The sequence below is a fragment of the Rhodopirellula islandica genome (genome assembly GCF_001027925.1).
In the GTDB taxonomy this organism is placed as follows: domain Bacteria; phylum Planctomycetota; class Planctomycetia; order Pirellulales; family Pirellulaceae; genus Rhodopirellula; species Rhodopirellula islandica.
On record NZ_LECT01000054.1, the window covers coordinates 115,344 to 173,014 of the forward strand.

At 58.1% G+C, this 57,671-nt stretch carries 43 protein-coding genes and 1 tRNA gene; 23 read left to right on the plus strand and 21 right to left on the minus strand.

Going from position 1 to position 57,671, the window contains the following annotated elements; all coding sequences use genetic code 11:
- Positions 1–346 precede the first annotated feature (346 nt).
- From RISK_RS26415 to RISK_RS26425, 3 genes are read right to left on the minus strand one after another with little or no spacing between them, the layout of a single operon-like run.
- Positions 347–1,417 (minus strand): hypothetical protein, encoded by a 1,071-nt coding sequence (locus tag RISK_RS26415; protein ID WP_047817324.1) that lies wholly within the window; start codon positions 1,415–1,417, stop codon positions 347–349.
- Positions 1,414–3,516 (minus strand): hypothetical protein, encoded by a 2,103-nt coding sequence (locus RISK_RS26420; RefSeq protein WP_047817325.1) that lies wholly within the window; start codon positions 3,514–3,516, stop codon positions 1,414–1,416. The genes RISK_RS26415 and RISK_RS26420 overlap by 4 nt, the downstream gene beginning before the upstream one ends.
- On the minus strand, positions 3,513–5,012 hold the full coding sequence (locus RISK_RS26425; protein WP_047817326.1) for a MotA/TolQ/ExbB proton channel family protein: 1,500 nt from the start codon (positions 5,010–5,012) through the stop codon (positions 3,513–3,515). Before RISK_RS26425 ends, RISK_RS26420 begins: the two co-directional genes overlap by 4 nt.
- 355 nt (positions 5,013–5,367) lie before the next feature.
- Between RISK_RS26425 and RISK_RS26430 the strand changes: the two genes are divergently transcribed.
- The 5 genes from RISK_RS26430 (at position 5,368) to RISK_RS26450 (ending at position 8,719) form a co-directional block, all read left to right on the plus strand.
- Entirely contained in the window at positions 5,368–5,799 is a 432-nt protein-coding gene (locus RISK_RS26430; protein ID WP_150122714.1) for a hypothetical protein, read from the plus strand.
- 132 nt (positions 5,800–5,931) lie between these two features.
- Positions 5,932–7,569 carry a helix-turn-helix domain-containing protein gene (locus tag RISK_RS26435; protein ID WP_047817328.1) on the plus strand — a complete coding sequence of 546 codons (1,638 nt, stop codon included), beginning with the start codon at positions 5,932–5,934 and terminating at the stop codon, positions 7,567–7,569.
- A 192-nt stretch (positions 7,570–7,761) separates the two neighbouring features.
- A complete protein-coding gene (locus tag RISK_RS26440) occupies positions 7,762–8,091 on the plus strand; it encodes a hypothetical protein (protein WP_047817329.1) in 330 nt (109 codons plus the stop codon).
- 40 nt (positions 8,092–8,131) lie between these two features.
- A complete protein-coding gene (locus RISK_RS26445; protein ID WP_047817330.1) occupies positions 8,132–8,608 on the plus strand; it encodes a hypothetical protein in 477 nt (158 codons plus the stop codon).
- A gap of 29 nt (positions 8,609–8,637) precedes the next feature.
- Positions 8,638–8,719, plus strand: a tRNA-Ser gene (locus RISK_RS26450).
- A gap of 124 nt (positions 8,720–8,843) precedes the next feature.
- On the opposite strand, the gene RISK_RS26455 is transcribed toward RISK_RS26450, so the two are convergent.
- Positions 8,844–11,054: a glycoside hydrolase family 32 protein gene (locus RISK_RS26455; protein WP_047817445.1), complete on the minus strand. Its 2,211-nt coding sequence runs from the start codon at positions 11,052–11,054 to the stop codon at positions 8,844–8,846.
- Positions 11,055–11,475: 421 nt separating this feature from the next.
- Between RISK_RS26455 and RISK_RS26460 the strand changes: the two genes are divergently transcribed.
- Positions 11,476–12,870: a BBP7 family outer membrane beta-barrel protein gene (locus tag RISK_RS26460; protein ID WP_236696738.1), complete on the plus strand. Its 1,395-nt coding sequence runs from the start codon at positions 11,476–11,478 to the stop codon at positions 12,868–12,870.
- Between the two features lie 128 nt (positions 12,871–12,998).
- Here RISK_RS26460 and RISK_RS26465 read toward each other — a convergent pair whose 3' ends face one another.
- Positions 12,999–18,998 (minus strand): cadherin domain-containing protein, encoded by a 6,000-nt coding sequence (locus RISK_RS26465; RefSeq protein WP_047817331.1) that lies wholly within the window; start codon positions 18,996–18,998, stop codon positions 12,999–13,001.
- Between the two features lie 451 nt (positions 18,999–19,449).
- Between RISK_RS26465 and RISK_RS26470 the strand changes: the two genes are divergently transcribed.
- Together RISK_RS26470 and RISK_RS26475 are read left to right on the plus strand one after the other, a co-directional pair.
- A complete protein-coding gene (locus tag RISK_RS26470) occupies positions 19,450–20,637 on the plus strand; it encodes a cohesin domain-containing protein (RefSeq protein WP_047817447.1) in 1,188 nt (395 codons plus the stop codon).
- 430 nt (positions 20,638–21,067) lie between these two features.
- Positions 21,068–21,703 (plus strand): cohesin domain-containing protein, encoded by a 636-nt coding sequence (locus RISK_RS26475; RefSeq protein ID WP_047817332.1) that lies wholly within the window; start codon positions 21,068–21,070, stop codon positions 21,701–21,703.
- Positions 21,704–22,139: 436 nt separating this feature from the next.
- Here RISK_RS26475 and RISK_RS26480 read toward each other — a convergent pair whose 3' ends face one another.
- The 5 genes from RISK_RS26480 to RISK_RS26500 form a co-directional block, all read right to left on the minus strand.
- A complete protein-coding gene (locus RISK_RS26480) occupies positions 22,140–23,702 on the minus strand; it encodes a DUF1501 domain-containing protein (protein ID WP_047817333.1) in 1,563 nt (520 codons plus the stop codon).
- 239 nt (positions 23,703–23,941) lie between these two features.
- Positions 23,942–26,413 (minus strand): PSD1 and planctomycete cytochrome C domain-containing protein, encoded by a 2,472-nt coding sequence (locus tag RISK_RS26485; protein WP_047817334.1) that lies wholly within the window; start codon positions 26,411–26,413, stop codon positions 23,942–23,944.
- A gap of 58 nt (positions 26,414–26,471) precedes the next feature.
- Positions 26,472–26,903: an EF-hand domain-containing protein gene (locus tag RISK_RS26490; RefSeq protein ID WP_047817335.1), complete on the minus strand. Its 432-nt coding sequence runs from the start codon at positions 26,901–26,903 to the stop codon at positions 26,472–26,474.
- On the minus strand, positions 26,900–28,420 hold the full coding sequence (locus RISK_RS26495; protein ID WP_047817336.1) for a FecR domain-containing protein: 1,521 nt from the start codon (positions 28,418–28,420) through the stop codon (positions 26,900–26,902). Before RISK_RS26495 ends, RISK_RS26490 begins: the two co-directional genes overlap by 4 nt.
- On the minus strand, positions 28,417–28,935 hold the full coding sequence (locus tag RISK_RS26500; protein ID WP_047817337.1) for a sigma-70 family RNA polymerase sigma factor: 519 nt from the start codon (positions 28,933–28,935) through the stop codon (positions 28,417–28,419). The genes RISK_RS26495 and RISK_RS26500 overlap by 4 nt, the downstream gene beginning before the upstream one ends.
- A 220-nt stretch (positions 28,936–29,155) precedes the next feature.
- Here RISK_RS26500 and RISK_RS26505 point away from each other — a divergent pair, with 220 nt between their 5' ends.
- The 4 genes from RISK_RS26505 (at position 29,156) to RISK_RS30440 (ending at position 32,676) form a co-directional block, all read left to right on the plus strand.
- Complete coding sequence (locus tag RISK_RS26505) at positions 29,156–30,499, plus strand: polysaccharide pyruvyl transferase family protein (protein WP_047817338.1); 1,344 nt, start codon at positions 29,156–29,158, stop codon at positions 30,497–30,499.
- A gap of 1,246 nt (positions 30,500–31,745) precedes the next feature.
- On the plus strand, positions 31,746–32,111 hold the full coding sequence (locus RISK_RS26515; protein ID WP_047817340.1) for a hypothetical protein: 366 nt from the start codon (positions 31,746–31,748) through the stop codon (positions 32,109–32,111).
- A gap of 167 nt (positions 32,112–32,278) precedes the next feature.
- Positions 32,279–32,494: a type II toxin-antitoxin system HicB family antitoxin gene (locus RISK_RS26520; protein ID WP_047817341.1), complete on the plus strand. Its 216-nt coding sequence runs from the start codon at positions 32,279–32,281 to the stop codon at positions 32,492–32,494.
- Positions 32,491–32,676, plus strand: a complete 186-nt coding sequence (locus RISK_RS30440; protein WP_053061317.1) for a type II toxin-antitoxin system HicA family toxin — start codon at positions 32,491–32,493, stop codon at positions 32,674–32,676. Before RISK_RS26520 ends, RISK_RS30440 begins: the two co-directional genes overlap by 4 nt.
- 143 nt (positions 32,677–32,819) lie before the next feature.
- Here RISK_RS30440 and RISK_RS26525 read toward each other — a convergent pair whose 3' ends face one another.
- Both RISK_RS26525 and RISK_RS26530 read right to left on the minus strand, forming a co-directional pair.
- The gene (locus tag RISK_RS26525) at positions 32,820–33,104 is read right to left on the minus strand and encodes a type II toxin-antitoxin system RelE/ParE family toxin (RefSeq protein ID WP_047817342.1); all 285 of its coding nucleotides are present in this window, start codon (positions 33,102–33,104) and stop codon (positions 32,820–32,822) included.
- On the minus strand, positions 33,105–33,347 hold the full coding sequence (locus RISK_RS26530; protein ID WP_047817343.1) for a ribbon-helix-helix domain-containing protein: 243 nt from the start codon (positions 33,345–33,347) through the stop codon (positions 33,105–33,107).
- Positions 33,348–33,636: 289 nt separating this feature from the next.
- Between RISK_RS26530 and RISK_RS33725 the strand changes: the two genes are divergently transcribed.
- From RISK_RS33725 to RISK_RS30465, 4 genes are all read left to right on the plus strand, one after another.
- On the plus strand, positions 33,637–33,954 hold the full coding sequence (locus tag RISK_RS33725) for a DUF2947 family protein (RefSeq protein ID WP_083435188.1): 318 nt from the start codon (positions 33,637–33,639) through the stop codon (positions 33,952–33,954).
- Positions 33,955–34,002: 48 nt separating this feature from the next.
- The gene (locus RISK_RS32750) at positions 34,003–34,392 is read left to right on the plus strand and encodes a hypothetical protein (protein WP_047817345.1); all 390 of its coding nucleotides are present in this window, start codon (positions 34,003–34,005) and stop codon (positions 34,390–34,392) included.
- A 185-nt stretch (positions 34,393–34,577) separates the two neighbouring features.
- Positions 34,578–34,862 carry an addiction module protein gene (locus tag RISK_RS33730; RefSeq protein ID WP_083435190.1) on the plus strand — a complete coding sequence of 95 codons (285 nt, stop codon included), beginning with the start codon at positions 34,578–34,580 and terminating at the stop codon, positions 34,860–34,862.
- Positions 34,777–35,139: a type II toxin-antitoxin system RelE/ParE family toxin gene (locus RISK_RS30465; protein ID WP_236696741.1), complete on the plus strand. Its 363-nt coding sequence runs from the start codon at positions 34,777–34,779 to the stop codon at positions 35,137–35,139. Before RISK_RS33730 ends, RISK_RS30465 begins: the two co-directional genes overlap by 86 nt.
- Before the next feature lie 384 nt (positions 35,140–35,523).
- Here RISK_RS30465 and RISK_RS26550 read toward each other — a convergent pair whose 3' ends face one another.
- From RISK_RS26550 to RISK_RS26565, 4 genes are all read right to left on the minus strand, one after another.
- On the minus strand, positions 35,524–36,966 hold the full coding sequence (locus tag RISK_RS26550) for a BNR-4 repeat-containing protein (protein ID WP_047817347.1): 1,443 nt from the start codon (positions 36,964–36,966) through the stop codon (positions 35,524–35,526).
- A 41-nt stretch (positions 36,967–37,007) separates the two neighbouring features.
- On the minus strand, positions 37,008–38,765 hold the full coding sequence (locus RISK_RS26555; RefSeq protein WP_047817448.1) for an FAD-dependent oxidoreductase: 1,758 nt from the start codon (positions 38,763–38,765) through the stop codon (positions 37,008–37,010).
- A 240-nt stretch (positions 38,766–39,005) separates the two neighbouring features.
- Positions 39,006–40,688, minus strand: a complete 1,683-nt coding sequence (locus tag RISK_RS26560; protein ID WP_047817348.1) for an L-lactate permease — start codon at positions 40,686–40,688, stop codon at positions 39,006–39,008.
- Between the two features lie 406 nt (positions 40,689–41,094).
- Positions 41,095–42,423, minus strand: a complete 1,329-nt coding sequence (locus RISK_RS26565) for an APC family permease (protein ID WP_047817349.1) — start codon at positions 42,421–42,423, stop codon at positions 41,095–41,097.
- A gap of 1,561 nt (positions 42,424–43,984) precedes the next feature.
- On the opposite strand from RISK_RS26565, the gene RISK_RS26570 reads away from it, so the two are divergent.
- The 3 genes from RISK_RS26570 to RISK_RS26580 are packed head-to-tail and all read left to right on the plus strand — an operon-like array spanning position 43,985 to position 47,987.
- Complete coding sequence (locus tag RISK_RS26570) at positions 43,985–44,311, plus strand: DUF6793 family protein (RefSeq protein WP_047817350.1); 327 nt, start codon at positions 43,985–43,987, stop codon at positions 44,309–44,311.
- A 50-nt stretch (positions 44,312–44,361) separates the two neighbouring features.
- On the plus strand, positions 44,362–47,064 hold the full coding sequence (locus RISK_RS26575) for a hypothetical protein (RefSeq protein WP_047817351.1): 2,703 nt from the start codon (positions 44,362–44,364) through the stop codon (positions 47,062–47,064).
- Positions 47,061–47,987: an ABC transporter ATP-binding protein gene (locus tag RISK_RS26580; protein WP_047817352.1), complete on the plus strand. Its 927-nt coding sequence runs from the start codon at positions 47,061–47,063 to the stop codon at positions 47,985–47,987. Before RISK_RS26575 ends, RISK_RS26580 begins: the two co-directional genes overlap by 4 nt.
- 46 nt (positions 47,988–48,033) lie before the next feature.
- Here the strand turns inward: RISK_RS26580 and RISK_RS26585 are convergent, their stop codons facing one another.
- From RISK_RS26585 to RISK_RS32385, 4 genes are all read right to left on the minus strand, one after another.
- A complete protein-coding gene (locus tag RISK_RS26585) occupies positions 48,034–48,363 on the minus strand; it encodes a co-chaperone GroES (RefSeq protein WP_047817353.1) in 330 nt (109 codons plus the stop codon).
- A 119-nt stretch (positions 48,364–48,482) separates the two neighbouring features.
- Positions 48,483–49,490, minus strand: a complete 1,008-nt coding sequence (locus RISK_RS26590; RefSeq protein ID WP_047817449.1) for a PIN/TRAM domain-containing protein — start codon at positions 49,488–49,490, stop codon at positions 48,483–48,485.
- 260 nt (positions 49,491–49,750) lie between these two features.
- On the minus strand, positions 49,751–50,893 hold the full coding sequence (dgt, locus tag RISK_RS26595; RefSeq protein WP_047817450.1) for a dGTP triphosphohydrolase: 1,143 nt from the start codon (positions 50,891–50,893) through the stop codon (positions 49,751–49,753).
- Between the two features lie 32 nt (positions 50,894–50,925).
- Positions 50,926–51,087 (minus strand): hypothetical protein, encoded by a 162-nt coding sequence (locus RISK_RS32385; protein WP_160311512.1) that lies wholly within the window; start codon positions 51,085–51,087, stop codon positions 50,926–50,928.
- Between the two features lie 442 nt (positions 51,088–51,529).
- On the opposite strand from RISK_RS32385, the gene RISK_RS26605 reads away from it, so the two are divergent.
- From RISK_RS26605 to RISK_RS26620, 4 genes are read left to right on the plus strand one after another with little or no spacing between them, the layout of a single operon-like run.
- Positions 51,530–52,360 carry a glycosyltransferase gene (locus tag RISK_RS26605; protein ID WP_236696743.1) on the plus strand — a complete coding sequence of 277 codons (831 nt, stop codon included), beginning with the start codon at positions 51,530–51,532 and terminating at the stop codon, positions 52,358–52,360.
- A gap of 3 nt (positions 52,361–52,363) precedes the next feature.
- Positions 52,364–53,782, plus strand: a complete 1,419-nt coding sequence (locus RISK_RS26610; protein ID WP_047817356.1) for an NAD(P)/FAD-dependent oxidoreductase — start codon at positions 52,364–52,366, stop codon at positions 53,780–53,782.
- Between the two features lie 27 nt (positions 53,783–53,809).
- The gene (locus RISK_RS26615; RefSeq protein WP_047817357.1) at positions 53,810–54,424 is read left to right on the plus strand and encodes a molybdenum cofactor guanylyltransferase; all 615 of its coding nucleotides are present in this window, start codon (positions 53,810–53,812) and stop codon (positions 54,422–54,424) included.
- Between the two features lie 10 nt (positions 54,425–54,434).
- The gene (locus tag RISK_RS26620; RefSeq protein WP_047817358.1) at positions 54,435–55,730 is read left to right on the plus strand and encodes a molybdopterin molybdotransferase MoeA; all 1,296 of its coding nucleotides are present in this window, start codon (positions 54,435–54,437) and stop codon (positions 55,728–55,730) included.
- Between the two features lie 214 nt (positions 55,731–55,944).
- Here the strand turns inward: RISK_RS26620 and RISK_RS26625 are convergent, their stop codons facing one another.
- Positions 55,945–57,468: an ammonium transporter gene (locus RISK_RS26625; protein ID WP_047817359.1), complete on the minus strand. Its 1,524-nt coding sequence runs from the start codon at positions 57,466–57,468 to the stop codon at positions 55,945–55,947.
- Positions 57,469–57,671: the final 203 nt, after the last annotated feature.

Sequence of the window (57,671 nt, forward strand, 5' to 3'; positions counted from 1 at the left end):
GGCCGTTGGCCATTCGAGGAAAAATCGCAACTTCAAAAAGCGTGAGCGAGGGACGCCCCCAACTCCCACGACGGCCCCATCCGGGGCGAAACCCAGACGCTAGCCACCATTTGTTTTTCGAACGTCCTCAGCGGGAGGGGGCGGAAAGCGAGCGTTGAGCGAGATTTCCGGGGGAGGGCAGTGCGCGCCGCTTCCCATACCCGGCCCTCACCCTCACGTACGCCTGAACGGCGTCGCTCGACCACTCCCCCAACTTCGTTTCGGGAGAGGTGCGCCATGTGGAAATCCGCCGAAGCGCGGTCTCAGAAAACGGCGCGACTTCTCACAACGCAGTGGGGAGTCCACCTCATTGAGCTTGCGAGCGAGAACCAGTGGGACCGCCCGTGATCGCTCGGTCAGACGGCAAAGGCCGCGCCGCGGTTGCGAAGCCGCGTCGGTACAAGTGTTCTTTCAACGTTCGAAACGCGGCGAAACTCTCGGGGTAAACCCAGACCGTGATGGTCGTTTTGGATGGGTCTCGCCCTGCCAGTTCGACGTCGAGCAATCGGCTGGATGTGAGGACTTGATCAATCGGCTGCCCGTGTGGTTCTTCGAGTGGTTCGATGACCATGCCTGCCAGTTGAACCCGGGTGCCCATCGAAGTCTTGCCACCCTGGGTGACTCGCCCGGAGGATTTGTCCATCGCGTAGTGCGCGACGTACCCGCGAATGGGGCCGACGGCGGACGAGGAACGTCCGTCTCGTGAACCACGGATGACACGGCCAAAGTCTTCTTTGATGGCTTTGAGCAGCGGTTCGATCGGAACGACAGAGACTCGGTCGTTCTTCAGTCGCAAATGGATCTCATCGCCGAAGACGGTTTTGGCCATGGGGGTCGGGAGGTGTTCCACCGCGACCACGGGCGACTCTTGGTTTTCGAGCCGTTCCTTGGTGCCGGCCAATGCCGCCAGGCTGGAGCTGACCTCTCGCATTTCGCGACCGAGTTTGGCTGCCTTGACCTTGGTTTGGTCAAGTTGCTTTTGCTTTTCAGCCCAGGCTTCTTCGGCCAAGGTCAACAGGTCCAGCAGGGCACCACGTTCACGTTTGGTTTGTTCCAATTCCGCGTCATAGCGCTTGACCATGTTCTCCAGACGCATGGATTCGCGTTGTGCCGACGCGGCTCGCATGGCCACTTGCGCCAGTTGTGAAAGCTGCGCATCGCTTGCCAGCTTGGGTTGCGGCGGAAGCGGTTCCTCGGGCGAAACCAGCTCACCAGGTTTTTGAGCGATTTCGTCGGGCGACGTCAACGCACGGGTGATCCGTTGTGTCTGGGTTCCCAGCACCACCACCAGGATGATCAGAATCCCAACGAGGTTGGCAACAATGTCCAAGAAGGCATCGTGACCGAGTTCCAATGTCGTGCGTCTGCGTCGACTCATCGAACCCTCCGCGTGATTTCAACGCCGCTGTCGTGCATCAACGTTTGCAATTCATGGAAACGTTGATCGGCATGGGGCGCAACCAAGACATCCAGTCGAGGTTGCCAACGGCCTCCGGGGAGCGTGGCTCCCCAACCGTCCACTCGGTCGCGGACGGCGGTCGCTAACTTCAGCGTCGCGTTGTAGACCGAATCATTTTCGAATGGGAACGTGGCGACAACCGTGTTGTTTTGAACGAGTTCGTATCGATCGTGGTAGCAGACCATCGCGATTGGACGGACGACTTGAGTTCCATTGATCCCAGCCATCGAACGCGGCAGTGCCCAGTCTTTGCCTTCACGGCGAACCGTGTTGGATGCCTGCTGCTGGGACTGCATGTTGACACTCGGCGGTGCTTGATTCGACGAATCGGGAGCTTGGTTCGAGGATGGGGGCGAAGCCGACGACTGCGAAACGGACGCAGAGGCGGATTGACCACCGCTTGCTTGTTGCATCCCCGCAATTTGTTCGCCGTTGACGGGCGAGCTGGAACCACGGAAATCAGGATCGCTTTCGTCCGCATTGGACTCGCCATCCGAGCCATCGGCGGATGGATCGCTCATGGAGCCTGCCGCGCCGGACGGAGGGAGGCTGGAATTGCCTGGGGCATCGTCCAGCAGTGGATTGTCCTTTTGAGCCAAGTAGTCATTCAGGGCATCGGACCGGGAATTGACGGCACCGAAGCTGGATTGGCTGGATCCAGGAATCGGCTCTGCCAAACCGCCCGCGGGCAACGGAGGCCCCGCATCACGAGGTGCCAAGAATCCATTCGCTCTGGCTTGCCGGTCAAGGGATCGCGCCGACAAGGTGGGCAGCGGTTTGCGAGTCTGTTGCTTCGACGTGCCACTTGGATCGCCGAGTTGTGAGGTGGCTCCAGCGGCCTGCCCACTGAACGTGTTGTCCGTGACGTTGCCGCGGAAGGGAGCGGAACCGGTGCTTGGTTTGGCACTGTAAGTGTCTGCGTTTGCAAATTCCCCACCGGACGATGGTTGCGAAGCACCGCCAAGCATCGAGCCGCCACTCAAACTGCCGCGGCCGGTTCCGTTGCCACCGTCACCGCGTCCACTGCCGGAACCGCCGATGTATTGATGGAGGTTGCGATTGGCGGCTTCATGGACAGCCAGTTCAATCTTGGGCTTCAAGACACGGTCCGCTTTGGGGAACGCCAAATCAACCTCGGCGGGTACCAATTCGTAACCGTATTGGTCATCCCAGTCCTTCATCGCGGCTCGGGCGGCAACGAACGTTTCAATCCCATCCGGGCGAACGATCAACAAAGGGTAGGGCGGAACGGAATCACCATAGTTTTGCATCGCGTGCTGACGCACCACTCGAAGCGCGGCATCCAACGGATTGCTACGCGGTGATCCCGATTGAACTCCCGCCAACAATTGCGTGTAGGTGATCCGTGTGTCCTCGGGCCAAATCGTGATCCCGTGTTCGTCGCATTCGGCGTAGACGGGGCGTCGAGCAGTGCCATTGGGACCGCGGTGAGGCACAATGACAACGCGCGGTTTGTCGCCGGATTTGACTTGTTCCAGTTCTTCGATTTCGCGACGCAACGCTTCCATCTCTTCACGCATCATCACGATGGCTTGCTCGTCGACTTCGATTGCCTCGTCGGGAGTGACGGCGGCCTCGACTTCCTGGCTGAGTTGTTTCAAACGTTCACGCAGTTTTTGCGTTGCCGTTTGAATCTGCGTCAACTCATCGCGACGTCGTTCCACGTTGCCCGTTTGCTTTTCACGGTGAGCGACCAATTGGTCGACGCGAAATTGTTCTTCTTCAAGCAGTTGGTCGGCGGAAGCCGCTGTCATGGCCGGTCGAGCGTCTGCGTCTGTCTGCGAGTCCGCACCGCTCCCGTTCGACGAATCTTCATCGACTGGTTCATCGAGCGCCGGTGCGACCGATCCCGCCTGCTGAGCAACTTGTGGGACCGAGGTGTCCTGAGCTTTTTCGGCCACCAGGGCCAACAACAGGATCAAGGTACCCAGCGTGCAGACCAGCACCGCAAGGAACGGGAACAACGAGGGAGACAGCGAGGCGCGTCGCCGACTCATGCCGCACGCCTGTTGTTGGTGGAATCGTCACGGCCGCTAGGAACCTTCGCGGCGGGCAAACGTTGTGACAACGAATCAACGGCGCGAGCCAAGGTTCGCATCGCGTCCCCCATCACCGGATCCAATTCCACGACGGGTGCGTCGAGGTTGGTTTGCAGGCTTTGTTGGGCGGCCAACGCAGTCATCGCTTCGGTGTGGGTCATCAATGTGCGTCGATGCGTTTGGACTTCCACCGCGGTGGTATGCATCGCGTCGTTCCAGGCCTTGGTTTGATCCTGCAACGTCTGGCTGACGCCGTTTCCGATCGTGTCCAAGCGGGAGACGGTGGCTTCGATTCGATCCGCGTGGCTGGTCAGTGCGGGTTGCAGGGAGGCCTGCATCAATTTGCGGAATTGCTCGGAGCCTTCGTTGTGCTGCGTTCGCCAGGAGGCTTGGGCCTCTTCGATTGTCTCTCGCCACAGTTTGGCTTGCGTTGCCAGCGACTCCTGCACGGCGACGCGAATGCCGTCGCACAACTGGGTGACCAAGGCGGTTTGGCTGTCGCCCGCATCGTCACTGGGCAATGCTTCCGAAACCAAGTCACGAACGCGTTGGTCGACGTCCGCCAGCAAGGTTTGTTGGGAGCGTTCGACGGGGAACTGCAAGAAGATTGCCAGCACCGACAACACCAGACCCAAGGCGGTGGTATCGAAGGCAACATACAGTCCGCTTTTCAATCGATCCACGGCGGCGGTGCCGTCGGTGAAGTCCAAACCGCCGAGGGTTTGGGTGATCCCGATGACCGTCCCCAAAAATCCCAGCATCGGAATGGCCCAGACGATGATCCGGATCAGGCCGTAGGAATCGTGAGCGGCATCCGCGTCGCGTTCGGACAGCTCTCGCAAATCTTGCGGCAGATCGCCGGTCCCGCTGCGATGGGATTGGCGTCCCAGCACTTCGTTGAGACGGCGAACCAGCAGCGAGTTTCGTGTTGCAGACGGAAGCGAACGCAACGATTTGCGCCAGACACGAGCGATCGCCCCAGCGTCATTTTCTTGCAACCATCGTTGTGCGGGGGAGGTCGACGCGGCACTCGTCGAGTGTGCCAGCAGGTCTTCATCACGCAACAATTCCAATTGGTGCCGATCCCGAGCGATCTGCACGGCGCGAACCGCGAGAATCGCGACGGCGACGCAGAACAGGATTGCCGCAGCGACCGCCACGGGGTGTCCGAGGAAGTAGCGATTCAGCGGCGCCCAATTGGCACCGAACACGACGCCGTAGAACGCCGCGGAAAGGGCCAAGCCCAATCCAATCGGACCGACGGCGGTGACGACTTTGGAAAACATCGAAGGCGAATCGACCAGGTTCACTGACTCCGTCGTCGAAGACGTCGCAGCAGTGTTTTTGCCGGCAGCCTGCCCGACGCCCTGCAATTCCGTCGGAGGCTCCACCGGTTCTCCCCAGTGATCCGCGGGAGAAAGCGTGTCGTGGACGTTGAAATCGTGAGGCTTCATCGGACTCCTTCCGGACGGAACGGCGATTCATGGCGCGGAACGGCACAGCCGATCGCACACACCACGTCGCTAGGATCGACCGTTACAACCGGCGAACTCCATCGAATCCGCATTTTTTAACATTCGGTTTTCGCGACGGTGCGATCCGGGCAGAACTGCTGGTGGTGAATCGCCTGATGTTGAATCGCAGAGAGTAGGCATTGGGACGCTCTGCCAGGAAGATCGATCCGCTATGCAACCGAGCGATCTGGACCGGAACCGAGTCGCTGTTCTAGAGTGGGTAACGAGCTGTGTGGACTCCCCCCCAATGCTTGGGAAATCCTTCCCTCAACGGTCCTTTTCTGGAGAAGTCGCTGTGCGTACGAACCTGGTTGCCTCGATGATTTGCGTTGGACTCGGCGTGTTGATCGGGCTGGGCTTGGCCTCGGACTCCGCTGACGACGCGTTCGCGCAAGAATCTCCCGTCATTCGCCAACCCGAGGCTCTGCTGGACGGGGCTCGCCCGTTGGAGGGGAATCCCACACTCATTCAGGCTCGCCCGGGACGCGACGTGGGGGCTTCAGGCGAAATAATCGGATTTTCCCATGTGGATGAATCGGGAACGCAGGTAATTAGTTTGGTAAACACAGGAAAACTGTGGATGGCGGTGTATCATGTGGGTCCCGATGGCGAGATCCGACTGGTGAGCAGCCGCGCTATCGATGCCGATTTTTCATTGGAACTCAACGCCACGGCACCCCTGCCGGACGACATTCGTCGCATGCAAGGGAACGCGAAACCACGTTGAGGCGGCAATTCTGCATCTGAACGGCCTGTTTCTGTTGGCGATTCGCCGCGACGGCCATTAAGATGGGGATGGCAGGGAAGCTACATCAAAACGACTACTTTCGACGCCCCCTATCCTCATCTCAGCGTTGCCATGGCCTCTTATTTGTCTCTCGAAGACGCCGCCAAACAACTCGGAATTCCCGCCGACAAACTGATTGATCTTCGCAGCCAAGGTCAGGTCCGGGGCTTTCGCGATGGTTCCAGCTGGAAGTTCCCCGAGGCAGAGATCGAGCGTCTGAAGGACGAACTACCCAATATGTCCGGACTGGGATCCGGGATCTTGGCGGTTGACGGTGGCGGATCCAAGATTGGATCTGTGATCGGTGGCGACAACTCGGCCAGCGACGACAGTGGGTTGGATCTGGACATCGATTCCCTTGCGGGCGGCAGCGACGTCAACCTGATCGCCGGTGATTCGGGTGACGGCAGCGACGTGACCATCGTGCCTGGTGGAAAAGCTGATAGCGACGCGCCATTGAAGATCGATCTGGATGATCTGAATCTTTCCGGTTCGGCCCTGTCGCACGACAGTGGGGAAATCGACTTGGAATCCGCAACCCCCGGGCCTCAAGCTGACAGTGATAGCGACGAGTTCAACCTTGGGAGTTCTTTGGAACTGAACAGCGATTCGGATGACCTGTCGTTGGAACCTGTCAAAGGAACCACCCCCGGTGCCCCAGCCAAAAGTCAGTCCGATTTGTCGGGGATCGGCGGAGAAGACAGCGACGGGGAACTGGACCTCGGTGACATCGGCTCGGATGAACAGGCCAGCAGCCTTGAATTGATGGGCGATCTCGATTTGGACAGCAGCCCGTCTGCCATCGAATCAAAAAGCCACGCCGGCAGTGACGTCTTGAGTGAATTGGATTTGTTGGCCGGCGATGCTGGCGGAAGCGGTTTGCTATCGGGCAGCGGCGATTTGCTGGGCAGCTCGCTGATGTCGGTGGAATCAGGCGGTTCGTCCGGCGTCGATGACGCGTTGGCTGATGACGACGATCTGATCATCGCGGATGACGACGACGACTTGGTGGTCAGCGGTGCAGGCAGCGACATTTCCATCGCCGGCGACAGTGGCATCAACTTGATGAGCCCTTCCGACAGTGGTTTGTCACTGGAAAGTGAGCCCTTGGATCTGGCTGGCAGCAGCATTTCCGCGTTGGATTTGGGTGCCGAGCTGAATGAAGGCTCCGGAACAGGCAGCGGTCGCAGTGGAAGTGGCTTGGTTCCCGCCAGCGAAATGGGATCGGGGATCGATTTCAAAGGCGACGACGAATTCCAATTGTCGGCCTCGGGCATGCAGCTCGATGGCAACGAGGAGAGTGCTTCGCAAGTGATCGAAGTGGTCGACTCTGGAGCGGTCGACATTGAAGAAGTGGATTTCGACGCTGCCGATCAGGTCGACGCTTTCGGCGATGCTGGCGACAGCGGTTTCGCAATGGACGATGACGTCGCGGAAGTCGACGCGTTGGGCGACCCGATGGACGCCGACGACGGCTTGATTGACGAAAACGCAACCGTCGCAGCAGCGGGTGCAGGCATGCGGGGCGGATACGAAGTCCCGTTCACCTTGCTTCAAACCGTTGGACTGCTGCTGATCCTCAGCGTGATGAGCTTGGGCGGCATGTTGATGACCGACTTGGTTCGCAACATGTGGAGCTACGCGGAGCCCTCGGCTCCTGTCAGCGCACTGACCGACATGCTGATCAGCGTGGCCGGTTGGGGGCAGTGATCCCGACCTTTCGTTGCGGTTGAGCCAGCAGAGCATTGGACACGGCTGGACATTCGAATCTCGCGTTGGCAGCCGACTGGCAGCCGGGGAGATGTCCTGCAACGAGTTTGGCTTGACCTGAGGACGGATTGTGGGGTAATCAACACATTGTGAACTTCCCTCCTTGTGTTCCCTACCCAGGATTCCCACCCCATGTTTCGTCTGGTTTTGTTGTCATTGATGGTCGCTGGTTTTTCGCTGGCCACTCCGTCCGCCGCAGAAGTTTCGGCTGCCGAAACCGTGAACTATCGCTGCAAAGAATGGAAAGCCAAGCACATTCACGATAAAAAAGCGGCTGACACGATCGAAAAGACTCTGAAGACCCTGAAATGCGAGACTCAGCGTCACGCTCACAACGGTCACGACGATCTGAAGTACCGCTGCGTCGAATGGAAGACGTTGCAACTGAAAACGCACGAAGAAGCCCACAAGTGGGAAAGCTGGTTGAAGGAATACGGCTTCGAGACTCAGCACAAACACTGAGTGACGTCTCCGCACCCTCTCGCTTGAAAGACTGGCTTTGATGGCTCACCGATCTCTATTGCTACCGCTGATGTCGCTGCCGATCTATTCGGGGTTGGCGATCCGCGCCGTCCAAGCAACGGGGCAGGTTGCCTCGCAGTGGATCGAATCAGCGGGGGACGTGGTTGAGAATCTGCGTGAGTCCAAGGAATCGGGCGATTCGTTTGCGGACATTTTTGCCGCCACCGCAAGTGAAGGCGGTTCGGCTGCGAACGAATCCGAGGGTGGTCTGCAGGCAATCCGTGAAACTCTGGGGAAATTCCTGCGAGACATGGGATTGGCACCCGGATCCGAAGTGAATCTGCAGTTGTCCGGCGATGAGATTCGAGTGGCCTCGGACCACCCCCGAGCCGCTGAGATCGAGGATCGCCTCTCACGAGAGAGCACTTTGATGGCGAAGATCCGGCAACAACTGCCGGGACAGCAACAATTTGAGTTCAACGTCGAAGTCCCGTCTCACGATGACTTGACGGGATGACGGCTTTTGTCAGAATGACGTTCAAGCCCGGAGGATAAGCGAATGGCTAGCAGGCTGATTCGAAATCAGTTGTCCAGCAATGGATTGCGGGTTCGAGTCCCGTGTCCTCCGCTGCTATGAAAGACCTCGCAAAGCGTTTTGTTTTGCGAGGTCTTTTTTTTGGGGTCCCAACGCGAACGCGGGTTGGTTTGAACGTCGCTGACGGTGATTGTTGCGGGCGGGTGCTCGATCGCGATCAACGGGAACCGTCGGCGTCGCTCCAGATGGATCGCAATTCATGGGCGTCCAACTTGAGAAGCTTGGCCGTTCCGCCGCGTGCCGTGACCGTGATGGAGGTGGACGGTTGTCTCGCAGGTCCCGGCCCGCTGATGAAGACGCGGCCCTCGTTGCCGATGATTTCGGTCAGTGATCGATCGGCGAGGACTCGCACACTGATCTTGCCATCGACCGGATTCAGCGGCGTTTCGTTGAGATTTTGTGTCTTCGCGTCGTACCGGATGGTTCGGCCGGCAACGGTCAGTTCCAACGAGGAGGCGGTTCCGATCTCAATCGTGCATTGAACGTCGAGCAGATCGGACCCGACGGGAAGCGAGATCGCTTCGTCGGCGGTCAAGTCTTGCGGCGGAAGCTGATGGCGATTGGACCTCAACGCTTCGATTTCATCGATTGGTTGAGCAAACATGCGAACTCCGTCCTCGGTGGTTCGCAGCGACAGTTCGTGAGGGAAGCTGAAGTGTTGGTTGTACGGCCCCGGCGCGTTGATTCGCAGCCAGCCCATTTGAATCCTTCGGCCATCGGGCGTGTTGTCGAAGGTTTGGGAGGCGTAGTAGTTGCCCCAGTGGACTTGGTGTTTGCCCACGTGTTCCGGCGTGAAGGTTTTGCCATCAAATGAGCCGATGGCGTACTTGGCATCGGCCGCGAACACGACCCAGCGAGAATTGGCTTGGTCGCTATCAATGGGCAATTCGAACAACTCGGTGCATTCAAAGTAGCCGGGGAGATGGCTTTGCAGCGTCCAATCCTTGAGGTTGATGGACGTGTAGAAAGCGGCGTTTTGTCCGTGTTCAGGATGTTCGTCGTAAACGACCATCACCCAGTGACCGCCAAGCTCTTTCGCCGCTTCATTCAGCGGGGTGTCGGCGTCATCGTAGGTGTACCAGATGACTTTGGGATCGCGGCCTTGGTGCTTGACGATCGGGTTGCCTTCGTACCACTGGAACGTCTTGCCGCCGTCGTTGCTGTACGTCACCGCTTCGCCGGAACCGGTGTCCGTGAGAAACGCCACCAGTGTGTTTTCGCCCCACCCACTGGTGTTGTGTTTGTCCACCGTGGCTCCGCCTGAAAAACAATTGCCGGTGGCCATAGTTTTGGGAAACAGCTTGTTGGGTTGTTGTTCCCAGTGCAGCAGGTCTTGGCTGGTTGCGTGTCCCCAGGTCATGTTGCCCCAGGGCAAGGAAACCGGGTTGTGTTGGAAAAAGAAGTGCCACGTTCCGTCGTGATAGACCATGCCGTTGGGGTCATTGATCCAGCCTACTTTTTGGGTGAAGTGAAACTGCGGTCGATGCGGTTCTCGGTAAAACTCACCTTCGCCGGGAACGCTGTTCGACTGTCGAACCGCGGCGAAACCTTCGTCGGTCACCTTGGTCGCAACAACCCGAGCGTTCTGGCCTTGGTAGGCGTCGATTGTGAAGTACGCGTGCCAGTCGGTTGTTTCCGCGGACGTGGCGATCGTCAAATCGTATCGACGGACTTCCTTGTCATCTGCGAAGAGCTGGATTTGCCCCTTGCCACGTCCCGCGTTTTCGATGGGGATGACCAGGTAAGTGTCCGTGACGACGAACGCTTTCTCGCGACGATCCCATTCGGGCAGGTTGGGTTTGGTATCCGTTTGAACGAGGTGGTCGACGTTGATGTGTCCCCACCCGGCGGTCGCTTGATCAACGATCTGGAGCTGGACGGTCTGGCCAGCAAGCTCGCTGAGATTCCAAAACGCGGGTGCGAGAGCTTCGCTGCCACCGGATTGGGTGTTTTCACCGGTGATCGTCTGAACGACTTGTCCGTCGACCAGGAGGTTCATGCAAGTCTTGTTGGCGTGCCCACCGCCTCCGATCAGAAACGTGAGGTAATCGCGTTCCACTGCGAACGGTGGCGACGTCAGAGTTCCGGTTGCCCGGTCGCCTCCTCGGAACGAGTTCACCAATCCGGAGCCTTCGTACCCGCTCACTTGCATTTGCCCCGGCAAGGTTCCCCTGGCGGGGCCCGTTCCGAATGCATCGCCTTGGGTGATCCAGTCGCCGTAGGAGTCGCCTTCGAAATCAGCGATGACGAGATCGGCCTCGGGCGTGTCTTGGGATTGCACCAATTCAGTGGCGTGCAAGGCAAAGGAAACAACGAGCAACGCGATCAGCTGTTTTCGGAGATGCAGCGAGTTGGGTAGCGAGATCATGGAGCACGTGCTGGCGGGGAGGAGAGACCAGGGGACCGATTCGCGAAACCGAATTTCGATTTCGGTCCGAGACACTCTGTGGCAGGAGGGACGCCGCGATTGTATTCGAAAGGCGACAAGGGGGTGTCCACGCATGACCTTGGGAGGCGGCTGACCTTCCTGCCCGGGAAACTCAAAGTGAGAGCCGGTTGATCGGATTCCGGTCGGAATTTCACCAGACTCTCTTGTTGGCGAGGCTCGCTGGTGTGTAGTACAGCATGGTTGCAGTGTTGACGTGGCACGAGGTGCGCACGCACGGTCTCTCTGAACATCCGAGGGACCAAGCGTTGAGGCGGATCAGGCCGCCACGACTCACCGCTGTTTTGAATCAGAATCTCTGAACTTGAACGACGACGGGTCTCCCCCGGTGTCCCATTCATTCATGAATATTGTCCGACTCCTACCGTGGTTCGCGATTCTGGGGTGCATGCTGGCACCGCAGAACGTCTCGGCTCAAAGTCCAAACGGGGCGTCGAGTCGGGCCAAAGCGGCGAAGCCAACTGAAAAGATGACTTGGTATCCCCAGTCGATCAACGGCAAGAGCACTGAGGCTGCACCCGCCGATTCCCTCAACGGGAGTGTTCCGACCGACTCCGTGGTGGAAGGCGTTTCGTTTGATTCACCCCAGTACTTCGATTCACCCGAGTACGAGGTTTACGAGGAACCCTTTCACGGCATCCGTTCGTGTGACGGATGTGGTGATTGCGATCAATGCATCTCTCGTCGATCGGCACGTCGATTTTGGGTCCGTGCGGAATACTTGCTGTGGTCGCTCGATGGAATGGACTTGCCACCTTTGGTGACAACCAGTCCGGCTGGCACCGACCCAGAGGACACCGGCGTGCTGGGGCAATCCGGAACAACGACGTTGTTTGGAAACAGCAACGTGCTGGATTCGATGCGGTCCGGTTTGCGTGTGACGCTGGGATGGAGCGACGACCATTGTGGCAACGGATTTGAACTCAGCGGCCTGGGAATCTTCCAAGACGACGAGACCTATCAAAGCAATCGAGGCTTGTTGGCTCGTCCTGTGTTTGACACCGAAGCGGGAGCCGAGTCATCGATGTTGATCGCTCACCCCGATTTTCTGACAGGGTCTGTCAACGTCCAAGCGGAAAGCGAGTTGGCGTCGTTTGAGTTCAACCGCCGCCAAGTGTTGTCTTCCATGCGAGGCCAACGAGTGGATTTCCTGGTGGGATATCGATACGGCAACCTGAACGAAATGCTGCGGGTCGATCAATCCTCGGTGTACACAGCAGCCCAAGGCCCAATCATCTCAGGCACAACCGTGGACCTGTTTGATCAGTTCGAAGCGGACAACCAATTCCATGGGGCTCAAATTGGCCTGCAGTTTCAGCGCTGCGTCGGTGCGACGACCTGGGACGCTCACGCCAAGATCGCGTTTGGAGTCAATCGAGGCGAAACAACCATCGCCGGACAAACAACCAACACCGTTCCGGCCGGAGGGTCAGCAACTTTCGCGGGCGGTTTGCTGGCCCAGTCGACCAACATCGGGAGCTATGACGATTCGTCGTTCATGGCGCTCCCCGAAATCGGATTGAACTTGACGACTCAAGTTCATCGCGACATGAAATTGACGATCGGATACAGTCTGATGGTTTGGTCCGATGCCGTTCGAGTGGACGACGCGATCGATCGCAACGTCTCGCAGTTCCCACCGGAAGCACCGACGGGAAGCAATCAACCGGCGTACGAACTGACGACGAGCAGCTTCATTGCTCACGGATTGAACATCGGGGCTGCGTTCCAGTTCTGATGCGACGTTCGCATGCACGCGAAAGCACTGGGGCGAGCGGAATGATGCTCTCGCAGTCCCGTTTCAATTCATCATCCGACCACCCACGTTGGGCCGAAGTCAAACGTGGGTGGGGCGGACGACAACGATCACACAGTGGTCTCAATGGTGATCGTGAGCACTTCTTCCACGGCCGCTCCGTACCGGTCAGTTGACAAGACACGTATGCTGTAGCTGGATTGAGTCGATTCGTCGGCCTCGAAGTTGGTTTGCAAAACGCCGTCGACGATGGTGAACGAAGCGTTGTCGCTGCCACCGGTTCCGGCGACCAATTCGAACGTGTGGTCGTCGAAGTCGTTGGCGTCGATGGCAGACAAGTTTCCGACCGTCGTGCCGCTCAATGCACCGTCCGCGACGGTGCTGTTGTCCAGCAGGATGCCAGTCGGTGCAACGTTGTCTTCGGTGACAATCAAATCCGCCGTGTCCTCGAAGGTGAGCCCATCGGAGTCGGTCACGCGAACGCGAATCGAGTAGAGGGCTTGGATGGCATCATCGGTTGCTTCAGCGGTTCGCAAGGCCCCGTCGATCAATGTGAATTTATCGTTGTCGAGGTCACCATCACCATCTGCGAATTCAAACGTGAAGGTGTCGCCGGCGTCTTGGTCGATCGCTCCCAGTTCACCGATCAGAAACCCGCTGGCTTGACCACTGGCAACGGCAGGGAACGCCAAAGCCAATCCAGTGGGGGCTTCGTTGATATCAGTGACCCCGATCAGGAAGGATTGGCTGACCGTCGCTCCGACTGCATCGGTGCTTTGAATGCGAACGGAGTACGTCGATTGAGTTTCAAAGTCAAAGGTCGCGGCGGTCACCAGGTTGTCTCCGTCGATCGCAAACAAGGTGTTGTCAGTGTCACCCACACCACCGACCAAAGAATACGTGAACGTGTCGGAAACATCGGTGTCGGTGGTGCTGAGACCACCCACGACCGTGCCGATGGCTGCGTTTTCCGCGACCGCGGTGTCGTCAAGCGAAATGGCGGTGGGGGCTGCGTTGGTGTCCGTCACGGTGATTGTGAACGTTTGCTCCACGAAAGAACCGCCTGCATCGGTGCTTCGCACTCGAATCGAGTAGGACGGTTGAGTTTCCATGTCGAGCGTCGTTGCGGTCACCAGATTTTCACCATCCACTGTGAACGATGCGTTGTCGGTGTCTCCATCACCAGCGACCAAGGTGTAGGTGAAGGTGTCCGATGCATCGACGTCAGCGGTCCCAAATGTTCCAACCGTGGTGCCCGAGGCTGATTCTTCTGTGATAACGCTACTGCTGATCGAAACCGCGGTGGGATCCTCGTTCACATTGGTGATCGTGATGGTCAGAGCTTGCTCAAAAGTGGCTCCGCCAGAATCGGTTGTTTGAATTCGAACCGAGTAGGACGATTGAGTTTCGAAGTCCAACGTGGTCGCCGTCACCAAATTGCTGCCGTCGATGGTGAAGGCCGCGTTGTCGGTGTCACCATCGCCGCTGACGAGAGCGTATGTGAACGTGTCACCGGCATCCGCATCGGTGGTGCTGAGTTCACCGACCGTGGATCCGGATGCGGTGTCTTCTGCGATGCTGCTGTTGTCAATCGCGATCGCGGTGGGAGTCGCGTTCACACTGGCGTCGGTGATCGTGATCGTCAGAGCTTGCTCAAAGGTCGCTCCGGCCGAATCGGTTGTTTGAATCCGAACCGAATAAGACGCTTGGGTATCGAAGTCAAACGTGGTCGCCGTCACCAAGTTGCTGCCGTCGATGGTGAAGGCAGCGTTGTCGGTGTCGCCATCGCCGCTGACGAGAGCGTATGTGAACGTGTCACCGGCATCCGCGTCGGTGGTGCTGAGTTCACCGACCGTGGATCCGGAAGCGGTGTCTTCTGCGATGCTGCTGTTGTCAATCGCGATCGCGGTGGGAGTCGCGTTCACACTGGTGTCGGTGATCGTGATCGTCAGAGCTTGTGTGATGGTCGCGCCGTTCGAATCCGTGGATTTGACTCGGACCGAATAGGACGACTGGGTGTCGAAGTCGAAGGTGGTCGCCGTCACCAGATTGCTGCCATCGATGACGAAGGAAGCGTTGTCGGTGTCGCCATCGCCACTGACGAGTTCGTAGGTGAAGGTGTCGCCAGTATCCGCGTCGGTGGTGCTGAGTTCACCGACGGTTGTTCCCGATGCGACGTCTTCAGCGATCGTCGAGTTGTCCAGTGCCAGTGATGTGGGGGCGTCGTTGGAGTCCGTCACTGACAGGGTCAGGGTTTGCTCCAACGTGGCGCCACCGGAGTCAGTGGTTTGCACCCGTATTGAGTAGGAGGACTGTGTTTCGAAGTCAAAGGAGGTTGCCGTGACGAGGTTGCTACCATCGATGGTGAAAGCGGCGTTGTCGGAGTCGCCATCGCCGCTGACCAAGGCATAAGTGAATGTGTCCGAAGCGTTCGCGTCGGTGGTGCTGAGCGTTCCGACGGTGGTTCCGACGGTGGCGTGCTCCTCGATGTCCGTGTTGTCGATCGAAATCGCGGTCGGCGCGACGTTGGCTTCGCTTTCGGTGATGGTGATCGTCAAGACTTGTTCAAACGTGGCTCCCGCAGAATCCTCGGTTTGAACTCGAATCGAATAAGACGACTGGGTGTCGAAGTCGAACGTGGTGGCCGTCACCAAGTTTCCACCGTCGATCGTGAAGGCGGCGTTGTCAGTGTCCCCATCGCCACTGGCCAAGGTGTAGGTGAAGGTGTCCGACGCATCGGCGTCGGTCGTGCTGAAGGCACCCACGGTGGTTCCGGAGGCGGCGTCTTCCGAAACGCTGCTGTTGTCCAACGCAATTGCGGTGGGGACTTCATTGGTGTCGGTCACCGTGAGCGTGAGGACTTGCTCGAAAGTCGCGCCAGCGGAGTCCGTTGACTGAACTCGAATCGAGTAGGACGACTGTGTTTCAAAATCGAACGTGGTTGCCGTCACCAGATTGCCACCACTGATCGTGAAGGCGGCGTTGTCAGTGTCACCATCTCCCGCAACCAAGGCGTACGTGAAAGTGTCCGACGCATCGTCGTCTGTTGTGGTGAAGGCACCGACGGTTGTTCCCGATGCGGTGTCTTCGGCGATCGTGGCGTTGTCAATCGCGATCGCAGTTGGCGCGTCGTTCACGTCCGTGGCAGTGATCGTGAAGGTTTCCACGGTCGACAAACCAAACGGGTCCGTGCTTTGGATTCGAACCGAGTAAGACGATTGCGTTTCAAAGTCCAGCGATGCTGCGGTCACCAAATCGTTGCCGTCAATCGCGAAGGAGGCGTTGTCGGTGTCACCCGTGCCGCTCACCAACGTGTAGATGAACGAATCCATCGCGTTGGCATCGGTCGTGCTGAGAGTGCCAACGGTGGTGCCGACATCGGCGTTTTCTTCCACGTCGTTGTTGTCAATCGCGATCGCGGTGGGGGCCACGTTCGTGGACGTGATCGTGATCGTGAAGGTCTCTTCGGTGGAAAGACCGTCCGCATCTTGAGCCTGCACTCGGACCGAGTAGGAAGACTGCGATGACTGGTCGGCGGCAAACGCGGTGATCAGTTCTCCATTGGAGATCGTGAAGGAGGCGTTGTCGGTGTCGCCGGTTCCGGAAACCAATGTGTAGGTGATCGTGTCGCCGACATCGGGGTCGTCGGTACCCAGGGTTCCGACCGTCGTGCCACTTGGCTCGCCGGTGGCAACATGCGTGCCGGACAAGGAGATCGTGGTCGGTGCTTCGTTGACGCTGGAGACCGTGATTGTGAAGGTTTCTTCGATGAATTCGCCGGTTGAGTCGGTGCTGCGAACTCGGATCGTCAACGTGCCTTGTGTTTCGGCGTCGAGCGATCCAGCGGCTTGCAATTCGTCGCCCGAAATCGCGAACAACGCGTTGTTGTCGTCACCTTCTCCGGTCACAAAGGTGTAAGTGAATGTGTCGCCAGATGTCGGGTCGGTGGAACTGAATGTGCCAACGGTGTCTCCTGCCGATCCATTTTCAGCGACGGTGGAATCACTGAGTGTGATCGCGGTCGGTCCTTCGTTGCTTTGAACGATCGTGAAGACTTGCTCAAACGTTTCGCCGCCTGAATCCGACGTCTGAATCCGAATGCTGTAGCTGCTTTGCGTGTCAAAGTCGATCGTCGTCGCGGTTCGCAGTTCATTGCCGACGATGGTGAACGAAGCGTTGTCGGTGTCCCCCGTGCCGGAAACCAACGAATACGTGAACGTGTCGGAGGCATCCACGTCGGTGGTGGTGAAGGAGCCAACCACGGTCCCGGAAACCGAATCATCGGCAATCGAATCGTCGCTCAAAGCGATCGCGGTGGGCGCCTCGTTGATGTCATCGACATTGATCGTGAAGGTTTGATCGAATGACAACCCGCCTTGGTCGGTCGTGCGAACGACGACGGAATAACTGCTCTTGGTTTCGAAATCGAACGTTTCGGTGGCGACCAACGAATTGCCGGAGATGGCGAACGTCGTGTCGGTGGTGCTGCCATCGATGGAAACGATGCTGTAGGTGAACGTGTCACCGGTGTTGCTGTCAGTGGTCGACAAATCGCCCACCGCCGTGCTGATTGCTTCGTTTTCAGCGATCGATGAGTCGCTCAGCGAGATTGCCGTGGGAGCGACATTTTGATCGGTGACGGAGAGCGTGAAGACACGCTCCAGTGTGCGTCCGGTCGAGTCGGTGGTTTGAACACGAATGGTGTAGGTGTCTTGAACGGATGCGTCGAACACTTCCGCGGTCACCAAGGTGTTGCCTGAGATGGTGAACGAACCGTTGTCGGTGCTGCCGGTTCCAGAAACCAAGGCATAGGTGTGCGTGTCACCGGAGTCCGGGTCCATCGTGGAGAATGTTCCCACGGAAGTCCCGACTGCCACATTTTCTGCGACGGTGGTGGTGGAGAGGCTGATGCTTGTCGGCGCTTGGGCATCCGGCAGGTCAGGAATGTTTGGCGTCGACAAACCAACGACCCGTCTCAGCAGGTCGCTGGCGTCCAAGGGGCTCAATCCGTCTTGTCCGGTCACATCACCGAGCAAATCAGGGTCGATTGCTGCGAAGGGAACAAAGGCCTCGCCCGATCCGGTTGCATCTGTGATGACGAAGCCGGTGTCCAGGTCAACTCCAACTCGAGCAACCAAACGCGCGTCTTCTGCGTCGTAGCGGCGGTTTGCATTGACGTCGCCAGGAAACGCCACGACTTGAATGGCGTCGTCCGCGGTGGCGGTCATGCCCCCGGCATTCACTTCCAAGGAACTGATCGTCAGTGTTCCCGTCGAGCCATACGGTGCGTCCTCAGGAATGGTGGCGATGAGATCGATGATGTCCGCTTGGCCGGCATCCATTGCCTCCAGGCTGAAGAAGGTGATCGTGGCGACACCGGGGGTGTCCAGGTTCGCTTCGACTTGGCTTCCGGTCGGGGCGTCTTCGCCCAGTTGGACACCGGAGATGTCCAGCATGGCCGGGTCGTACTGAATTGTCAGCGTCACCGAGGTCACGCCATCGGCGTTGCTGAGTTGAATGGGCAATCCGGCGGGCAACTCGGTTCCGCTGCCGCCGACCGGCAACTGAACCGTTTGGCTGGGGCCGCGAACGATGTCAGGCAAACCAACGACCAACGAGGCGGGGCTGGCAACCGTGAACGTGGTGACGTAGTTGCCACCCGCCGTTCCGTCGCCATCGCCATCCAGAAGTTCTCCGTCGGCGAGGTCCGTGAATCCGTCACTGGCACTTCGAAGGGTCGCCGTGTAAGTGTCCGCTGCGAGCGGTCCATCGGTGGCAATGAATGTAACGGTTGTGCCGTTTACAACGAGTGAACCACGCACTTCGCCGGTGGTGGCACCCTGCAATGTCACGTCGGCCGCACCGGCGTCGCCTGCTTCGGTGTCGTAAAGGCTGAGTTGCGGGATGCTGACTTCTTCACTCAGTTCGGCGGTGAAGCCCGATGGAGTGGGAGCAAAGGAAGCAATCGTGGCAGCCAGCACCCGACGTGACTCCAGCGATTCCACCTTCAATCGTCGATCACTGGATCCGAGATATCGGTTCTTGTGACGGGAATGGCGGGATTGATTCGAAGTCAGACGAGCGAGAAGACGCTGGACAACTGGTTTCATCGATGGAGGACCTTGTTCGACGGAAGTCGATAGAAAAGCAATTCTGCCGTCCCTGCTGAGGTGTGGATTGTCACGCGGTCCCTGGCGACAAACGTAGTGCTCAATTCGAGCCCACTGAGAGTTTAAGACGTCATTCGATGATTTTCGTCACTGGGCTTTTGAAATTTTCTAAGAAATTTTTTGTGAGTTCGTGCGTCAGAGGTATCGTTGAGTGTGACATTTGCACCCCTGTCCTGACGGATCAATCCGGTTATTCCGGTTTTGAGGAATTGGTGTTGGAAACCGTCAGGTGAAGACGAACAACGTTGCAAGTGCGGTGCAAAGACCAGTGTGAGACACGCTGATTGATTGATGTCGATGCGAATTGCCCGACAAGCTGGTGGTGAGAACAAGCGTCGTTCCACCTTTGATCGTGGCTGTGAACAATCCAGAAAGACTCCGGCAAACTCTGATGAAACCTTTTCGATCCCGTCGCCTTTCCATTCAATCGCTCGAAGGGCGTCGGTTGCTAGCGGCTGTCAACGTCCCCGACGACCTCACCTCTGCACCCGATGCAATCGTGTCCGTTCCTGTGAACATTGACTCGGCAACCGGAGTGCGTGCGGCGGAGATCCGTCTGAGCTACGACACGTCGGTGTTGGACCTCGATGCCGATGACATCGACTTCGGCAGTGTTTGGGGGACCGGGAACGACACCCAAGTCACAGCGAATGTGGACGATGCGGCAGGAACAGTGGTCATCTTTGTTTCAGCCTCCAGTGAACTGACTGACGTCTCCGGCAGTCTGGTGGAACTTCCATTTTCAGTGGCCAGCGATGCGGTGCTGGATAGCACCACCGTGCTCGACCTGACACTTGTCACGTTGAACGAAGGGCAAATCTCAGTCGATCCCGCCCCCGTGTCCGGTTCTGATTCGACCGATGGTTTGATCACGATCACCGCGGCTGCGACGGGCGATGACTCGATCTCTGGATTTGTATACGCGGACGCCAACAATGACAACGCTGTTGGAACTGGCGAAGCCATTCCGGGCGTCACGATCACGCTGACAAACACTTCCACGGGGGCGGAATTGCAGACAACCACTGATTCCGACGGCAGTTACGAATTCACGGATTTGGCACCCGGTGAATATGAAATTGTTCAGTCCCAACCGGTCGCTTACCTGGACAGTGGTGTCAATGAGCTGACCGTCACGCTGGTCGAGGGCACGACGCTCGACGATCAGAACTTCCGCGAACTGGGTTTGCTTCCTCAGTACATCTTCAATCGTCTGCACACTTCCTCGGTGTTGCCTGTCGGTTCCGACACCTGGAAGGACGCGATCACTGACATCAATGCGTTTGCGGAATCAACCGCCAGTGCCAGTTCAGCAAGCTCCGTTGCAGCCGGTTCCAGTGTGGTGGCGGCATCCACTTCGTCCTCCAGCGGCACCGAGTCCACGACCCCCGCGACATCGGATTCAACCGCCAGCGGCGAACCCTTGGTCGATGAAGCATCCACCTCGCCGATTGCTTCCACCGCGTCAAGCGTCGCGGCCGCACAGACGGCGGCGATGGGATCCCCCGTTGGGTCCAGCGACGACGACTCAGATGAAACCGCTGCGGTGGACGAAGTCTTTGCAAGCAATCTGTTTTGAGCAAATGTTTTCGACGGCGTGGAACTGACGCAATGTACTCATTCGTGCCTTTCGGACGCGTATTGAAATTGCGTTTCTGCAGTGGGTTTCGTTGGCCAACGGCGACCATCAACCCACACGTTTTAGATTGAATATGGCCGTTGGCCAGCAAGCAAAGTAGACGCAACTTCACAAATCTCGGCTTGGTGCTGCCCAGCCAAGTATCCTCCTGGGTCGGTGTGAACCCCGTCAATGAAACTCGAATCTGCGCCGGCTGATTCTTGCAGAGTGAGGCTAGGTGACGTTGACACAAATGTTCAGCCTGGATTACTTCTTCGATTGAAGTCCCGGCGTTGGACGGAAAGCACCGCTTTTCAAAACAACGAACTGGGCGTTCATTGCACTCGCGATGAACAGAAGATTCCATTCGGAAACATACATGGGAGCCAGGATGGCCAAAACATGTCGCGTGTTGACGACCGAACGCTTGGAAGGTCGACACTTGATGGCAAGTGTTTCATTGGACGCCTTGGGGCCCGCTCCAGAGCAAGAGTCAGTCGCCTCAATCCGAGTCGAAGACGCTCCCGCTCTCAGGGCAGCTGAGATTCGATTCGAGTTCAATCCCAAACTCGTGCAGATCGAAAAGGAAGACATACGACCGGGAGCAATCTGGGACAACAAAGCAGCCCTCATCGCCAATGTCGATCAAGAAAATGGGATTGTGGTCGCTTATGTGTTTTCGACCCAACCGGTGCTCGGTCGCGACGGCAACCTCCTCGAAATTGAACTCGATCAATCGCGAAACGCGGCCTGTCTGACACCGCCGAAACTGGATCTCCAGCAAGTGCGGTTGAATGAGGGCACGATTGAGTTGGAATCGGAACCTGTGGTGGGACCCGATCCAACGGACCGTGCTGTCATGCAATCTGCTCGCTCAACGGACATGTTTGCACCGCCAGAGAACAAACCCTTCATCGGGCCGGTGTTGCCGGATCACTTGAAACCAAGTCACGTCGACGCCGTGATCCATGACATCTTCCGTGCACCCGTTCATGGACGAATGTTGGGTTTCCAACGGCTTGGATGAGCAACCTGCTCATCGCTTGGCAATCAGCCGATGGACGCTAGCCCGGACTGCTGAAAATTTGGTGTCGTGAAGCCTCTTCGTTAGCGCAAGTCTTCATCTCGGCAGGGATGTCAGATGGTAGCCGGGGGTTGCTGCGTAGCAGCGCACCCCCGGAAAACGAGCCCCAAAAAAGCACTCTCCATCCCGCGGTGGCCAATGGCCACCGCGGGATGGAGAGTGGCGAGGCGGGAGTTGCATGTCCGTCGGTGGCGCGATCGCTTACCGACGGCTACCATCTGACATCCCTCCCGGGATGAAGAAAGGCAGAAGCCGGATGGGAAATTGCATCCGTTATCAGAACGCCAATAGCAAACATTTCGCAGCCCAACGCTAGCCAACATTTGCCGGAGATGAACCGGGCGCGATCACGTTCCGGCTGACAAAATCGACAGGCCGTTCAGCCAACGATGTCGCGGATCACACTTCCATAAACATCGGTCAATCGGAAGTCACGTCCGGCATAGCGGTACGTCAGCTGTTCATGATCCAACCCCAACAGGTGGAGGATCGTGGCGTGCCAATCGTGGATGTGAGACTTGCCTTCGACCGCTTCATACCCATGTTCGTCGGTGGCGCCGTAACTGAAGCCGCCGCGAACTCCGCCGCCCGCCATCCAGGTGGTGTAGCCCTTGTTGTTGTGGTCGCGGCCATCCCCGTTTTGGGCGTGCGGCGTGCGACCGAATTCACCGGCCCAAATCACCAGCGTTTCGTCGAGCAAGCCACGTTGCTTGAGGTCTTGCAGCAAGCCCGCGATGGGTTGATCGATCTGCGAACAGTGATCGTCCAGTTCGTCACGTAGGTTTCGGTGGTGATCCCAACCTGGGCTCACGCATTCGATGAAGCGGACGCCGCGTTCCGCCAAACGTCTCGCCATCAAACACTGGCGACCAAAGTCGTCGGTCCCCGAACCGTTGATGCCGTACAGTTCCAGCGTGTCCTGCGATTCATCGGACAAGTCGACGGCCTCGGGCATTTCCGATTGCATGCGATAAGCCAACTCAAACGACTCGATCATGCCTTCGACTTGCGGTTGATGACCGTCGCGATCGAGTTTGTTCTGATTCAGGTTTTGGATCAAATCCAACTGAATGCGTTGCAATTCCGGATCCAGCATGCGGTTTGTCAAGTTGGGGATCGCACTGTCATCGCGTTGTGTGAATTGATCGCGAAGGGGGCGGCCGAAGGGACGTTGTTGCATCGGCGCTTCCGGGCCGCCGGACATGCCCATCCGTGACTCCGCGTAGCGCCGGCGGAGGTCGCCGCCCATGCCGGATTGCAGCCCGCGTCGGGATCGCCCGGGTTGATTCGACGTGTTTGATCGCATCATGTTCTGAGCGAACCCGCCGCGGCTTCGTCCACCCGCTTTCATCTTGGTGCCTTGATAGATCGCCGGCAGGAACGAGCTGGCGTAATTGCCACTGTCACCAGGCGAGGGATTCAAAACGATGAACCCAGGCAAGTTCTCGTTTTCGGTTCCCAGTCCATACAGCGTCCAAGCACCCATCGATGGTCGCGGGAACTGAAAGTTACCCGTGTGAGTCTGCGTGGTGGCTTGCGGGTGGTTGGGTTGGTCGCAATGCATGCCTCTCAGCAAACACAGTTCATCGGCTTGCTTGGAAAGTTCCGGGAACAGATCCGAGATCCACAACCCGCTTTCGCCCCGCTGGCGGAATTCCCAAGGCGATCCCAACAGCCGTCCGGTCCCGCCATACTTGCCGACCTTGCCGGAGTCTCGCGTGAGTTGTGGTTTGTGATCGAACGTGTCGACATGTGAGGGTGCACCACGCATGGACAAAAAGATCACCCGTTTCGCTTTCGGTTCAAAGTGAGGTTCTTTCACTTCCAACGGGCTGCTCGCTCTCGCTTGCTCGGTTGCCAACGCTGCGAACGCCAGGTAGCCGAATCCACTGCTGACGGCTTGGAGTGCGCCGCGACGCGACAGGGTGGTTGAATCGGACATGACGGAACCTGATGAGAGAGCGAAGTGGAGTGATCGAGTCTTCTTAGCGGAGCGGCGCGAGCCGCCCGGTGTGTCACCGGAGGGCTCGCGCCCTTCCGCTATCTTTTGAAATCGCGAAGTTGTTTCGGAATGGTTCCTTAGCGGAGCGGCGCAAGCCGCCCGGTGCATCAATTCGATGTGGCATAGGCTTCCAGCCTGTGAACGAGTACCCACAGGCTGGAAGCCTATGCCACAAGGTTTCAGTTCAGACATCGGAATTCGGCCGAGGCGATCAACGCTTGGCAGAATGCTGTCATCGCGAGTTGCTGCGTTTGCACAAAACGATTCGACTTGCTGCGAGCCGGTCCCATGAACTCTTGAAAGAAGTTCACGCAACTTCGAATTTCTGAGTCGGTGGCAGGCCGTCCGTACGTCGCCAAAAACGCTGCCGAGACACTGTCACGAACGTTCTTGTGTTCTTTCAAAAGGCGTCGGCCGAGTCCTTCCGCGTTTTGCAAAACGAATTCATCGTTCATCAAGTACAACGCTTGAGTGGGAACATTCGACACGTCGCGTTTCGCGTTGCTAAGACTCGGATCGGCGAAGTCAAACAATGCGAGTGAACGCGGCACGGCGTCACGAACGATGGGCAAGTACACCGACCGGCGATCGTTCAGGCCGTCCAAGAGCGACGCGTCAAGAGTTCGCCCAATTCGGTTGTTGCCATAGCGAGCGATCGGCGATCCAACCGGACGTTCCAGGTTCAACCCGCCGCCGATGGCGAGGACCGCGTCCCGCATGGACTCCGCATCCAACTGACGCGGACTGGCACGCCAAAGCAATCGGTTGTCTGGATCGACCTCGTAGTTGGTCTCGTTCATTCGTGAACTCATCTGATAGGTTCGCGATAGAACGAGGGTGCGGATCATGGACTTCACGGACCAGTCCCTGGCAAACTCGATGGCCAAGTGATCGAGCAACTCGGGATGGGAAGGGGCTTGCCCGGTCATTCCCCAGTTGTTGGGTGTTGAGACGAGACCTTCGCCGAACAGGTGCAACCAGATGCGATTGACCATCACACGTGCGGTCAACGGATTCTCGGTCGACGTCATCCACTGAACCAATTCGATTCGCCCACTGGAATCGGCCGGGATCGAGAAGTCTGCACTGTGCGGTAGGACTTGGACAAACCCGCGTGGCACACGTTGCGCCGGGGTTTCTACCTCGCCACGAACCAGGACGGCGGCGTCTTGGCATGAATCGGATTCTTGCACTCCCATCGCCAACGTTCGCGGCGTTCCGTCATCATCAATCTCTGACAAAACTCCCTGGATCAACGCGACTTGAGCCCGCAGCCGAATCACGGTTTGCTGCTGCGATGGATTTTCCCGATCGCGAACCGCTTCGGCCATTTGGGAACGAAGGTCCCGCATCCGTTCGTTCAGATCTTCGATCTCGTCGGTTGAATACACTCGGCCGGCAGCCACGTCATCCGCGATCGGCAGTTGCAACAGATCTGATGCGTTGCGGTTCGTGATCCCCTCGGCCGTTCCATAGTACGTGTCGGTGCTCTGGAAAATCCCCGCCATCGCGTAATAGTCCGTCGTTGGGATCGGATCCAATTTGTGATCGTGACAACGGGCGCAGGCGACCGTCAAACCCAAGAAGGCTTTGGTGACGGTGTCAATTTGCTCGTCAACGATGTCGGCTTGGACTTGCCGTGGATTGCGTTCAACGAGGTTCTTCGTTCCGATCGCCAAGAAACCGGTCGCGATCAAGTTGCGTTGCCACTGTTCATCTGTTTTGACGGGCAACAAATCACCGGCGACCTGTTCCGCGATGAAGCGATCGTAGGGAGTGTCTGCGTTGAAAGAATCGATCACATAATCGCGATAGCGCCACGCATGAGGATACGTGTTGTTGGTGCTGTTGCCACACGATTCCGCGTAGCGAGCGACGTCCATCCAGTGACGACCCCAGCGTTCGCCAAACCGGGGGCTGTCGAGCAGTTCGTCGACTTTGGATTCGATTGCCGCGTCGCGATCCCTGGCTGTTGCACGGAGGAAGGATTGGACTTCGTCGGGAGTGGGGGGCAACCCGGTCAAGTCAAACGAGAGGCGACGCAACAGGGTTGCCGCGTCGGCATCGAGCGCCGGTTGCAAACCCTTGCCTTCTAATTTTGCCAGCACATGCACGTCCACGTCCGACTTGGGCCATTGGGTGTGCTGAACCTCGGGCAATTCTTGCTCACGAGGCTTTTGAAATGCCCAGTGTTCCCGTCCGGATTCCAAGTCAACCTTGCTTTCCACCGTGATCGATTCGCGAACGCGAGGGTCGCGCAGACCCATTTCGATCCAACGTTTGAAATCCGCCAGCACATCGTCGGGCAACCGTCCTCGTGGTGGCATCTCCCAACCGTTGTACGTGACCGCGTCCCAAAAGGGGCTGTCTTCCGGGTGCCCAGGAACGACCGAAGGACCCGACTCACCGCCGAGCATCAACCCGTCACGGGTGTCCAGTCTCAGTCCACCTCGTGTCTTGCCGGACTCGGCCGAGTGACACTCGTAACATTCGCGGACCAGCACCGGGCGAATTCGGTTCTCAAAGAACTCAAGTTGTTCCGGAGAGATTCCCGCAGTCTCTTGACCCTGCGACTCAAACGTGCTCAGCACGCTCAGCGAAGTGACCAACAGAGGAATGACGAATGGTTTCATAGCGACACGTGCAAGCATGGTGGCAAGTGGAGAAAAGGAAGGGATCCGTCCACGCGGAGCAAACGGTCGTGGCGAATCATTCACCGGGACGTTTGGGCTGAACCCCCTTGTCCTGATTTCGCATCGCTCGCTGGCCGTCGGCACCCGGTCGCATGCGTTCACGCCCTTCGCCTTGGCGGCCACGCATGCCTTGCGTTCGACCCTCGCGAAAAGCCGTCAGAGCTGCCGCGAGTTCTTTTTCATTGAGTGCGCCGTCACCATCCTTGTCGTGGTCCTTGATCAGCTTCGCTGCGATCTTGGTCGGATTCAATTGCAACCCTGCCCCCGCGCGACGCCGGGCTTGTGGGTCACGCTCGCCATCTTTGTCCAAACGATTTGGCTTTTGAGCGAACGCGACCGACGAAATCAGCGGCAACGCCGTGCTGCCGGCGAGCAGTTTCAACAAGAAACGACGTCGCTGGGGATGTTCTTCTGCCGATTGAACCAAGCTTTCGGTTTCGGTCTTCATGGTTGACTCCTCGATGAGAACTGAGGCAAGGATTTTGACGACGAAGGTCGTCGTGAAAAACGCGAGTGGATGGACGCGTCGACAATCACACGGACGTGATCGCCTCGTCGACCAAATGACATCAAACTGAGATCGATTGTTTGGCGGTCTTCACTGAGCGTGATGACATCGCCGATGCGTGACGCATCCAGTTCCAGGCCTCGTCCGAACGGCAGGCTGGCTGCACTCCGCAGTGAGAATCGGCCATCCGTTGCGAACAGCGTTTTGTCTTCAACAATCACACCGAGAATCGGCTGTTGAAACGTGATGCTGCCTTCGACCAATTCCAAGTCGCGAATCGTGGGACGCTGGCGATTGTTCTCGGTGTCGATCGGAATCTTCGGATTGAACATCAATAAAAACGAGCGAACGCGGTGACCCGTTGAAACCTCTGCGGGCAACAATAACGCCGCTTTTGTGTACCGTCCGGGGACCGTGAGATCGACGGAGCATGGTGACTGCAGTCGAGTCGCATAGCCCTCGGGCAACACAAAGATCCGACGGTCGCTTTGGATCCGGTTGACCAATCGGGGCCAAGGAGGAGCAAAACGGAAGGCACCGGTTGACTTGACGATTCCCGACCCAAACGGCCACAACTTTTCAAAACGCCCGGTGTCGAACGCGATGTCGCTCATGCTGCCATCCGAAGACAATTCGACGCTCTGCCCCTCGGTCAGCAAACGCTTGTGATGATCCTTGTCCGTGACCACCTCGACTTCGCCGTCAAAGACGGAGACCTTTGACAGTCCATCGCGTTCCAGTTCAATCCCAAACGCGGTTCCCAAGTCGATGACCTGTGCCGAGGGTGTGTCGACTCGAAAACCTTCTGCGCCCGGCGGCACGGTGGCGGACAGAAGGCCGTAGGCCAACTTGGTCCGATCCATCGATTGCAGTTCGTAGGATGCCGGGCCCTCCAGCGTGACTTCGACGCCGCTGTCGAATTGAACTTGAACGATGCCGGATCGCAGACGAATGGTTCGAGCGTTCAACCGGTCGCCGGATTGGGACGCGTGATCGCTTTCCCAGGTGGCATCGATGGACTGAACCAGAGTCGCGAACGTTGTGTCGATTTCGTTGTCGGGGGATGCCGGCGAAGAGGGATTCTGTGCGACGGACGGGGTGGTTGGTCGGCCAGACTTCGAAGGATCGACCTTGGTCCGAATCACCAATCCAGTGACCAGCAACACGGTCGCCGCGATGGCGGCAACGCCCCACGTGAGTCGCTGACTTCGTCGATGTGTGGCGAGAGCGACTGGTCTGGACGTGGGCTCCGCGGGATTGGATTCATCAGGTCCCGATTGGGTGAACTGTTGCCAGCTCAATTCGGCCGTCATTCGCTCGTCAAAGTGAACCGCGTCAGCGAACTGCTTGGCGTGATCCGGATTCGCATTGATCCAGCTTTCCAGTTCAGACAGTTGATCCGGCGTCAGAGTTTCATCCAGGTAGCCGTCGATCAAGGTTGGGTGGCGGTTGTTCATCCGTTCGCTCCTTCGGAGACGAACTTGTCTTCGATGCATTCACGCAGTTGCTCTCGAATCCGCTGCAAGGCTTTGGAGACCGAGTTCGCTGTCATGCCGATTTGTTCGCTGATCGCAATCGGTTTGAGTCCTTTTTGATATCGCAATTCGCAGATCTTTCGAGCACGGCCAGGCAGTTGATCGAGGCATGTGGGCAGGTGATCGAGTTCTTCGGGGGGAGAGGACTGCTCAAACGTGGACTGCAAATTCGCGATCGTTTCCTCGCTGAAGACCAGGCGGTCCCGTCGTCGGCGGCGCAGGTACAAACTGATTTGGTTGCGAGCGACGCCGATCGCCCAGCCCTGAAACGCTTGCGAGGAATCGTAGGATTCAAATGAGTTCAAAACCGCGAGTGCTGTCTCTTGCAGCACGTCTTCACGGTCACGCCGATCTCGAACCACCGACGCAACGAAAGCAGCCACCACCGGCTGAGCCGAGGTCCACAATCGGGTCGCATGGCGTGTTGAATCGTCCACTCAAAACTCCTGGAATTGGTTTGGCATCAGTTCCTTATCCGCTCGAATCCAATCATGACATGAAAGCGATCGGATTTATTGAATTTTGTCATTCTCTGCTCCGCCATGTCCCCCAGCATTCTTGGCGGCTGAAGTAGGATGGAACCCTCATTCCCACCTCAAAGACTGGCGTGAACAAACGTTTGCTTGCCTGTCCCCGCCTCATTTATCGCACGTTTGCATGACTCATTTAAAATTTGGAAAACGATCTTCCGCCCTCGATCGACGAGCTTTCCTGAGCGGCACTGCCAAGCTAGGGATGGCCGCGGGAACACTGGGATTGAACAGTTCGCTGTTGCCATCGTTGGCCTCCGCCGACGATGGCAAGCCGCCGAAACGAGTCTTGCTGCGATCCTCCTGGCAAACCGTCAACATCGGCGACATCGCTCACACGCCAGGCGTGCTGAGCATCCTTCGCGAGCACCTGCCCGACGTGGAGGTCACGCTTTGGCCGTCCAATGTTGACAACGGCGTGGAGGAATTGCTGCGAAAGGAATTTCCCAAACTGAAGATTGCCAAGCCGCGATCCGAAGCATTGAAGCAAGCCTTCCGCGAATGCGATTTCCTACTGCACGGATCAGGAGCATCCATCGTCGCCGAACGTGACTTGATCCGATGGCGAGAGGAAACGGGAAAGCCGTACGGCATCTACGGGATCACTTTCCCAATGAAGAAATCCTCCGCGACCAGGGCTCGCAACGAGGACGCGATGGCTCGTTCGGTCGAAGTATTGAGTCATGCCCGGTTTGTGTTCTTCCGCGATAGCAAATCGCTCGCTCTCGCGAAGAGTCTCGGTGCCTCGTCGCCGGTGATGGAATTCGGTCCCGACGGAGCCTTCGCCTGCGACTTGCGAGATGAGCCTGCCGCCGATCGTTTTTTGGAAGAGAACCAGTTGAAACCGCAGGGATTTCTATGCTGCATCCCGCGACTGCGCTACACGCCGTACTGGACGATCAAATCCCACGTCAAATTTGATCCCGTCAAGCACGCTCGCAACGAAGCGATGAAGGAGCACGACCATGCGGAGCTTCGCGAAGCGATCGTGCAAGTCGTTCGCGAAACCGATCGCAAGGTCTTGGTGTGCCCGGAAGACCGAACGCAGATGGCGGTGGGCAAGGAGATGCTGATCGATCGATTGCCACAGGACGTGCTGTCGCGAGTCGTTTGGCGTCCGAACTATTGGCTGACGGGGGAAGCGGTCAGCGTTTACATGAAGAGCGCCGGGTTGTTCGGCAATGAAATGCATTCGCCGATCATGTGCATCGGTCACGGCATCCCCGCGATCGTTTGTCGGTTCGAGGAACAAACCAGCAAAGGCTATATGTGGGAGGACATTGGTTTGGGAGACTGGTTGTTCGATCTGGATTCGGAAACGGATCGCAACCGCATCGTGCCGGCGGTTTTGCAGCTGGCAAATGACTTGGACGCGGCCAAAGCCAAGGCGGAGGAGGCACGCCGATTCGTCGAAAACCGCCAACGAGAAACGATGGCGGTACTGCAACAGGAACTCGCCAGCATCTCCTGACCCCGGAGCTTGAAAGCGGAGGCACATCTGAGGGGATGAGCATGGATGGCTCCGGAGGAGTCTGCGTTGATAGCTCGGGGCGGGATCGCGAGACCGGCTGTCTTCATCCCGGTAGGGATGTCAGACGGTAGCCGGTGGTCGCTGCAACGCAGCGCACCACCGGAAAACGAACGTACCCCCAAATACTCCGCCTCCCGCCGTGGCCATCGGCCACGGCGGGAGGCGGAACGGGAAGGTGGGATTGACATGTCCGTCGGTGGCGCGATCGCTTGCCGACGGCTACCGTCTTGAATCCCTGCCGGGATGAAAACTCGCGCAACCACAATGCTTCACAACACAGAGCATTTCGCAGTCCAGCGTTGGCCTAGGTTGAGCGCAGGAACCGTGGCCAACGCCAAGCGACTCACATACCCGATGACACCTGCGTACCTGTCTACGCCGTCAACACCATCAAAAACGATCGCTCCGCTTGGGGCCGCTTCCTTCGCTGGTACCGAGGCACGGGTGAAAAACACCGTCTTTTGCACCCGTGCCTCGGAAGCAGCGAACGCAACCCCGCGTCACGCCATCCACGCCCAGTCGCGCAAGTGCTGCAGACCGAGCCCTATTCAGCTAAAGTCAACACCCGTTCTCCCCCATTTCCAAGCATAGACGACACCCTGTCGTCCAGAACCCCGTTAGCCGCCGCTAGTGTTCCCTGACTTCAAACCATATCACGACTTGCTCCCAGACGGTTGGTTTACCACGCCGGATGATCGCGCTTCGTTGCTCGCATCCGAGCTTCAGCGAGAATTACCGCCCGGACACCTGCTCAACAACGTCCCGGTCACCGTGGTTGCGCATCGCGACGCCACTGACGACATCCTCTGCTGGCATCACGATTCTCCGGAACGTTTCACCGTCATACATCTATCATGGCGTGGTCGCGAAGAGGTCAACGCTGAACATCCAGCGGTTGAATCTGATGGCACGTTTGACGACTTTCTTGCCTATGAGCGTCGCCATTCTGCTTGACCGCGGCGGCTAACATGGTTTTTACGCAAGGCCACGGCTTCGTCGTTGGAGCATCATTTGGTTTGCCACGTGCAATCGCTCCGTTGTCGCGTTTTGGTTTGCTACGCCGTGGACACCGCCTCTTTGGTAACGTGGCTTCTTTTTGGTAGACTGATTTGTGTTGCGACGCTTTTTGACTTCGGAGAGAAGCGGTGTCGTAAAAACTTTCCGTTGGCCGACCCAGAGATCACTAATGTCCGTGACAATCTCGATTGCGCCGACCAGCGAGGACACGTGGATCATCCGCAATGCCGTGTACCGATGGCTGGTCGCGCGTGTCGCCGACTTGCATGCTGACCAACCGGACGTCGTCGAGCAACTGACGATCAGCGGCTACTGCGGCGGAATCTCACTCGACCGCCATCTGCAGGAATCACCTGAGCTCGCCCGTCGCATCGCCGATGCGCTTCGTGCAACTATCGACCACATTCGCACACATGCTGGTCCGCTAACCGATGATTCCGATGCACCGTGGCCTGAGCTGCAACCGCAGGTTTGCACCGCTCTCGATGACTTGCAGTTGCTGCTTGACCGTTTTGCGGTGGTGGCTGATCCGTAGCGCAGGGTCGGCCAACAGGGATTATACGCAATGGCCTTTGGAACACCTTCCTTGGTTGGGCACGCGGGCTGGCATTGGTACAATCTCCCGTAGTTCAGATGTCGCTTCGTTCGTTTAGGCGGTGTCGTGAATAACTTCCTTTGTGCGGACTCCTCCAAGGAATACCGATGCTTACCCCCAATTATAACGCTGTAATCCGCCAAGACGGCGAATGGTGGATCGGGTGGATCGAGGAGGTGCCCGGCGTCAATTCGCAGGGTGCGACCCGTGACGAACTGATCGACAACCTGCGCGAGGCCCTTTCAGAGGCCATCGAAATGAACCGCGAGGATGCCCGTAAGGCTGCTGGCGCAGCATACGAAGAGGTGGCAATTCAACCGTGAAACGCCGTGACCTCATTCGACATTTGAACGACAGCGGCTGCGTTTTAGTGCGTGAGGGCGGCAACCATTCTTGGTGGTGCAATCCCGCTACTGGTGCACGGTCAGCGGTGCCGCGTCATCGCGAGGTTTCTGATCACTTGGCACGTAAAATCTGCCGTGATCTTGGGATCCCAGAACCGTAGGCCGCACAACAGGGGTTTTACGCTAGGACTGCGGCACACCTTCGTTGGTAGGCAACGCGCGTTGGCAATGGTGCACCTTCTGATGATTCAAACTCCAACGCTTCGCTTAGGGTGGTGTCGCAAAAGACTTTCGTTGGGCGACCCTAGAGCGATCTGATGTCACGATCACCGGGAATGACCCGCGCGACTTCGATTCCGTCCTGAATTAATCGGTAAAAGATGACATAACGCCCAACAACGCTACTGCGAATGTCGGCACCGTACTCGTTCCGCAATTCACCGAAATCTGGAACCGTCGAAATGAGCCTGCACTTCTCTTCGATCTTCTCGATCCAATTCGCTGCCGCGCTCGGCTTGTCCCTCGCGATGAAATCAAAGATATCGGACAAGTCCTGTTTCGTTGTCGGCGAAATGAATAGCTTTGCCATCTAGCTGGCGTCTTCAACTGCCGCTTTGGCGCGTGCTCGCAGTTCTGAAAACACTTCGTCGCCGTCAATTCCCAGTCCCGCATCGAGTTCGTTGATGCCCTTCTGGATATCGGCTCGCAATCGTTGTCGGCTCATCAATAGCCGAACCCCTTCGGTGATCGCCTCGCTTGTCGACTCAAATTCGCCGGACGTGACGAGACCCTCAACAAACTGCATCGCATCGTCTGGTAGTTGTATATTCATTCCAGTGTTCCTTTTTCACGACCGGTTCGCCCAGCAGGGGGTTGCCGCAAGGGCCTTTGGCACGCCCTCGATTGTAGGCGACTTGGGCTGGCATTGGTAGAAACGCCCCAGGTGCCACGTTTTTCGCTTCGTTCAGCGCGGTGTCGTAAAAGACTTCCGTTGTCGGTCATTGGCTGATCCAATGCTCATGCAAATCACGCTCGGACAATTTGTTCATCTCGACCATAGCGGGATCGGCGTTGTTGTTGCACTGCTGTCAGTCGGCGATGTGCGATAGCAAGACTTCACCGTGATTCCCGGCTGCTTCCACAACGATCCACCGATCGCTGATGCAGACCAGCGCGCAATCAACGTCCTTGACGAATCTGACGCATCGACTCGCTGGAAACACCTCGTCAGCGCGAGCAATCGCCACTTCAAGCTCCTCGATCAAACCGAATGGCCCGCCCAGCTCGTGCGAGACGCATCCTTCTTCTTCACTTGGATGAATCACTGGAACAACGCCGCCGCCGATGCTTTCTGCGATGCTCTCAGAACGCTAAATATTAGCCCCACCGAAACGGTCACGATATTTTGGATGCGCGAACATGCGGTCGAATCCAGTTAAGACGCGTTTACACGCAACTGGATCAATTTCCTCCTCAGCAGGCAGGGGATGTCGATTGATGAAGGGCAGCATTTGGTTGTGGACGAGGCAACGAGTCCCTTTGCCGACCGCTTCGCTGTCGACGACAAAGCGGCCCTTCCAGACTTCGCCTGGAATCGAATCAAAGAACGATTCGGATCGCAGTTTGTGTTTCAACTTGCCGCGAAACAACCGCTTCAGAATCTGCTCAGGCACGAACACACTGGCCCGACTGCTTTGCCGAACGCCGTTGGCCCGTGCCCAGCGTGCGGCGGTGACATCATGAAATTCGACGCGATGGCTTCCGTCAAAGGTCAAGTTCCACAATGGATCAGCCTCTGCAAAAACTGCACTGCCAATTTCTCGAAACCGTCTTGGGAACTGGAATCTGGCGACAGTTTCTGCACCATCTTCATCTAGCAACCGTGGCCACTAACAGGGTTTTTGCGCAGAGCCGCGGCTTCGTCGTTGGAGCGTTGTTTGGTTTGCCGCGTCGTTCGCTTCGTTGACGCATTTTGGTTGGCAACGACGCGGACACCGCCTCTTTGGCGACGTGGCAATCCTTTGGTAAACTGTTTGGAGTTGCGACGCTTGTTGGCTTCTGAGTGAAGCGGTGTCGTGAAGAACTTCCGTTAGGCGACCTAGCCAAGTCTGAATATCAAGACATTCTTGCAAACGCTACGCAACTGCCGATCGACGACCGTCTTCGACTGATCGACGACTTGGCCTCGTCGGTTCCCGACGACCATCCACCACGTCTTTCACCTGAGTGGCTTGCTGAGATCGACCGCCGCAGCAATGAGATTGACACTGGAACTGTCGAAACTGAAAGCTGGTCAACGATTCGCGCCCGGTTGTTTGAACAAAACGCTGTCCGCGATGCAGGTTGATTTTCACCCTGATGCGACAATTGAACTTTCCGATTCCGCCGAATGGTACGCCGAACGAAGTTCGAGAGCTGCTCGCAACTTTTTGGTGGCAGTTGATGTAGCGGTTGCGCCAATCATGGACGATCCCAAACGGTTCCTCAGCATTGACGATCGGCACCAATCCTGTAGTGTCATCAAGTTTCCGTTTCAAATAGTTTTTCGCGTTAACGATGATCGTATCGTTGTCATTGCAGTTGCCCATGCAAAACGCCGTCCTGGATATTGTTGCGGCCGGTAGCGTTAGGGTCGCCTAACTATTCGGGATTTAGGGTCAGCGAGTTACGAGCCTGGATCTAAATGCTCATTCAAGGCGAGCCGCTTTGCGGTGAGGGCGAGCCGGCGACCGTTCCCTGGTGGTTTTGTCCGTTGGTGCCTGCTCTGACGGAGGGCTCTATCCGCGTTCCGGTTCGGGGCGATGCTTTGGGCGGCCGCTTTCGATCAGTGGCACGGTGTTTCGAGTTGGGCCGGGTCGATGAATGGTGTTTGCGTTAGTCGCTTCGCGATCACCTTCGCTCTTTGGCATCCGTAACGACTTCCACGGTGGCGAGAGCTCTGTCGATCTTTTCTTGATGCTGCGACAGCGTGATATTGGATTGTTGCAGCTGGGGTGTTTCCCGTGACGTTACTTCAGCTCAACACGTGTTGGTCGAGCTGTCTCGGACGTCATGATCCGTGGGAGTTGGAACACGTCGCCCGCTGCGTTGGAAAAGTACAGGTGGGAGTGCGACGGTTTTCGTCCGTGTCCATCCGCCCAGATGGCAAAGAAGTCCGGGTGCGCGTTGAGGGCTCGGCGAACGTAGGTGTGGTTCATCTCGCTGCCTTGGGTCATTTGCCGCCTCTTGGTCCAGGTCGCGCCTTGGTCGACGCTCTTCCACATCGCGACTTCGCCGCCCGGGTTGTAGGGCTGCGGTCCGGGTTCGGTTGGGCCGACGACTCGCCAGTCGTCTTTGGCCAGCAACCAGAGTTCGCCGGCGTCGTAGTTGTTGTCCGATGTGGTGATGGGCGAGCGTTTCCATTCGCTACCTGTCCAGCGTGCCAGCATCCAGGTGCGAGGATCGTTCTTGGGGCCGGATTCGTATCCCTTGCTGGTGATGTACAGCAGCACGGGATGGTCGTTGGTGTCATAGCGAAGGTCTTTCAGGTACACGTTCAGACCTTCCGCTTCGTAATCGTGGATCAGTGCTTGGTTGTGGACTTCCTTGAGCGGCAGCGTCAGTTCGTCGCCGCCGGCCGTTCGCCAGGTGTCTCCGTTGTCAGCTGTTTCGAGGTAGTACAGATTGGTGCGCCAGTTCAGTCCTTTGCCTTGCGGGTGATAGTTGAACGTCGACCCTGCTTTGGCCGCGCCGACGCCACTGACTTGGTAATGGCCTTGCCCGATCGCGGCCAGGCGTTGCCACGAACTCCACTGGCGACCGTCAGGACTGCTCATGAAACAAATGGTTCGGGCAGCGGGGTAGTTGTAGCGGGTGAAAAAACCTTGGAAGCCGTTGTCCGAGTGCCACATCTGCATGTAGGAAAAGTTGTTGATCGGCGTGCGACCGTCTTCCTCGGCGCGAGTTGCCTCCACCAGTTCAAACTCGGCGATGTCGTAGGGACGTTTGCTGCGGTGAATGTAGGACGGGCGTGACTGACCGTGGGAGGTCGAGAAGATCCAAATGTGTCCTTTGTCGTCGACGGAAATCACGGGGTTGTCATGCGCGTCGTCGGTCTGCTTGTCCAGCAGGATCGTGGGGCGGGGAACGGTGTTGGTTTCGTGATCGTAGTAAGAAACCATGTGCAGCAACTTGCGGCTGTCGTCTGCCGTCGCGCCTCCGAAGCAGAAGAACGTTTTGTTGACTTGTTCGCAGTGGATCGCAAACGGTTTGTGCTTGGCACAGTAAGTTCCCAGGCCACCGCTGTACTTGTAGACGTATTCATCGCCCGAGGGCTGGTTCATGTACCAAATGCCTCGGTAGCCATCGGCCTTTTGGTTCAGCGTCACCGGATCATCGGCACGGGCATCGTCAGCGAAAAAGAGCGAAGCCATTGCGATCAGCAAGGTGGGCAATCCGAGTTGTGTCTTCATGGTGCTTTCTTAGGTGGGGATGTTGGTGGGGAGGCGGCTGGCTATTCACGTGCTGCCGTTGCCGCGGCGCGGATGAAATCGCCTCGGGTGGTGGTGCCGTTGGCCTTCGGAAGACCAGCGAGCGGCACACTCATCGACTCGGCCAACGCTCGCCAGCGTTGTTCCAGTTTGGCGTCGAGCGGTTGGTCAAGTTCGACAGCGTGCCCTGGTGCGGCCTCGGTGTATTGCCCGTGCAGTTTCTTGCCGCGTGGTTTGCGTGGTGTTCCCTCGGGATACAGTTTCAACAGTCCTCCAGCGGCGCCCCACCACTGCACGCCGGCAAAGTCGGGTGAATCAGGCAGCACGTCGCTGACGTAGATCGTGGCAGAACCATTGGCGTGCAGTTGACTTTGAAGGCTCGCGACGTCGACTTGCTGTACCGGTTGATCTAGCTGCACGGCCAGAGCTGCAGCGTGCCCGGCGGCTTGTCCCAACGACATCCAGACCGGTTCCAGCCGCAACGCACAGAATCCGACGTGGGAGGATGAAACGGCCCCCGGTACCAACAAGTTGTCGATCTCTTTGGGGAGCAAGACTCCGTAGGGGATCTGATACGGCGGCACGGGATTGTAGAACTCGCCGCTATGTTTGCCGCCGAAACGGGGCCCTTCGTGGTGGGTGCCGTGGCAGTTGTTCCCGTAGTCCGCCATGGCGATCGAGTCGCGGTGGAATTTCGCACGCGTGCCTTCCTCTGCGTACTCGCTGTCCGTCTGCGTGTAGATGGAAACTCCTTGCATGCGGCGAGCTTCTCGCACATACAGTTGCGGTGGCAGATGATTGGTGTCCAGAAATTCGTCGCGGCACCATCCCCACTGCTTGGCTTCTTGGCGAAACGCTTCGGGAACCTCCGGGTCGTTTTGCAGGAAATACAGCAGCCCGACTTGATCTCGGAGGTGCTCGTCATAAATCGCTTGGCGTTCTTCTGCGGTGCCGTCTGGCCAACCGAGGTTTTTGCCTGGCAATGAAAGCCGCACCAAGCCTCGCGAGACATCGTTGATGTCGTATTTGCCACCGGGCAACACGGGCAGGTGGGCTTTGAAAATGCATTTGCTCGGGTAGTCGAAAACACGTTCAATCTTCTTTGATGCGATCGCATCCAGCACGCCCACAAAGTCTTCACGCTGGTAGCCAGGCGGAGCGACAGGGGTCACGCGGTTGGATTCCTCTTGGGTCATGATGAAGCGAAAGTTGTAGGCTTGCAGTTGATCGTCTGCGGCTTCTGGTGCCAGCGATTCGCCGTGTTCATCGCGTCCTTCACGACCAGCCCGCCACTCGACTCCTGCCATCGCCATCAGGTCGCCCTCGTAACTGCCGTCGACAAAGACGCTGCCGCGAATCGTCCGCGTGTTGCCTTGTGGGTCAACCAAGGTGGCCGATTCGATGCGTTTCTGCGATTGAGATTCAGAGAGCTTCAACGCCGAGAGAGCGTGTTGATGGATCCGTTCCACGCGGGGGTGTTCGTCCAGCAAGGCGTGGAACACAGCGAGGTTGACTTTGGGTTCGCCGAATGTGCCGTGGTAGGAAGCCTCCACCTGCGGCGAGTCCGGGCCATCGGTTTCGATGTAGTGAGCTTCAACACGATTCGCAAAATCCAGGAACGCCCCGCTGAGGCTTTCGAGCGAATGGAAATCGGTGTGCGACAGACCACTGGTGACCAATCCACCGATTCGGTTGGTCGGTTCGATCAACAGAACCGACTGCCCGGATTTACCAGCAGCCACCGCCGCGGCAATGCCCGCTGGTGTGGCTCCGTACACCACCACGTCAACGTTGGGATCGGCAGCCACCGCTGGGGGTGCTTTGAAACCGCAGAATAAAATCACGGCCCCGGCCAGCCACGCAAATCGACTCATGTTGAAACTCCACAGATAGAAACGCTCCGAAGCACAGCATCATAGCCTCTCCAGCGGGCTGGTTTTCGGCAGGCGAATGGGTTTGATCGACCAGAGATGGAATGCTCGCGCGCCGCGATCCTTCATCGAGTCAGCGCAGACACACGATCAAGAGATGATCCAACCGATGATCCCTGCGAACAGCGTGTAATACAGGAACGCGGGAAGGGTGCGGCGCAGCACCAGGCCTTCTTGTCCGAGCAAGCCGACCACGGCGCAGGCGGCGACCACATTGTGAACGCAGATCATGTTGCCTGCAGCACCTCCAACCGCTTGCAACGCCACACCCCAAGTCGGATCCGTGCCGATGTGTTGAGCGACCGAAAATTGAAACTCGGAAAACATCATGTTGCTGAACGTGTTGGATCCGGCGATGAAGGCTCCCAGGCCACCCACGAGCGGCGCGACCAGCGGCCATCCGTCGCCCATCCACTGACCTGCTTGCGTTGCGAGCACGATCGGCATTTTATCCAGTGTTCCATCGCGACCGCCGTCGGAATGGATGAAGACTTGAACCATCGGCACTGAAAACAGCAACGGGATCGAAGCCCGAGCGATCATGCGAAAGCTGCGACGCCACGCCAATCGAGTGGCTGCGGTTGGTGTCCGGTGCAACGCGACCGTCAGCAGCGAAACCACCACGAAAATCGTTCCTGGCAAATACAGCGGTTCGATCCGAACGCTGACGGACGAACAGCCAAGAATGGAATCGAAATTCCAGGCGACCGAACGGATCGCTTCCGTCACGGGGGCGACCAAGCGGGTGAGCAACAGCAGCACCGCAACCAACAAGTACGGCGTCCAAGCCAACCAGGGTGGCAGGACCCGCATCGCGTTGGGAGACGCAAGCGTGTCCCGCTCTGTCTTTGCGTCCGGCGCTCGCCCGGTCCATTCCGGAGGCCACGTGGACGATTCCGCGAACGTCCACACCTTGCCGTCCCGTGGCATCATCCAACCACGACGGGCCGCCGTCGTCACCAGCGTCAAACCGACCAAGGCACCGATCAGCGAGGGGAATTCCGGGCCCAGGAAGATCGCCGTCAACACGTACGGGACCGTCATTGAAAGCGAGGCGAACAAAGCGAACCGCCAGACAGCCAGTCCCTCGGAAAACTGACGGTTGGCACCGAAGGTTCTGGTCAGCACACAAACCATGATCAGCGGGATGAACAACCCGACGGTCGCGTGCAGCACCGCGACTTTGATTGCGATGAGTTGCAGGAATTCGGACCAGGGGACGAGTCCCTGCTCAACCGCCAGCGTTTGAGCGGCGGCGGATCCGGACAGACCTTTGTCGACGCCGACCAAGATCGGCGTCCCGACCGCGCCAAACGAGACCGGCGTGCTTTGGATGATCATGCCGCAAAAGACCGCGGCCAAGGCTGGGAATCCCAGCCCGACCAACAGCGGAACGCAGACGGCCGCCGGGGTGCCGAAACCGGCGGCTCCTTCGATGAACGATCCGAACAGCCACGCGATGATGATGGCTTGAACCCGAGCGTCGGGCGACAGGTTGCTGAACGAAGAGCGGATCGTGCTGATCGCGCCGCTGACCGTCAAGGATTCCAGCAGCAGAATCGCGCCGAAAACGATGAATAGCAAACTGACTGCAATGATCACGCCTTTGATCGATGCGGCCGCGACCTGCAGAGCGGGGACTTGCCAAACCAAAGCCGACAACGCGGCGGTCAAGACAAACGCGACCGGCATCGCGCGTGCAGCCGGCCAACGCAGCCCGACCAACAACACGCCAACGGTCAGGATCGGCAGCAAGGCGACCAGAGCGAGCATCAAGGTTGCCCCCAAGGGCGCAAAGATCGTTCAGGACTCTTGGTTTTCATTCTGCTTGTCTTGGGTGGGCAATGAAGCATGCTCTTTGCGTTCTTGAGTTTGGCTTCGAAATCATTGGGAAGGAACTTTTGAGACGAGAGTAGGAGGAAGGACGCGAACCCTCCGGTAACACACCAGTCGGATCATTGACTGTTGATGCACTGGGACGCGTTGCAAGTTTTGAAGTTGCGTCTTGTCGATTGGTTTGATTGGCCATCTTCCATGAACATCATAGACAACGGCATCGCCCATGGATGGAGGGTACGTTACGAATGGGGTTGCCAAAGGCGTTTGGCCATCAACGAAATGAACACAGCTTCAAAAGCGTAGGCAAGAGATTTCGATGATCCGCTTGATTGACCAGCGATCAGTCTGCCAATTCACTCCGTTGCTGCATCCATCGTTGGAACACCAAGCCGATCGCGACCAAAGCGAGTCCGATGATCCAGATTTTGGGTTGCACCCAGAACGCCAAACCCAGGCAAGAGGCCAAGCCCAGCCAGGGGACAATCGGAGGGAACAGGCGTTCGTTCACGGTCAGACGCGTTGCTGCGAGGTTGGTCAGCGCGTAGTAGACCAGCACGGTGAAGGCACTGAACGACCAAGTCGTTTTGACATCACCGATCAGCGCGAGTGATCCCACGCCCATTCCCACCGCGATGACAGCGACGTATGGCGTGGAACTCTGGTTCGAGACCGTCGCCAAACCACCAGGCAAGTCACCGCGTCGGCCCATCGCGAAAACAACTCTTGATAGGCCGAGGATCAGGTTGAGAAGCACACCGAGCATTGCGGTCACGGCGCCGATCGAAACCAGTTTGGCGACCAGCGGTGAATTCAATTGGTTCGCAACGAGTTGCAGCGGCGAGGTTGGTTGAGAGGTGGAACTCAATGTCCCCGTTCCGACTGCCGCGACCGCGACGCCTCCAACGATTGCGTACAGCAGCGAAGACACCAGCAGCGTGGCAATGATGGCTCGCGGAATCGTCCGGTGTGGGGTCTGGACTTCTTCGCCGAGTGTCGCAATTCGGCCATAGCCCGTGTAGGCAACGAACATCAACGCGCAAGCCTCCAGGAACTGCCGCGTTGCGGTCGCGGGATGATCCGATGTAAACAGCGGTGTCATGTTGGCGAAGCCTTCTCGCCAAGCGACCGGCAAGCCTGCGATCACGAAGCTGGCCAGCGCGATCAGCGTCGTGCTGACGATGGCAATGTTGGTCCAATTGGACCGCCGGATCCCGCCCAGCAACAACAACGTCGTTGCAAGCACCGCACCAACGGCCACTGGCACGACCCAACCCACGCGATCGATTTCGAGGAGTTGCAGGGCGTACCCGGCAAGGCCCAACGCGGCGGTCGCAGCTGAAGCGGACTTGGCACACAGAAACATCCAGCCGGCCGTGAAGCCCAGCGATGGTGTCAGCCAGCGATACCCGTACTCATAAGTGCCGCCACTGACTGGATGCACCGCCGCCAGTTGTGCGCTGCTGAGCCCATTGAAGGCGGCAACCAAGGCGGCAACGAGAATCGCAAACACGACGGATGGGCCGGTGATTCCCGCCGCGATTCCGATGCTGACAAAGACCCCGGTGCCGATGATCGATCCCAGTCCCATCATCATGGCGCCGAACAGACCCACGTCACGGCGAAGTTGTGCAGGCTCTGGGGTGCGGGATGATTGCAAATCTGCGGTCATGAGCGGGCAACGTGAAAATCAAAGCGAGAGGGGCGTTGGCGGTGGACGCGAGTGTATCGAGGGAGACAAGTCGGCGAAGCCCTGGAGGGACAGCAGGTGGAGCCGGCGGATTGACTCCTGTCTTATGCACCAGCCACGAAGTGGCGACAGGATGTAGCCATCGGCGCCAGCCGATGGAATCGAGGGAAACGAATCGGCGAAGTCCTGGAGGGACGGCAGGTGGTGCGGGCGGATTGAGTCCTGTCGCCCCTTCAGGGCTTGGTGGGTTGTTGGGGAGTTTGTTTCCACGGGCTGACGCCCGTGGCGACAACATGTCGTCCCGATCGGGACTGAGGTGAGTCGTGACGACAACGTGTTGTCCCTGTCGGGACTGAGTTGAGTTGCGAGGACTGTGTGTCGTCCAATTGGAATGGAGTTCGATCGCGAAATCGGGTCGATCCGATGCCTCCGCGAACCAGCCACGAAGTGGCGACAGGATGTAGCCATCGGCGCCAGCCGATGGGTATCGAGGGAGACGAATTGGCGAAGTCCCGGAGGGACGGCAGGTTGTGCGGGCGGATTGACTCCTGTCGCCCCTTCAGGGCTTGGTGGGTTGTTGGGGAGCTTGTTTCCACGGGCTGACGCCCGTGGCGACAACATGTCGTCCCTGTCGGGACTGAGTTGAGACGTGGTGCCAACATGTCGTCCCTGTCGGGACTGAGGTGAGTCGCGAGGACTGTGTGTCGTCCAGTTGGAATGGAGTTCGGTCGCGAAATCGGGTCGATCCGATGCCTCCGCGCACCAGCCACGAAGTGGCGACAGGATGTAGCCATCGGCGCCAGCCGATGGGTATCGAGGGAAACGAATCGGCGAAGTCCCGGAGGGACGGCAGGTGGTGCGGGCGGATTGAGTCCTGTCGCCCCTTCAGGGCTTGGTGGGTGTTGGGGAGTTTGTTTCCACGGGCTGACGCCCGTGGCGACAGCATGTCGTCCCTGTCGGGACTGAGGTGAGACGTGGCAACAATGCGTCGTCCCTGTCGGGACTGAGGTGAGACGTGGCGACAACGTGTTGTCCCTGTCGGGACTGAGTTGAGTCGCGAGCACTGCGCGTCGTCCAATTGGAATGGAGTTCGGTCGCGAAATCGGGTCGATCGGATGCCTCCGCGCACCAGCCACGAAGTGGCGACAGGATGTAGCCATCGGCGCCAGCCGATGGGTTTCGAGGGAACGAATCGGCGAAGTCCCGGAGGGACGGCAGGTGGTGCGGGCGGATTGAGTCCTGTCGCCCCTTCAGGGCTTGGTGGGTTGTTGGGGAGTTTGTTTCCACGGGCTGACGCCCGTGGCGACAACGTGTCGTCCCTGTCGGGACTGAGGTGAGTCGCGGCGACAACGCGTCGTCCCTATCGGGACTGAGGTGAGACGTGGGGACAACGTGTTGTCCCTGTCGGGACTGAGGTGGGGCACAAAGAGCAAACGAGAATCGCTGGCGGTGGACCTACAGCCCGGTGCTGGTGTGGATTAGGATGTAGGACCAGCAAGCGCATGCTGCGTCACGGCCCTTTCCTCCAACGAACGTCTCGACCATGCCTTTGTTCGAAATCGAAACCGACGCCCACATCATCATCACCTGGGCTGAAAATGAAGACGCCGCTCGCGAAGTGGTGGATGACGCGTACCCCGAAGATGAACTGATGCGGCTCACCAAACGCCCTCGGGATTCTTGGGTGATCAGCAAAGGTGCTTTGGGTCTGACCGACCGAACGCTCGACCCGTGCATGACAGCTCGCGATTGCCTGAGCAAATCAGCGGGCGACAAGGTCAACGCAATCCGTTTGTACCGAATGGAAACTGGCTGCGACCTCGAACAAGCCCGCATCGCGATCGAATCCAATATGGTGATGGGATGGTGAAGGACTCGCTTGAGGCCTCCCCACATCCTTTCCTTTCCGATTGAGATTCCATGATGAAACCAGCGTCGCTCCCCAACCCATGGCTGTGGTTTGCGTGGTTGATGCTGGTGCCTCTGCTCGCTGGCTGCGATGGATGCCGCCAAACCGAGGACATTGATCTCAAAGATGAGGTCGAACAGCAGAAGCTGCCTCCCTTCACGTTCAGCTCCGCGAAGGCTTTCCCTGCGACGCGACCCGACGCGGGAACCAAAGGTGCCACGGACGGAGCGATCAAGCCAGGGCACTGGTTTGCTGCGGGAGTGGCACTGAAGAGCAACCGCGAAGACGAACGCGGCGTGATCCAGACGGAAACGAAACTCACTCGCCCCGTCGACGCGTTCGCTGACACGCTGGAGCAAGCCGAAATCGAACAAAGCCTCGAGGACGCTGCCGCTCGAACGGTCGGCAAGCCCTTCCGCGTCCGCCGGCCTGCCGTGTTGCCACGCGGCCAACGTCGGGAATTGGAAACCCGTGCCCTGGCTCCTGAAGCTGGGGGCAAGGTGCTGGCAGGACTTCAACTTGATGGGGACTTCATCTCGTCGCAAAGCGGTTCTTCCGTGCCCCTGCGATCAAGCACCTTTGCCGCCCTGCCAACTCAGTCCTTCTTCTTTGTGGTGTTGACCGAACGATCCGAGCGATTCACACGCCTGCAGACATCGGACTGGGTCGAGCCGCTGCGAGCGATCGACGAATACTATCGCCCGAGAGAAAACTACCGGATCGTGATCCCCCCCACGCAAGGCGTCTTGCCACTTTCCGAAACGATGCTGGATTGGACCTCGACCGCGGTTCTCTTCTGGGACGATCTGACATCGTCTGCTCTGACGCCCGGGCAACGCAACGCCATTGTGGACTGGGTGCACTTTGGCGGGATCCTGATCGTCAACGGTCCCCCAGGAACTGACGCGATCGAGGACGCAAACCTGAAGTCGCTGCTGCCGATCCAATCGGATGGCAACGAAGAAATCAACAGCGACAATGCGATTGCCTTTCTGAAGTCGCATCAGGTCCGCACCGACGAATCACTCCCGGCGATCCAAGCCAGACTGACCGGCGACAACAGCACCGTCGCGGTTGCCGGCCAACCCGCCTCCGACGCCACGTCTCTGGGCGATGGCGACTTGGTCTATCAACGCCGAATCGGGCGGGGGCGAATCGTTCAAAGTCGGGTGGACCTCCTGAGCGAATGGATGACCGCTTGGAAATCCTACGACAGCTTCTTCAACAGCGCCGTGCTCGCTCGGCCGCCACGACGATGCCAGACGGTCAACTCCTACCAATCAATGGTCCCAAGACCGTTCCTCAGTGAGGATGAAATCGACACGGTTTCCGAAGAGGAGATGGCAGCCGTCCTCAATCAACCCTCCTTCGAACAAAAGCTGGTGGGCATGACGCTGGAAGATGTGCCGCCATCGATCAACTCCAGCTTTCGACTGTTCACACGCGACATGCGACTGGGGACGTCCCCGAGCACACCCACCGCATCGCCCGCCCCCGCAACATCCGTCAACGATCCGCCACGAGGGTCCGTTCGATCGCCCAGGGACTACCGAAACCGACTCGAGTCAGAAACTCTGCTGCACCCGGTCAGCGGCGTCGGCGGCTGGAAAGACGACAGCCCTGTGCTGACCTCGTTTCGAAATTCGCTGCAAGAACGGATTGGAGTCACGATCCCCGACTCGTCATTGGTGGTGAAGAGCTTGCTGATCTATTTGATCGTTCTCATTCCTCTCAACTACGCGGTCTTCCGATGGATGGGGCGACTTGAGTGGGCATGGCTGGCGATGATTCCCATTGCACTGGTGGGAGCCTTCCTGGTCGCGCGTGCCGCGCAACTGGACATGGGCTTCGCACGCAGTCGAAACGAACTGGCGTTTTTGGAAATCCCACGGGAACACGATCGCGGGCATCTGACTCGTGCCATCGCATTGTACAACTCGTTGGCCAGCAACTACTCGGTTCAATTCGAAAACCCTGACGCGGCGATCACCATGCTGACCACTCGGCGGACTGATTCACGCAACGCGAATCTGTTCGGTTCCGATGGACTGACACTGCAACTTGGTTTTGATGCAGGACCGAGACTGGACGGGATCGCGGTAGGAAGCAATTCCTTCGCCGCAGTGCACACCGAACAAATGGTTTCCGTTGGGGGCCCGCTGTCGCTCTCTGAAGACGGAGGCACGCTTCGCAACGATTCCAACTTGGACCTGACGGATGTCTATGTGATTCGTCGCCCGTCGGGAGACGACGCGACCTCGAACGTCGAAATCGCTGTGCTGGGAGGAGTTGCTCCAGGGGAATCGCCCTCGTTGTCCTATCAACCCGCCGAACAGATCCGAGTCTCGTCCGAAGTCGATTCGGGAATCCGACTGTGCATGCAGCGAATCCTGACGAGCTCATTCGTTCCGCCGGGCTCCACTCGCTTGCTAGGACGGCTTGCTAGTGTCCCGCCTGACCAAGCCGACGCGGACGAAAGCTCCGCTTGGGGCGGATTGGAAATCTCTCCCAAGTGCAGCCAAGTGAACGCCGGCACGATTGTCTTGGCTCACCTGGAATACTCACCGCTGCACACGCCGCAGCCAGACGAAAATTTGGCCGACGACTTCCGGCCACGCACGACGAAGCTCGAGGAAGAAAAGCGAGCGAGCGAACAGGAACGGTCGAAATCTCCCAACACCGAAGAATCAGACACCTCGAAGGAAACGCCATGATCACCTTGGAAGGCTTCGGCAAAGACTACGGTGAGTTCACCGCGGTCGAATCCATCGACCTGCAAATTGATGCCGGAGAAACGTTTGGATTCATCGGTCCCAACGGGGCTGGCAAGAGCACCACGATTCGTTTTTTGGCAACGTTGCTGCGAGCCACTCGCGGACGCGGCGAGGTCGCAGGTTGCGATGTGATGAACGATCCCATGGGAGTCCGTCGGGCGATTGGATACATGCCCGACAACTTTGGCGTCTACGACGGGATGCGGGTGTGGGAGTTCTTGGACTTCTTCGCGGTCGCCTACGGCATCGCCCGATCGCAACGGGGACCGATCATCGACAACGTGCTCGAACTGCTGGACCTGGGGCATAAACGAGACGATTTCGTCAATGGTTTGTCGAGAGGGATGAAGCAGCGTTTGTGCTTGGCCAAGACGCTGGTCCACGATCCACCGGTGTTGATCTTGGACGAACCTGCCAGCGGGCTGGACCCGAGAGCCAGGGTGGAGGTCAAGGCGTTGCTGAAAGAGCTGCGTCGGATGGGAAAAACGATCCTGATCAGCAGTCACATCCTGACCGAACTGGCCGACTGCTGCACCTCGATTGGAATCATCGAGCGAGGCCAACTGCTGATGAGCGGACCGATTGATCAGGTGTATCGCAAGATCCGACGCAACCGCACGGTCGAAATTGCCTTCACCGAAAACGCAGAAGCGGGGATCTCCATCCTGCGAAGCAGTCCCGCGTTGCGAGACCTGGAGCTGCGTCCCGATCGCGTGATCGCGGAGCTGGAAACCGACGACGCAGGGCTGGCCACATTGCTGAATCACTTGATTGCTCAAGGGGTTCAGATGCGATCGTTTTACGACCGAGACCCAACGCTCGAGGATGTCTTCATGAGCGTCACCGAAGGCCTGGTTTCATAAAGATCGCCGTTGCCGGCGAAGGGACCGTTGAAGCGGCCGCCAGGGCTCACTCTTCCGGCGTGTCGCGGCGGAAGACCGCCACGATGTCATCCACGGGAACCACGAACAGCTGATTGTCGTGTTCCAAATCCACCGGGATCGCATTCTTGGGGTGGAACAGGATTTTGTCGTACTGGCGCAGGGGCAACTCCTCGTCGTTTTCGACCACGGTGCTGATCGTCACGATGCGTCCCGTGATCGTTGGGATCTCGGCTGCATCGGGAAGCGCGATCCCGCCTCGGGTTTCTCGCTTGGGCTCGTCTTTTCGAACAAGCACCCGATCACCGATCGGCTCCACGTATTCAAATACTTTGGGCGCGGTTTTCTTTTTTGCCATGTCTGTTTCTTAAGAGCACATTCAGATGGATCGTGTGGGAGTTCGCGATGAATCCCTTGGTCGTCGCGATGGACCGTCGCCGCGACGCGATTGTTTCTCAGGCCGATTGCGAACGAGCCTTAGCGGCCGTCCACCTTGGTGAAAATCATTTTGCCAGCGTTGGTCTGCAGCGTGCTGGTCACCCGCACATCAATCTCTTGCCCGATCTTGTGGCGGCCACCTTCGACGACAACCATCGTGCCATCGTCCAAGTAACCAATGCCTTGCTCAGGCCCTTCGCCGGGTTTGATGATCCGCAATCGGAACGACTCATCAGGCAAGAACACCGGCCGCAACGAATTGCTGATCTCATTGAGGTTGATGACCGGCACGCCTTGGACCTTGGCGACTTTGTTCAAGTTGTAGTCACCCGTGACGACTTTGCCTTCCAGGTGCTTGGCCAACAGGACTAACTTCAAGTCAACCGTTTGCCCCGCCAGTTCTGGCAATTCGCGATCAAAGATCTGCAGGTCCACATTCTCGTCAGCACGCAAACGGTTGAGCACGTCCAGACCGCGTCGACCACGCGTGCGACGCAGTTTGTCACTGCTGTCCGCAATCGCCTGCAATTCGCTCAGGGCAAACCGCGGCATGATCAGTTGGTTGTCGAAAACTCCCGTGGCGACCAAATCGGCGATTCGGCCGTCGATGACCACACTGGTGTCCAGCACCAATGGTTTGAAACCTTTGACTTCACGGACAAATTCCACATAAGGAATGAGAAACCGAAAGTCATCCTTGGTCTGCAACAGCACGGACGTGCAGACATAGCACAGCACCAAACCGACGACCAATTGGAACACTCGCAGGTTGCTGGTCATCTCGATCAACGGCGCCGCGGCGATCGTCAGGATGAACGTCAGCAGAACACCGATCAGAACCCCAAAGTAAACCGAGGTGATCGTGTCGATCCGTTTTCGCGGGACATAGATGTCCAGCACCACAATCCCCACAGCCAGTCCCATGATGGCGACAAACGTCAACCACGGCACTGCCTCTGACCCGCCGCTGGGCAGGGAGGTGTTGATGATTGCTGAAACGCCTCCGGCGCACAGCAAAAAGATGAATCGCAGGACAATCAGTGCCATGGTGTGTGCGACGTTGGTCAAAACGCCGCTTCAGCAAAAACGGGGGACGGAAAGAGAGGCTTCAGTGTAGATGCTACCGCTGGAACGCCCAGGGGGTTCGTTTGAACCGTAAAACACGGCGTTTTGCGTCAGAAAGCCGACAAAAAGTGGCCTCCGACAATGCAAACAGGCCGGTGGGAGGCAGCTTATCGGACGGTGGAGTCGCCAAGCCCTGTCGGTTTGATCCCCCAGTCGGAGCACCAGCAGGCGACATTCGCGGCTCACCAGTCGGACAGAGGGCCGTTCTTGGATTGTTGCAGCACCAAGAATTGTTGATCGCAGAATCGATCCGTCATCCCCGCCAGGTACTCCCCGACCACCCGCTCTTTGGGTTTGTGCTCCAGTCGACGGCGAAAACGCATCGGCAATCGTTCAGGGTTTCGCCTCAGGGCAGCGAACAAGGTGTGCACTCGATCGGCGGCAGCTTCGCGGACCGGCATCAACCGAGCATGCCGATAAACCGCCTCAAACAAGAAACTCTCCAACTCGGCACGTTCGGACGCCATGGTTGGTGAATGCCCGACACGAATTCCGGCTTGGCACGCGGCGTCGGCGGACAGGCCTTCGATGTTCTGCAGACGCTCGATCGAAACATGCAGCAAATCGCCGACTTGCAAGTCAATCAGCTCGTGCACCAGCAATTGCCGCAGCGGGCCGACCGGCAACTGCCCTGCCTTCTCGCGGACGCGTTGCAGTGTTCGGCGGACGATGGCCAGTTCCGACAACGCATCAATTGACAGCAATCCCATTTGCAGGGCGTCGTCGATGTCGTGAGCGTCGTAGGCGATGGAGTCCGCCGCATCCACAATCTGGACTTCCAACAACGGTGCAATGCCGACGGCGGCCTCTGCTTTGTGCGCCCTGGTGTCCTGGCCGGCCAGAGTCTCCTGGGACAGGTTCAGCCCGCGAAACGCGTGATAACGTTGTTCCAACTCTTGAACGATCGTCAGTGCGAATTGGTTGTGTGAGAATCCGCCAACCGAACGCATGCACTCGGACAGCACATCCTCACCGCAATGACCAAAGGGTGGGTGCCCAATGTCATGCATCAGCGCGAGCGCCTCAGTCAGATCTTCATTCAATCGCAGCACACGCGCCAACGTCCTGGCCACCGAGGCAACTTCAAACGTGTGAGTCAGGCGGGTTCGGTGGTAGGTGCCCATCTCTCCCGTGAACACCTGCATTTTGCCCGACAACCGCCGAAACGCGCTGCTGTGCAAAATGCGATCTCGGTCGCGACCGTAGGGGCCGCGGTAAGCGTGCGGTTCCTCGGGATGGATTCGCCCCGCCGTGTCGGAACTGTGCATCGCGTAGGACGCCAGCAACAAGTGTTCACGGTCAGCGAAACGGCGAAGATCGATCATCGGACCGGCTAATGACATGAGACGTCGTTCCATCAATGCCGACGGGTGCCGGCGAGTAAATTCAGTGAATCAGCAAACAGCGGATTCTCGGTCGACACCTCCATCATCAGATGCCGGGCAACGGCAGGATCCACTTCCACCCTGATAGCATGCAGCACGAAATGCGCCGTGAAGCCACTCGCCGCCACAATCATTCAATGAAATTCAAATCCACCGCCCAAACGGCCACTGGCCAGAACTGGTGCTGAAGCGGCGACGATCAGGTGCCTCAGACCGCCCCGCAGCCAGTTTCTGGTTCAACGGAACCCTCCGGAGTGACCTGCGACCCGTTCAGAGTAGCTTTTCACGCGAAATTCTCCCATAGCACCTGGCAGGATCCGTCCCCACCGACGTGAGTCAAACTGCCACCCCAGCACGAAGGAGCCCTGTTTTGTAGCGTTTTCAACGCGAAATTGGTCCGGGGGACTTTGGTGTGGCTCTGCGGGTAGGGTGTGTCTGTTCATGGTCGCGGTTGCCGTGCCAAAACATCGGAATAGACTGACGCCTGCCGAATCGATGCGGTCCCTCCAAACGATTCCCGCGTCTTTTTCTGCCCCATCGTCACAATCGGCATCCCACCTCTCCTTGATTGACAGCATGACTGACCCCACCCTCGGCTCCGAATCCCCCCTTCCCGCGGCTGTCTCCGCGTCGACCGCGGCCCCGATCACCAATCGATTCCGCCCGGCCAAAGTCATCATGGCCCTGCCGGCCTACAACGAAGAGCAGTCCCTGCCAGAATTGCTGGAACGAATCGGCGAAGCCTTCGCAGACAGTGGACTGCCCTATGAAGTCGTCATTGTCGATGATGGCAGCAAGGACGACACCGCGAAGATCGCCTCGCAGATGTCATTTCAGATGCCGATTCACTTGGTGCGGCACGAGGTCAATCAAGGGCTCGGCGTCACCATTCGCGACGGTCTGAAAGAAGCCGTTGACCGTGCCGGTGAGCGAGACATCATCGTCACCATGGACGCTGACAACACTCACCCACCGGGATTGATCAACCGCATGGTGCAGTCGGTCCACGAAGGCTGCGACTGCGTGATCGCCTCCCGATTTCAAAATGGTTCGCGAGTCGTGGGCGTGCCGATTGAGCGTCACTTCCTCAGCATCGGGGCGCGCGTTTTGTTCACGGTGTTGTTTCCAACCCGTGGTGTTCGCGATTACACGTCCGGATACCGAGCCTACCGAGCATCGGCACTGCGAGATGCGTTTGAGTACTACGGCGACGACTTCGTTGGCGAGACCGGCTTTTCGTGCATGGCGGACATCTTGCTGAAGCTTCGCAAACAAGGCTGCGTGTTTGGCGAATCGCCCCTGCGTTTGCGATACGACCAAAAGGGTGGCGACAGCAAAATGCAAGTCTTCAAGACCATTTGGTTGACGCTCAAGATGTTGGGCCGGCACCGCGTCAAGGGAGCCTGATTGATGTCGGTTGCTCCCCCGTCCAATCCGACCTCCGACGTGGCTTCCTCGGCTGCCATCCCATCCCATCACAACCACGACGGAACCCCCGGCAGCCGCTGGTTGGTCATCGGTGGCGGTGTGATGGGGTTGCAAGTCGCTCGTGACCTCGTCGATCGTGGACAAAAAGTCACGATTGCCGAAGCTGCGCCCACGTTTGGTGGGCTCACGAGTGCCTGGAATCTGGGCGACGTGATCTGGGATCGCTTCTATCACGTCACGCTGCTCAGCGACACCAAACTGCGAGACCTCCTGACCGACCTGGGGCTGGAATCGCAGATGGACTGGGTGGAAACCAAGACGGGGTTCTATTCGGACGGCCAACTGATTTCGATGAGCAACACGGCGGAGTTTCTGAAATTCCCGCCGCTGAATTTGATTCAAAAACTGCGGCTCGGCGGCACCATCTTCTACGCCTCGAAAATCAAAAACTGGCGTCGACTCGAAAAACTGTCCGTTGAAAAGTGGCTGCGGCGTTGGTCCGGCAAAGGTGTCTTTGAAAAGATCTGGCAACCTCTTTTACAAGCCAAGCTGGGCGAAGCCTACAAGCAAACCTCCGCGGCCTTCATTTGGGCTCACACCGCTCGGATGTACAAAGCCCGCCGCAGCGGCATGAAGACCGAAATGTTCGGCTATGTTCCCGGTGGCTACGCAACAATTTTGGACAAGTGGGTTGGCTGGCTGAAAGAACGCGGCGCCGAAACGCTGGTGTCGTCGCCTGCTCGACGAGTCACCAAACTCGACAGCGGTGAGTTCGAAGTCGACTTCGGCGATGGGCGCGTGCAAAACTTCGACAATGTTGTTTCCACCATCGCGTCGCCCGTCATCGCTGACACGGTGCCGCAACTGTCCGACGACGAAAAGCAAAAGCACCGTGGGATTCGGTACCTCGGTGTGGTTTGCGCCTCGATGCTGATGAAGAAACCGATCAGCGAGTACTACGTGACGAACATCACCGACACGTGGGTTCCATTGACCGCCGTGATCGAAATGTCGACGATCGTGAACTCCGAAAAGCAACTGGGCGGCAATCATTTGGTCTATCTGCCCAAGTACTTGCCCGACGACCACGAAGGGTTGAACGAGTCCGACGAGGACTATCAAGAAAAATGCTTGTCGACGCTTGAGAAGATGTACGACCATTTTTCTCGCGATCAAGTCCTGGATTTCAAGATCGCTCGCGCCAAGTATGTCGCGGCGCTTGCCACGATCGATTACTCCACACGCCTGCCCGACATTGTGACCAGCGTTCCAGGCTTCTACGCTTTGAACTCCGCTCACATCGTCAAAGGCAATTTGAACGTCAACGAGACCATCACGCTCGGCGAAGAAAAGTTCTCCGACGAAGTCTGGCCCGACTACCAACGTCGCGTTGCGAAGTGAATTGCGTTCCAAAGTGACTTGATCGCCATGCCCCACGCCGCTCCTCCTCGACTGCTCGGCGTGTTGCTTGCCGGCGGGCTTTCCTCGCGAATGGGGACGCCGAAGGCTTTGTTGCCGCATCCAAGCGGGGGAACATTTCTGACCCACAGTCTCCAGCGTTTGCAATCAGTTTGTGCGGATGAGGTGGTGGTCAGCTTGGCCTCGGAGGACCATCGAGAACAACTTCGATTGCCATCCTCCGTTCCCGCTTTGTTTGATGCCCAACCTGCCATGGGACCAGCGATGGGGGTGTGGGTTGCCCTGCAACACGCGGCGTCCAACGGCGACGACGGCTGCTTGTTCACGCCCGTGGATCTGCCCAATTTGCTGGTTGATGATCTGTTGACCTTGGTTCGCGCCTGGCGGGAATCGCCTCGACAAATCGTCCTAGCCCAACAAGAGGATCCGGAACGCCTGCAACCGTTGGTGGGCATCTATCCCGTTGGCTGCGTCCAACAGATCCAACGTGTTGTCGAATCCGATCACCGCAGCCTGTATCGTAGCCTTCGTTCGAACGATCACCGGACCGTTGCGATTTCGCGAGAACGACTTCGCAACGTCAACACGCCCGCTGACTTGGGCCCTCCTTTCGACAACACCTGATTGAACCAACATGAACGCCGCCTCCCCTTTCGCGTTCGACTCACCCGACCAAGCCATCCAGGCTCTCTCTCAGCGAATCACTGCGACGGACATCGAGAGCGTGGACTTCGGATCGTCGCTTGCCTCCCTGCAATCGATTCATCGCCGCATCCTGGCGGAACCCATCTTGGCGGACCGAGACAGCCCCGCCGCCAATGTCTCTGCGATGGACGGGTACGCGATCTACGAATCCGATTTGAAACGTGACGGCGTCATCGAGGTGACCGGCGAGAGCGTCCCTGGTTCGCCACCTCCTTCGCGTTCGGACTCTGGCGTCATCCGGATCTTCACCGGAGCAATCGTCCCCGAAGGTTGCGACCGAGTCATCCAGCGAGAGCACACCGAAGAACTGGCAGGCACATCGGCGGACGATTCCAACTCACGGGGCCCAAACTCACGGGGCCAAATTCGCTGGACCGAACGAGCCCGCTCGATTCCCCCGGGAGCCAACATTCGCTGCCAGGGCGAAAATCTGACGGCAGGATCCGTTGCCATTCCCGCAGGCCTGGAACTCACCTCGCCACGCCTGGCTGCGTTGACCAACTTTGGTGTTCACCAATTGCAGGTCCACCGCCCGGTTCGTGTCGCCGTGCTGACGACCGGCGACGAATTGGCATCCGCCTCATCGAAAAACGAAACGCCGCTTCCGCCTTGGAAGATTCGCAACAGCAACGCGTCGGCGCTGATCGGCTTGCTGGCCAATCAACCTTGGATCGATTGCGTGTCGCCGATGCATGCGGTCGACAAACCAAGCGTTCTCCGAGCGTCTGTGCTGCAGGCGATCGAGCATCACGACGTGGTACTGATGACCGGTGGGGTCTCGATGGGCGACTACGACTATGTGCCTCGGATATTGCAAGAAGTCGGCGCCGAGATAGTCTTTCACAAACTTCCGCTGCGTCCTGGCAAACCGATCTTGGGTGCGATTCAGAGCAGCCCAACCGGGGCCACGTTGATCCTGGGCCTGCCCGGCAACCCCGTCAGCGCCACGATGGGCGCCCGCCGTTTCGCGATGCCGCTGATTCGCAAATTCGCCGGCCTACGCGACTGGGCCGAATGCCCGCCTCACGTGATGCTCGACGAAGTCGGCGACAAGACTCTGCCGCTGCACTGGATGCGAGGTGTCCGGATGATCCAGCCCGGTGTGGCGGAACTCGTGCTCGGCAAGGGATCTGGTGACTTGGCGACGCTCGCCCTGACCGATGGCTTCATTGAGATGCCACCCCATGCGAATGCGCCGGGACCCTGGCCTTACTTCGCCTGGTGATTCATTCCGTTGAGCAGGTCGGCTGGAATGATCAAGCACAACCACGTGAGCCGTTTGGGCGTTAGCCTGGGCTGTGCGTGAAAACCGTGGCGAACGCCAACGGCTCACATACCCGATGACACCTGCGTACCTGCTTAGCGTTCGCAATCCCAAAGAAAAACGCCCGAGCACCGGAATGCTCGAGCGTTTTTGAATGGGATCTTCGAAGCGAAAATCAGGCGAACTGGTAGCCTTCTTCGCCGTGGTCCGAAATGTCCAAGCCGCGTTGCTCGCTTTCGGCGGGAACTCGCAAACCGATGAAGATGTCGATCAGCTTGAGAAGAATCAAACTTCCCAGCCCGGCGAACACGTAGGTGACCAGCACAGCCACGATTTGGCCGATGACCAACGTGAAGTCGCCGCCCGATTCAATCAATCCGATTGGCACACCGTCGCTGACGTCCCAGGCCGCGCGAGTTGCGAAAACTCCGGTCAAGATCGCACCGAGGGTTCCGCCCACGCCGTGAACACCAAACGCGTCCAACGCGTCGTCGTAACGAAGTTTGTGCTTGAGCGTCGAGCACGCCCAGTAACAGATCCCGCCCGCCAAAGCACCCATGAGCAAGGCTGGCATGGGCTGAACGAATCCAGCGGCAGGAGTGATGCAAACCAATCCCGCGACCGCACCACTGCTGGCACCGAGGACGGTTGGTTTTCCGAGCACCAGCCATTCCAATGTCACCCAGGCAACGGCGCCGGCCGCGGCCGAAAAGTGGGTCACCGCAAACGCGCTGGCGGTCAAGTCATCCGATGCGAGTTCACTGCCCGCGTTGAAACCGAACCATCCCACCCACAACATCGCCGCACCCAGTGCGGTGTAGGTCAGGTTGTGCGGTTGTAAAGGTTCGCGTGGGTAACCCATCCGAGGACCGATCAACAAAGCCGCGACCAAGGCCGAGATCCCACTGCTGATGTGCACGACCGTGCCGCCGGCAAAGTCCAGTGCTCCGCCCGCCAAGGCTTTGTCACCCGCGAAGTACGAGAGTGGTCCTTCGTCCCAAACCCAGTGGGTCAGCGGGCAATAAATGAAGGTTCCCCACAGGATCGAAAAGATCACCATCGCGCTGAATTTCATCCGCTCGGCAAACGCACCGCAAATCAGTGCGGGCGTGATGATGAAGAACATGCCTTGGAACAACATGTGAGTCAGGCGGGTCATCGAGCCTTCCATCGGTGTGATGGCTTTGCCCAAGTCATCGTCCCAGTACCGCTGGACGCCGTTCATGAACAAGTACTCGGTGTTGCCGAACCAACCGCCGGATCCACCGAATGCGAATGAGTAGCCGTACAACGCCCACAGCACCGTCATCATTCCCATCAAGAAGATGCACTGCATCATCACGCTGAGCACGTTCTTGCGCCGCACCAAACCGCCATAAAACATGGCCAGTCCCGGTGCGGTCATGAACAACACCAAGGCACAGCAAACCAGCATCCAGCCGTTGTGACCGGCCAGCAGGGCCTCATCGACTCCCGCTTGCAGGCTTTCCAGCGTGGGGGCTTCGGATTCGTCGGCTGCTTCCGCTTCCGCCGCGGGAACCTCCGATTGAGTGGGTGGATTTTCAGGTGTCGAGGGCTCCGTGCCCGAGGTTTGCGCCACCTCGTCCTGTGCCAGCAGACTGGAGGCCGGCAAGCCGGCCAGCGGCACGCCAAGGGTGCACGTGAGCAAACAAACGACAACTAACACGCGTGACAACATTCCGGGGAGTCTCCAGTGACAAGTCGATGGGGAGGATGGACCATGACACACCAGTTTGCGTTCCAGCGGCCTGTGGGGAGGGCCACACGCTTGCGTTGCAATGGAGTCACTGCTCGAGTTCAATTCTCAAGAGCAAGCAGACCGCACTCGACGCAATCGACACGTGCGTTCATCATGATTTCCGGTAGAATACGGTGACGGTC

What these genes read in the sequence shown, in the direction of transcription:
- RISK_RS26615 (WP_047817357.1), top strand. Translation starts at nt 53,810, where the DNA reads ATGCCCCACGCCGCTCCTCCTCGACTGCTCGGCGTGTTGCTTGCCGGC.
- RISK_RS26520 (WP_047817341.1), top strand. Translation starts at nt 32,279, where the DNA reads ATGCTTACCCCCAATTATAACGCTGTAATCCGCCAAGACGGCGAATGG.
- RISK_RS26505 (WP_047817338.1), top strand. Translation starts at nt 29,156, where the DNA reads ATGACTCATTTAAAATTTGGAAAACGATCTTCCGCCCTCGATCGACGA.
- RISK_RS26565 (WP_047817349.1), bottom strand. Translation starts at nt 42,423, where the DNA reads ATGACCGCAGATTTGCAATCATCCCGCACCCCAGAGCCTGCACAACTT.
- RISK_RS32750 (WP_047817345.1), top strand. Translation starts at nt 34,003, where the DNA reads ATGTCGATTGATGAAGGGCAGCATTTGGTTGTGGACGAGGCAACGAGT.
- RISK_RS26470 (WP_047817447.1), top strand. Translation starts at nt 19,450, where the DNA reads ATGAAACCTTTTCGATCCCGTCGCCTTTCCATTCAATCGCTCGAAGGG.
- RISK_RS26625 (WP_047817359.1), bottom strand. Translation starts at nt 57,468, where the DNA reads ATGTTGTCACGCGTGTTAGTTGTCGTTTGTTTGCTCACGTGCACCCTT.
- RISK_RS26610 (WP_047817356.1), top strand. Translation starts at nt 52,364, where the DNA reads ATGTCGGTTGCTCCCCCGTCCAATCCGACCTCCGACGTGGCTTCCTCG.
- RISK_RS26465 (WP_047817331.1), bottom strand. Translation starts at nt 18,998, where the DNA reads ATGAAACCAGTTGTCCAGCGTCTTCTCGCTCGTCTGACTTCGAATCAA.
- RISK_RS26490 (WP_047817335.1), bottom strand. Translation starts at nt 26,903, where the DNA reads ATGAAGACCGAAACCGAAAGCTTGGTTCAATCGGCAGAAGAACATCCC.
- RISK_RS26580 (WP_047817352.1), top strand. Translation starts at nt 47,061, where the DNA reads ATGATCACCTTGGAAGGCTTCGGCAAAGACTACGGTGAGTTCACCGCG.
- RISK_RS26475 (WP_047817332.1), top strand. Translation starts at nt 21,068, where the DNA reads ATGGCCAAAACATGTCGCGTGTTGACGACCGAACGCTTGGAAGGTCGA.
- RISK_RS26445 (WP_047817330.1), top strand. Translation starts at nt 8,132, where the DNA reads ATGGCTCACCGATCTCTATTGCTACCGCTGATGTCGCTGCCGATCTAT.
- RISK_RS26495 (WP_047817336.1), bottom strand. Translation starts at nt 28,420, where the DNA reads ATGAACAACCGCCACCCAACCTTGATCGACGGCTACCTGGATGAAACT.
- RISK_RS26480 (WP_047817333.1), bottom strand. Translation starts at nt 23,702, where the DNA reads ATGTCCGATTCAACCACCCTGTCGCGTCGCGGCGCACTCCAAGCCGTC.
- RISK_RS26530 (WP_047817343.1), bottom strand. Translation starts at nt 33,347, where the DNA reads ATGAATATACAACTACCAGACGATGCGATGCAGTTTGTTGAGGGTCTC.
- RISK_RS26570 (WP_047817350.1), top strand. Translation starts at nt 43,985, where the DNA reads ATGCCTTTGTTCGAAATCGAAACCGACGCCCACATCATCATCACCTGG.
- RISK_RS26585 (WP_047817353.1), bottom strand. Translation starts at nt 48,363, where the DNA reads ATGGCAAAAAAGAAAACCGCGCCCAAAGTATTTGAATACGTGGAGCCG.
- dgt (WP_047817450.1), bottom strand. Translation starts at nt 50,893, where the DNA reads ATGATCGATCTTCGCCGTTTCGCTGACCGTGAACACTTGTTGCTGGCG.
- RISK_RS26515 (WP_047817340.1), top strand. Translation starts at nt 31,746, where the DNA reads ATGTCCGTGACAATCTCGATTGCGCCGACCAGCGAGGACACGTGGATC.
- RISK_RS26575 (WP_047817351.1), top strand. Translation starts at nt 44,362, where the DNA reads ATGATGAAACCAGCGTCGCTCCCCAACCCATGGCTGTGGTTTGCGTGG.
- RISK_RS26455 (WP_047817445.1), bottom strand. Translation starts at nt 11,054, where the DNA reads ATGATCTCGCTACCCAACTCGCTGCATCTCCGAAAACAGCTGATCGCG.
- RISK_RS26485 (WP_047817334.1), bottom strand. Translation starts at nt 26,413, where the DNA reads ATGCTTGCACGTGTCGCTATGAAACCATTCGTCATTCCTCTGTTGGTC.
- RISK_RS26550 (WP_047817347.1), bottom strand. Translation starts at nt 36,966, where the DNA reads ATGAAGACACAACTCGGATTGCCCACCTTGCTGATCGCAATGGCTTCG.
- RISK_RS26590 (WP_047817449.1), bottom strand. Translation starts at nt 49,490, where the DNA reads ATGGCACTGATTGTCCTGCGATTCATCTTTTTGCTGTGCGCCGGAGGC.
- RISK_RS26605 (WP_236696743.1), top strand. Translation starts at nt 51,530, where the DNA reads ATGACTGACCCCACCCTCGGCTCCGAATCCCCCCTTCCCGCGGCTGTC.
- RISK_RS26425 (WP_047817326.1), bottom strand. Translation starts at nt 5,012, where the DNA reads ATGAAGCCTCACGATTTCAACGTCCACGACACGCTTTCTCCCGCGGAT.
- RISK_RS26620 (WP_047817358.1), top strand. Translation starts at nt 54,435, where the DNA reads ATGAACGCCGCCTCCCCTTTCGCGTTCGACTCACCCGACCAAGCCATC.
- RISK_RS26415 (WP_047817324.1), bottom strand. Translation starts at nt 1,417, where the DNA reads ATGAGTCGACGCAGACGCACGACATTGGAACTCGGTCACGATGCCTTC.
- RISK_RS26525 (WP_047817342.1), bottom strand. Translation starts at nt 33,104, where the DNA reads ATGGCAAAGCTATTCATTTCGCCGACAACGAAACAGGACTTGTCCGAT.
- RISK_RS26435 (WP_047817328.1), top strand. Translation starts at nt 5,932, where the DNA reads ATGGCCTCTTATTTGTCTCTCGAAGACGCCGCCAAACAACTCGGAATT.
- RISK_RS26420 (WP_047817325.1), bottom strand. Translation starts at nt 3,516, where the DNA reads ATGAGTCGGCGACGCGCCTCGCTGTCTCCCTCGTTGTTCCCGTTCCTT.
- RISK_RS32385 (WP_160311512.1), bottom strand. Translation starts at nt 51,087, where the DNA reads ATGATTGTGGCGGCGAGTGGCTTCACGGCGCATTTCGTGCTGCATGCT.
- RISK_RS26560 (WP_047817348.1), bottom strand. Translation starts at nt 40,688, where the DNA reads ATGCTCGCTCTGGTCGCCTTGCTGCCGATCCTGACCGTTGGCGTGTTG.
- RISK_RS26440 (WP_047817329.1), top strand. Translation starts at nt 7,762, where the DNA reads ATGTTTCGTCTGGTTTTGTTGTCATTGATGGTCGCTGGTTTTTCGCTG.
- RISK_RS26460 (WP_236696738.1), top strand. Translation starts at nt 11,476, where the DNA reads ATGAATATTGTCCGACTCCTACCGTGGTTCGCGATTCTGGGGTGCATG.